53 protein-coding genes and 2 pseudogenes (1 of these 55 only partly in view) are annotated in these 56,907 nt (G+C 62.5%); 28 read left to right on the top strand and 27 right to left on the bottom strand.

The features are described 5' to 3' along the window. A pseudogene (locus KPG66_RS02040) lies at positions 1-1,021 on the top strand (hemagglutinin repeat-containing protein); the annotation flags it as partial. Positions 1,022-1,648: 627 nt separating this feature from the next. Here KPG66_RS02040 and KPG66_RS17845 read toward each other — a convergent pair. The 5 genes and pseudogenes from KPG66_RS17845 to lpxK form a co-directional block, all read right to left on the bottom strand. Next, positions 1,649-1,732: pseudogene (locus KPG66_RS17845) on the bottom strand (3-hydroxyacyl-CoA dehydrogenase); the annotation flags it as partial. 117 nt (positions 1,733-1,849) lie between these two features. Beyond that, positions 1,850-2,512, bottom strand: coding sequence for an adenylate kinase (adk, locus tag KPG66_RS02050; RefSeq protein ID WP_013434282.1), 663 nt, complete (start codon positions 2,510-2,512; stop codon positions 1,850-1,852). A gap of 204 nt (positions 2,513-2,716) precedes the next feature. After that, positions 2,717-3,532 carry a 3-deoxy-manno-octulosonate cytidylyltransferase gene (kdsB, locus tag KPG66_RS02055; RefSeq protein WP_237069878.1) on the bottom strand — a complete coding sequence of 272 codons (816 nt, stop codon included), beginning with the start codon at positions 3,530-3,532 and terminating at the stop codon, positions 2,717-2,719. A gap of 4 nt (positions 3,533-3,536) precedes the next feature. After that, positions 3,537-3,731: a Trm112 family protein gene (locus KPG66_RS02060; RefSeq protein ID WP_013434284.1), complete on the bottom strand. Its 195-nt coding sequence runs from the start codon at positions 3,729-3,731 to the stop codon at positions 3,537-3,539. Then, on the bottom strand, positions 3,712-4,743 hold the full coding sequence (gene lpxK, locus KPG66_RS02065) for a tetraacyldisaccharide 4'-kinase (RefSeq protein ID WP_237069879.1): 1,032 nt from the start codon (positions 4,741-4,743) through the stop codon (positions 3,712-3,714). The genes KPG66_RS02060 and lpxK overlap by 20 nt, the downstream gene beginning before the upstream one ends. 447 nt (positions 4,744-5,190) lie before the next feature. Between lpxK and xseA the strand changes: the two genes are divergently transcribed. Both xseA and sodB read left to right on the top strand, forming a co-directional pair. Beyond that, positions 5,191-6,567, top strand: coding sequence for an exodeoxyribonuclease VII large subunit (xseA, locus tag KPG66_RS02070; protein ID WP_013434286.1), 1,377 nt, complete (start codon positions 5,191-5,193; stop codon positions 6,565-6,567). A gap of 307 nt (positions 6,568-6,874) precedes the next feature. After that, entirely contained in the window at positions 6,875-7,459 is a 585-nt protein-coding gene (sodB, locus tag KPG66_RS02075; RefSeq protein WP_237069880.1) for a superoxide dismutase, read from the top strand. A 191-nt stretch (positions 7,460-7,650) separates the two neighbouring features. Here the strand turns inward: sodB and mdtD are convergent, their stop codons facing one another. Together mdtD and KPG66_RS17520 are read right to left on the bottom strand one after the other, a co-directional pair. After that, complete coding sequence (gene mdtD / locus KPG66_RS02080; RefSeq protein WP_237069881.1) at positions 7,651-9,099, bottom strand: multidrug transporter subunit MdtD; 1,449 nt, start codon at positions 9,097-9,099, stop codon at positions 7,651-7,653. A gap of 37 nt (positions 9,100-9,136) precedes the next feature. Beyond that, positions 9,137-9,271 carry a hypothetical protein gene (locus tag KPG66_RS17520; RefSeq protein ID WP_272907015.1) on the bottom strand — a complete coding sequence of 45 codons (135 nt, stop codon included), beginning with the start codon at positions 9,269-9,271 and terminating at the stop codon, positions 9,137-9,139. Positions 9,272-9,323: 52 nt separating this feature from the next. Here KPG66_RS17520 and KPG66_RS02085 point away from each other — a divergent pair, with 52 nt between their 5' ends. After that, the gene (locus KPG66_RS02085) at positions 9,324-9,467 is read left to right on the top strand and encodes a hypothetical protein (RefSeq protein ID WP_237069882.1); all 144 of its coding nucleotides are present in this window, start codon (positions 9,324-9,326) and stop codon (positions 9,465-9,467) included. A 3-nt stretch (positions 9,468-9,470) separates the two neighbouring features. On the opposite strand, the gene fusA is transcribed toward KPG66_RS02085, so the two are convergent. From fusA to KPG66_RS02105, 4 genes are all read right to left on the bottom strand, one after another. Beyond that, positions 9,471-11,582 (bottom strand): elongation factor G, encoded by a 2,112-nt coding sequence (gene fusA, locus KPG66_RS02090; RefSeq protein WP_041754042.1) that lies wholly within the window; start codon positions 11,580-11,582, stop codon positions 9,471-9,473. A 240-nt stretch (positions 11,583-11,822) separates the two neighbouring features. Continuing rightward, positions 11,823-12,317 (bottom strand): DUF192 domain-containing protein, encoded by a 495-nt coding sequence (locus KPG66_RS02095; protein WP_041754043.1) that lies wholly within the window; start codon positions 12,315-12,317, stop codon positions 11,823-11,825. A gap of 244 nt (positions 12,318-12,561) precedes the next feature. Further along, positions 12,562-12,750, bottom strand: a complete 189-nt coding sequence (locus KPG66_RS02100) for a hypothetical protein (RefSeq protein WP_041753068.1) — start codon at positions 12,748-12,750, stop codon at positions 12,562-12,564. 377 nt (positions 12,751-13,127) lie between these two features. Beyond that, positions 13,128-13,697 (bottom strand): pseudouridine synthase, encoded by a 570-nt coding sequence (locus KPG66_RS02105; protein WP_013434297.1) that lies wholly within the window; start codon positions 13,695-13,697, stop codon positions 13,128-13,130. A 281-nt stretch (positions 13,698-13,978) separates the two neighbouring features. Between KPG66_RS02105 and icd the strand changes: the two genes are divergently transcribed. From icd to KPG66_RS02120, 3 genes are all read left to right on the top strand, one after another. Next, positions 13,979-15,232: an NADP-dependent isocitrate dehydrogenase gene (icd, locus tag KPG66_RS02110; RefSeq protein ID WP_041753070.1), complete on the top strand. Its 1,254-nt coding sequence runs from the start codon at positions 13,979-13,981 to the stop codon at positions 15,230-15,232. A 208-nt stretch (positions 15,233-15,440) separates the two neighbouring features. Then, complete coding sequence (locus KPG66_RS02115; RefSeq protein WP_237069883.1) at positions 15,441-15,887, top strand: DUF2946 domain-containing protein; 447 nt, start codon at positions 15,441-15,443, stop codon at positions 15,885-15,887. Between the two features lie 88 nt (positions 15,888-15,975). Continuing rightward, positions 15,976-18,120 carry a TonB-dependent copper receptor gene (locus KPG66_RS02120; RefSeq protein ID WP_237069884.1) on the top strand — a complete coding sequence of 715 codons (2,145 nt, stop codon included), beginning with the start codon at positions 15,976-15,978 and terminating at the stop codon, positions 18,118-18,120. A gap of 70 nt (positions 18,121-18,190) precedes the next feature. Here KPG66_RS02120 and cspD read toward each other — a convergent pair whose 3' ends face one another. Then, positions 18,191-18,397 carry a cold shock domain-containing protein CspD gene (gene cspD / locus KPG66_RS02125; protein ID WP_041753073.1) on the bottom strand — a complete coding sequence of 69 codons (207 nt, stop codon included), beginning with the start codon at positions 18,395-18,397 and terminating at the stop codon, positions 18,191-18,193. Positions 18,398-18,911: 514 nt separating this feature from the next. On the opposite strand from cspD, the gene clpS reads away from it, so the two are divergent. Next, positions 18,912-19,226 (top strand): ATP-dependent Clp protease adapter ClpS, encoded by a 315-nt coding sequence (clpS, locus tag KPG66_RS02130; RefSeq protein WP_013434303.1) that lies wholly within the window; start codon positions 18,912-18,914, stop codon positions 19,224-19,226. After that, positions 19,223-21,523, top strand: a complete 2,301-nt coding sequence (gene clpA / locus KPG66_RS02135; RefSeq protein ID WP_237069885.1) for an ATP-dependent Clp protease ATP-binding subunit ClpA — start codon at positions 19,223-19,225, stop codon at positions 21,521-21,523. Before clpS ends, clpA begins: the two co-directional genes overlap by 4 nt. A gap of 54 nt (positions 21,524-21,577) precedes the next feature. Here clpA and dut read toward each other — a convergent pair whose 3' ends face one another. The 6 genes from dut to KPG66_RS02165 all read right to left on the bottom strand — a co-directional run bounded on the left by dut (position 21,578) and on the right by KPG66_RS02165 (position 28,296). Further along, positions 21,578-22,024, bottom strand: coding sequence for a dUTP diphosphatase (gene dut, locus KPG66_RS02140; protein ID WP_237069886.1), 447 nt, complete (start codon positions 22,022-22,024; stop codon positions 21,578-21,580). A gap of 109 nt (positions 22,025-22,133) precedes the next feature. Then, entirely contained in the window at positions 22,134-22,328 is a 195-nt protein-coding gene (locus KPG66_RS02145; RefSeq protein WP_237069911.1) for a hypothetical protein, read from the bottom strand. A gap of 101 nt (positions 22,329-22,429) precedes the next feature. After that, positions 22,430-23,632, bottom strand: a complete 1,203-nt coding sequence (gene coaBC, locus KPG66_RS02150; RefSeq protein ID WP_237069887.1) for a bifunctional phosphopantothenoylcysteine decarboxylase/phosphopantothenate--cysteine ligase CoaBC — start codon at positions 23,630-23,632, stop codon at positions 22,430-22,432. 59 nt (positions 23,633-23,691) lie between these two features. Then, entirely contained in the window at positions 23,692-24,198 is a 507-nt protein-coding gene (gene lspA / locus KPG66_RS02155; protein ID WP_237069888.1) for a signal peptidase II, read from the bottom strand. Continuing rightward, positions 24,199-27,036 (bottom strand): isoleucine--tRNA ligase, encoded by a 2,838-nt coding sequence (gene ileS, locus KPG66_RS02160; protein WP_013434309.1) that lies wholly within the window; start codon positions 27,034-27,036, stop codon positions 24,199-24,201. Positions 27,037-27,183: 147 nt separating this feature from the next. Beyond that, entirely contained in the window at positions 27,184-28,296 is a 1,113-nt protein-coding gene (locus tag KPG66_RS02165) for a bifunctional riboflavin kinase/FAD synthetase (protein ID WP_013434310.1), read from the bottom strand. A 110-nt stretch (positions 28,297-28,406) separates the two neighbouring features. On the opposite strand from KPG66_RS02165, the gene purN reads away from it, so the two are divergent. From purN to nadC, 6 genes are all read left to right on the top strand, one after another. Further along, positions 28,407-29,048: a phosphoribosylglycinamide formyltransferase gene (gene purN / locus KPG66_RS02170; RefSeq protein ID WP_237069889.1), complete on the top strand. Its 642-nt coding sequence runs from the start codon at positions 28,407-28,409 to the stop codon at positions 29,046-29,048. Next, the gene (locus tag KPG66_RS02175; protein ID WP_237069890.1) at positions 29,045-30,331 is read left to right on the top strand and encodes an RsmB/NOP family class I SAM-dependent RNA methyltransferase; all 1,287 of its coding nucleotides are present in this window, start codon (positions 29,045-29,047) and stop codon (positions 30,329-30,331) included. The genes purN and KPG66_RS02175 overlap by 4 nt, the downstream gene beginning before the upstream one ends. Position 30,332: 1 nt before the next feature. Next, positions 30,333-31,706 carry a mechanosensitive ion channel family protein gene (locus KPG66_RS02180; RefSeq protein ID WP_237069891.1) on the top strand — a complete coding sequence of 458 codons (1,374 nt, stop codon included), beginning with the start codon at positions 30,333-30,335 and terminating at the stop codon, positions 31,704-31,706. Between the two features lie 238 nt (positions 31,707-31,944). Further along, complete coding sequence (locus KPG66_RS02185) at positions 31,945-33,141, top strand: DesA family fatty acid desaturase (protein WP_013434316.1); 1,197 nt, start codon at positions 31,945-31,947, stop codon at positions 33,139-33,141. Positions 33,142-33,308: 167 nt separating this feature from the next. After that, entirely contained in the window at positions 33,309-34,448 is a 1,140-nt protein-coding gene (nadA, locus tag KPG66_RS02190) for a quinolinate synthase NadA (RefSeq protein ID WP_041753079.1), read from the top strand. Next, complete coding sequence (nadC, locus tag KPG66_RS02195) at positions 34,445-35,368, top strand: carboxylating nicotinate-nucleotide diphosphorylase (protein WP_013434318.1); 924 nt, start codon at positions 34,445-34,447, stop codon at positions 35,366-35,368. The genes nadA and nadC overlap by 4 nt, the downstream gene beginning before the upstream one ends. A 39-nt stretch (positions 35,369-35,407) precedes the next feature. Here nadC and nadB read toward each other — a convergent pair whose 3' ends face one another. The 4 genes from nadB to radC all read right to left on the bottom strand — a co-directional run bounded on the left by nadB (position 35,408) and on the right by radC (position 38,482). Next, the gene (nadB, locus tag KPG66_RS02200) at positions 35,408-37,006 is read right to left on the bottom strand and encodes an L-aspartate oxidase (RefSeq protein WP_237069892.1); all 1,599 of its coding nucleotides are present in this window, start codon (positions 37,004-37,006) and stop codon (positions 35,408-35,410) included. Between the two features lie 210 nt (positions 37,007-37,216). Continuing rightward, entirely contained in the window at positions 37,217-37,384 is a 168-nt protein-coding gene (gene rpmG / locus KPG66_RS02205) for a 50S ribosomal protein L33 (RefSeq protein WP_013434320.1), read from the bottom strand. Positions 37,385-37,395: 11 nt separating this feature from the next. Further along, on the bottom strand, positions 37,396-37,629 hold the full coding sequence (gene rpmB, locus KPG66_RS02210) for a 50S ribosomal protein L28 (RefSeq protein WP_041753083.1): 234 nt from the start codon (positions 37,627-37,629) through the stop codon (positions 37,396-37,398). A 133-nt stretch (positions 37,630-37,762) separates the two neighbouring features. After that, on the bottom strand, positions 37,763-38,482 hold the full coding sequence (gene radC / locus KPG66_RS02215; RefSeq protein WP_237069893.1) for a RadC family protein: 720 nt from the start codon (positions 38,480-38,482) through the stop codon (positions 37,763-37,765). A gap of 91 nt (positions 38,483-38,573) precedes the next feature. Between radC and KPG66_RS02220 the strand changes: the two genes are divergently transcribed. From KPG66_RS02220 to KPG66_RS02250, 7 genes are all read left to right on the top strand, one after another. Beyond that, positions 38,574-39,029: an FKBP-type peptidyl-prolyl cis-trans isomerase gene (locus KPG66_RS02220; RefSeq protein ID WP_041753084.1), complete on the top strand. Its 456-nt coding sequence runs from the start codon at positions 38,574-38,576 to the stop codon at positions 39,027-39,029. Between the two features lie 8 nt (positions 39,030-39,037). Further along, positions 39,038-39,991: a 4-hydroxy-3-methylbut-2-enyl diphosphate reductase gene (ispH, locus tag KPG66_RS02225; RefSeq protein WP_013434324.1), complete on the top strand. Its 954-nt coding sequence runs from the start codon at positions 39,038-39,040 to the stop codon at positions 39,989-39,991. 580 nt (positions 39,992-40,571) lie between these two features. Beyond that, a complete protein-coding gene (locus KPG66_RS02230; RefSeq protein WP_237069894.1) occupies positions 40,572-40,736 on the top strand; it encodes a hypothetical protein in 165 nt (54 codons plus the stop codon). Positions 40,737-40,941: 205 nt separating this feature from the next. Beyond that, positions 40,942-41,892 carry a branched-chain amino acid ABC transporter permease gene (locus KPG66_RS02235; RefSeq protein ID WP_041754047.1) on the top strand — a complete coding sequence of 317 codons (951 nt, stop codon included), beginning with the start codon at positions 40,942-40,944 and terminating at the stop codon, positions 41,890-41,892. A 22-nt stretch (positions 41,893-41,914) separates the two neighbouring features. Then, complete coding sequence (locus KPG66_RS02240) at positions 41,915-43,093, top strand: ABC transporter permease subunit (protein WP_237069895.1); 1,179 nt, start codon at positions 41,915-41,917, stop codon at positions 43,091-43,093. A 19-nt stretch (positions 43,094-43,112) separates the two neighbouring features. Further along, positions 43,113-43,889, top strand: coding sequence for an ABC transporter ATP-binding protein (locus tag KPG66_RS02245; protein WP_237069896.1), 777 nt, complete (start codon positions 43,113-43,115; stop codon positions 43,887-43,889). Between the two features lie 25 nt (positions 43,890-43,914). Beyond that, entirely contained in the window at positions 43,915-44,631 is a 717-nt protein-coding gene (locus KPG66_RS02250; RefSeq protein WP_237069907.1) for an ABC transporter ATP-binding protein, read from the top strand. Between the two features lie 113 nt (positions 44,632-44,744). Here KPG66_RS02250 and KPG66_RS02255 read toward each other — a convergent pair whose 3' ends face one another. After that, positions 44,745-45,932 carry an acetylornithine transaminase gene (locus KPG66_RS02255; RefSeq protein WP_237069897.1) on the bottom strand — a complete coding sequence of 396 codons (1,188 nt, stop codon included), beginning with the start codon at positions 45,930-45,932 and terminating at the stop codon, positions 44,745-44,747. A 303-nt stretch (positions 45,933-46,235) separates the two neighbouring features. Beyond that, the gene (locus KPG66_RS02260) at positions 46,236-47,267 is read right to left on the bottom strand and encodes a CDP-6-deoxy-delta-3,4-glucoseen reductase (protein WP_013434331.1); all 1,032 of its coding nucleotides are present in this window, start codon (positions 47,265-47,267) and stop codon (positions 46,236-46,238) included. Positions 47,268-47,444: 177 nt separating this feature from the next. Between KPG66_RS02260 and KPG66_RS02265 the strand changes: the two genes are divergently transcribed. Continuing rightward, the gene (locus tag KPG66_RS02265) at positions 47,445-48,542 is read left to right on the top strand and encodes an SDR family NAD(P)-dependent oxidoreductase (protein WP_237069908.1); all 1,098 of its coding nucleotides are present in this window, start codon (positions 47,445-47,447) and stop codon (positions 48,540-48,542) included. A 7-nt stretch (positions 48,543-48,549) separates the two neighbouring features. Here the strand turns inward: KPG66_RS02265 and KPG66_RS02270 are convergent, their stop codons facing one another. Both KPG66_RS02270 and KPG66_RS02275 read right to left on the bottom strand, forming a co-directional pair. Continuing rightward, on the bottom strand, positions 48,550-48,741 hold the full coding sequence (locus KPG66_RS02270; protein WP_041754049.1) for a hypothetical protein: 192 nt from the start codon (positions 48,739-48,741) through the stop codon (positions 48,550-48,552). 174 nt (positions 48,742-48,915) lie between these two features. Further along, complete coding sequence (locus tag KPG66_RS02275) at positions 48,916-49,617, bottom strand: 16S rRNA pseudouridine(516) synthase (protein ID WP_041753089.1); 702 nt, start codon at positions 49,615-49,617, stop codon at positions 48,916-48,918. 217 nt (positions 49,618-49,834) lie between these two features. Between KPG66_RS02275 and KPG66_RS02280 the strand changes: the two genes are divergently transcribed. Continuing rightward, on the top strand, positions 49,835-51,145 hold the full coding sequence (locus KPG66_RS02280; protein ID WP_013434338.1) for a hemolysin family protein: 1,311 nt from the start codon (positions 49,835-49,837) through the stop codon (positions 51,143-51,145). 1,061 nt (positions 51,146-52,206) lie between these two features. On the opposite strand, the gene KPG66_RS02285 is transcribed toward KPG66_RS02280, so the two are convergent. Then, complete coding sequence (locus tag KPG66_RS02285; RefSeq protein ID WP_013434340.1) at positions 52,207-53,151, bottom strand: CysB family HTH-type transcriptional regulator; 945 nt, start codon at positions 53,149-53,151, stop codon at positions 52,207-52,209. Positions 53,152-53,368: 217 nt separating this feature from the next. On the opposite strand from KPG66_RS02285, the gene KPG66_RS02290 reads away from it, so the two are divergent. The 4 genes in view from KPG66_RS02290 to cysD are tightly spaced (at most 26 nt apart) and all read left to right on the top strand, a layout consistent with a single transcriptional unit that may run on beyond the window. Continuing rightward, on the top strand, positions 53,369-55,051 hold the full coding sequence (locus KPG66_RS02290) for a nitrite/sulfite reductase (RefSeq protein WP_237069898.1): 1,683 nt from the start codon (positions 53,369-53,371) through the stop codon (positions 55,049-55,051). Between the two features lie 8 nt (positions 55,052-55,059). Continuing rightward, positions 55,060-55,629 (top strand): DUF934 domain-containing protein, encoded by a 570-nt coding sequence (locus KPG66_RS02295; protein ID WP_272907016.1) that lies wholly within the window; start codon positions 55,060-55,062, stop codon positions 55,627-55,629. Beyond that, positions 55,626-56,390 carry a phosphoadenylyl-sulfate reductase gene (locus KPG66_RS02300; RefSeq protein WP_013434343.1) on the top strand — a complete coding sequence of 255 codons (765 nt, stop codon included), beginning with the start codon at positions 55,626-55,628 and terminating at the stop codon, positions 56,388-56,390. Before KPG66_RS02295 ends, KPG66_RS02300 begins: the two co-directional genes overlap by 4 nt. Before the next feature lie 26 nt (positions 56,391-56,416). Next, positions 56,417-56,907, top strand: the 5' portion of a protein-coding gene (gene cysD / locus KPG66_RS02305) for a sulfate adenylyltransferase subunit CysD (RefSeq protein WP_237069899.1). 472 nt of this gene lie beyond the right edge of the window; the window shows 491 of its 963 coding nt (coding positions 1-491); its start codon is at positions 56,417-56,419; its stop codon lies off the right edge, out of view.

The raw sequence follows: 56,907 nt of genomic DNA on the forward strand, positions 1-56,907 counted from the left end.
GAAGCCGACCGGCAACGCGGACTTGGACAAGACGCTGGGCAACATTGTGGCGAATGCGATGTCGACCGTGGCGGGGGGCGTGGTCGGTGGGGCACAAGGGGCGCAGGCGGCGTACAACGTTGATCGGTTCAATCGGCAGTTACATCAAGGCGAATACGATTTAGCGAAAAAGCACGCAAAGCTAGTGGCGCAGAGGCTTAAGATTAGTGAACAGAAAGCGGAGGGGCGAATCGTCGCGGAGATACTACGCAATTCGGATCGGCAGACGGCGGAAGCGTCTAGCGGCAAGCACGATTACGAGATTCGCAGCATCGTGGGCTGCCAGAATCTAAATTGCTACGGTGATAAGAAGGATCCGCAATATGCGAATCACGATTACAACCGCAAGTTCATCGAGCCGAATCAAGAGGCGTATGACGCAGGGCAGAGCCAGCTTGGGCAGGGACAGACATATAACGAGCTAGTGACGTCTAATATTCAGAAAGATCCGGTTGGTTCAACATTGGCGGGTGCGGGAATGATCGGTTTGGGTGTTGCAACGGCAGGAGGCGTACCATCTCTGATGAGAATGGCGGTTGGTGGCAGTATTGGCGCTGGGGTAAATAGCGGTGTGCAGTATGTATTCAACAATGGAAAAATTGACCCAGTCGATGCAGGGGCAGCGGGTCTGGCAGGTGCGCTGACGTTTGGTACAAGCTTACTACCTGGTATGTTGATGCAAACAGGAGGTGCCTTGCTGAGCTCTGCTGTTAAAGAAGAGAATCCAAATGTTGGTATGGCAGGTGCTGCTGCTGGCTCACTGATAGGTTATAAAGTAGGTGGTTCTCTTGAGAAAGCCTTGAACGCGAAATTGAAACCGTGGTATCAGCCGGAGTGGGTTGATATGGGCTTTGGCATGTTGAGATATGTTTCTCCAAGTGTGTTGCCTTCAACTCTCGGTACCATTGGAGGAACAGCGGCTTCAGAGGGAGCTAATAATGCTACAGGCCGGATACTTAATCCTCCTGAATCGAAAAAGTGAGTACAAGAATGAGTCGTGATGTTCAAGCATTATTTTTGTATATATTTATATGTTCAATAACATTATCTGTCTTGGCGTTGGTTACTGAGTTTGGTGTGATTCCGATAATTGTTTGGATGCATAATTCCTCAGTTTACTACTTGCCGGACTTGGCAAGGATGTATGCGTGGTGCAAGTTAATATTGTTTGCAGCAGTTGTGGGCGGTGCCGGTGCTTGGCTGTATGACAGAAAGCGGATCGGTCGATAGTCAGAGGTGTTACAGGTGAGGTAAGTAAGATAAGTGACACCGGCACTGTACCGCTTCAATTGGCAGTTGCATCAAGATGCGAATCCGCGCAAGGACGAAAGAAAGCGCATTGAACAGGATAACGCGCCTGCGTATGCAGCAGCACACGCCGGAATGACGGTGGAGGAAGCTACCGATAGGCTCGTGGCCCAGTTGCTGCGGCAGGTGGATACGACGGCGGCAAGCCAGGGCGGTTGGGACCAGGATGCACCGAACTATTTGAATGCGTATGCGGCGGCCCATCCCGGTGAGACGATCGGAAAAGTCCAGTGGGGCAATGCGGTGCCGTTGTTTGGCGCGGCAGCCGGATATCAGCGCAACGACAACCGGCTTGCCGCCGTGCTCGGGCCAGCATCCGGGCTGTGCCCGCGCCCAAGCCCAAAGCGCCACCCGTGATGACAAACACGTGGTCGCGGATCTGCATGCCGATTGTCTCCTGATGCCGATACGCGTGCAGCCTCGTGAGCCGCGCCGCATGGGCGGCGCCACGATCGTGGCAATCCTGGATCGTTGTGTCCTGGATGGTGCTGCTCTGTGCCGGTTACTGCAGTGCGTCGAACACCCGTTGGCGGATCTCTTCGACGGTGCCGAGCCCGGAGATTTTCCGGTACTGGGGGGCCTTCAGCCCATTCTCGTCACCGCGCTGCGCCCATTGCATGTAGTAGTCGATTAACGGGCACGTTTGCGCGACGTAGACGTCCAGGCGCTTGCGGACCGTTTCTTCCTTGTCGTCGTCGCGCTGGACCAGGGGCTCGCCTGTCACGTCGTCGACCATGTCGACCTTCGGCGGATTGAACTTGATGTGATACGTGCGCCCCGAGGCCGGGTGCGTGCGGCGCCCGCTCATGCGCTCGATGATCTCGTTGAACGGCACGTCGATTTCCAGCACGTAGTCGATCGCCACGCCAGCCTGCTTCATCGCGTCGGCCTGTGGGATCGTACGCGGAAAGCCGTCGAACAGGTAGCCGTTCTTACAATCGGCCTGCTGAAGCCGTTCTTTGACGAGTCCGATGATCAGTGTATCCGGAACGAGCTCGCCCGCGTCCATGTAGCGCTTGGCCTCGACGCCGAGCGGCGTGCCGGCCTTCACGGCCGCGCGCAGCATGTCGCCGGTCGAGATTTGCGGGATTGCAAACTTGTCCTTGATGAAGTTCGCCTGGGTGCCCTTGCCCGCGCCAGGGGCGCCTAACAGGATCAAACGCATGATGATTATCTCCGAGATTGCTTGTGAATTCTGTGAGCGGGCAGACCATCAGCGTCGCACGCCAATCTGACTGCAACCTGATGCACGGTGCGTGTGCGCGGCGGGTAACGCGTCGCCAATGGGCACCGTACATGCCGCCTGTCGCGCCTGTCGTTACCGGGCGCGTAGCATAAGCGTCCGATTATGCCACGCGGCGCACGATCCTCAGCCTCGTTGAGCGAGAATCGCGCGAACTCGTGCCAGATCCGCCGGCGTGTCGACACCGGGCGGCGGCGCGTGCGGCGTAAGCAGTACCGCGATCCGTTCCCCATGCCACATCGCCCGCAGTTGCTCGAGTGCCTCGGCGATTTCGATCGGCGCCTGCGAAAGGTTGGGGTAGCGGCGCAGGAAGCCAGCCCGGTATGCGTACAGGCCGATGTGACGATGTACCGTGGTGCTTGACGCTGGCAGCCGCGCGATATCGACCACAGGCGCCGCGCCGCCCTCCGGGCTCCACTGCGGCTGGTACGCGTCGCGTGACCACGGGATCGGCGCGCGGGAAAAGTACAGGGCGATACCGCGGGCATCGAGAACCACCTTCACGATGTTCGGATTGAAGACCTGCGCTGGCTCGGTGATCGGATGGGCGGCGGTGGCAATCGCACAATCGGGATTGGCGGCCAGGTGCGCGGCGACGCCGGCGATCAGCCGCGGCTCGATCAGCGGCTCATCGCCTTGCACATTGACCACCAGCGCGTCGTCGGGCAGTCGGCATGCTTGGACCACCTCAGCCAGCCGGTCGGTACCGGTCGGATGGTCGGTGCGGGTCAGCAGCGCCTCGATGCCATGTGCTTGGCACGCATTGAGCACAACTTCGGCGTCGGTGGCGATCAACACTCGGCTCGCGCCTGACGCGCGGGCTTGCTCGGCCACATGTACCACCATGGGCTTGCCGGCTAGGTCGGCGAGCGGCTTGCCCGGCAGGCGGGTGGACGCGAGGCGGGCCGGAATGACGACGATGAATGGCACTGCGACGTGCATCAGATTAGTTGCCGGCCGGCTCGATCGGCGTGCCTTCGACCGTCTGGCGCGCCTCATCGGCCAGCATCACTGGAATGCCGTCGCGGATCGGATACGCGAGTTTATCGGCATGGCAAATTAATTCCTGCGCGTTGCGATCATGGTGCAGAGGCCCCTTACACAGCGGGCAAACGAGGATTTCAAGCAGGCGAGCGTCCACGAAGTTTCTCCACAACGAGCGCAATCAGGCGCGGGTCGAGCGTGGCGTCGACGGGCACCGCCCATAGACGCGTGTCACGCCAAGCCGTGCATTTTACCGCATCCTTTTCGGTGATTAGGATTGCATCGGCTGCATCGGTCACGAACGGGTTCTCATCGAAAGGATAGTGGTCGGGCAGCGCGCGTGTTGCGGGCACGAGGCCGCTCGCCCGCAGTGTCGCGAAGAAACGCTCCGGCGCGCCGATGCCGGCAGCGGCCAGCACGCGCTCGCCGGCAAACTGCGCCAGCGGCCGGCGCAGGTGCGGATGATCCAAGTGCCATGCGTCGGCGGGCTGCAGCGTCAGCGCGAAAGTCGCCGGCCACGGTGGCAAGCTGCGCCCGTAAGGGTTGTTGATCAACGTTGCGTCGCGGGCGCGACTCAGCGGTTCGCGCAACGGTCCGGCGGGCAGCAGGAACCCGTTGCCCCCTAGCCGGTGATCGAAGACCACCAGCTCGATGTCGCGCGCGAGCCGGTAGTGCTGCAGGCCGTCGTCGCTGACGATCACATCCACTTCCCGATGGGCCTGCACCAGCGCGCGGGCGGCCGCGACCCGGTCCGGGCAGACCCACACGGGCACCCCGGTGCGGCGGGCGATCAGCAGCGGCTCATCGCCCGCCAGCGCAGGCGACGACGCGGGGCTAACCGCGGTGGGCTGCACGATGCGCGCGCCATAGCCGCGCGACACCACGCCGGGCGTGAAGCCTGCGTCGCGCAACGCCTCGATCAGCGCGATGACGGTGGGCGTCTTGCCGGTGCCGCCGACCGTCACGTTGCCCACTACCACGACCGGTACGCTGACGTGCCACGTCTTGCGCCAGCCGCGCGCATACGCGAGCCGGCGCAGCGCGCAGACGGCGGCAAACAACTGGGACAAGGGCCATAGCGTGTATGCGAGCACCCCACGGCGCTGCCATTCACGCGAGAACACATGCTCGAGACGGGCAATGATGGCACGGGACAGTGGTATAGGCATGGCGGTGGGTATGGATGGGGTAGGCGCCGGACAACGGCACGGCAGGCCGCAACTCTAACGTGCTGCGGGCGCGCGCGGCAAGCCGGCTGACAGGCCGGGTGGGCCCGATGTGCGCACGGGCGTGCCGGTCACTTTAGTCCACAATGGGTTCGACGCTGATGGATGTTCGATACTCCAGCATACTATCCCCAATTATTGTGGATAAATTTGTGGGAATCTCGGGGTTACCGCCGGTAAACCCAAGGAGCGGAAAGGTTTTTATTGACTTGCCGCCTACCGGAGCAGCGTGCAAAGGGAGCAGCGTGCAAAGCCTTGCGCGGCAACGGTTTGACGCTCCCGTGCGGGTACGGCCGACTGGTGCGGCGCAAAGACCGGTAGAATCGACTGTGTGGATAGCTGCGGCCCCGCCGGGGTCGTACCGGATCCTCTCGCCCCGAATACCGTCCGATGACAGCAGAATTTTCCCCCCCGGCCCCCTTTGTCGGCGGCGACGCGGTGATTCCCGTGTCCGCCTTGAATCGCGCGATCGGCACCCTGCTCGAGCGTGCATTTGCGCTTGCCTGGATCGCCGGCGAAGTCTCGAACTTTACGCGGGCAGCCAGCGGCCATTGGTATTTCTCGATCAAGGACGATTGCGCGCAGATTCGTTGCGTGATGTTCCGTGGCCGTGCCCAATATGCACAGTTCACGCCGCGCGAGGGCGACCGGATCGAGGTGCGTGCCACGGTGACGATGTACGAGCCGCGTGGCGAGTTGCAACTGAACGTGGAGGCGGTCCGGCGCACTGGGCAAGGTCGGCTGTACGAAGCATTTTTGAAGCTGAAGGCGCAGCTCGAGGCCGAGGGCCTGTTCGCCGCTGAGCGCAAGCGCGTGCTGCCGTCGCACCCGCGGGCCATCGGTATCGTCACGTCGCTGCAAGCCGCGGCGCTGCGTGACGTGCTGACTACGCTTGCACGGCGCGCCCCGCATGTACCGATCATCGTCTACCCGGCGCCGGTGCAGGGCGCTGAGGCGGCCGCGCGTGTTGCGGCAATGATCGTCACGGCCAATCGTCGTGCCGAAGTCGATGTGCTGATCGTGTGCCGCGGCGGTGGTTCGATCGAGGACTTGTGGGCGTTCAACGATGAATCGCTTGCGCGGGCGATTGCCTCCAGCACATTGCCGATCGTGTCCGGCGTTGGGCACGAAACCGATTTCACCATTGCTGACTTCGCGGCTGATGTCCGCGCGCCGACGCCGACGGCGGCAGCGGAACTGGTCAGTGCGCAGCGCACCATGCTGTTGCGCGAGTTGGACCATCGCCACGCGGCGCTGGCGCGCGGCTTCGGCCGGATGATGGAGCGGCGCGCGCAGCAGTTGGACTGGCTCGCGCGCCGGCTGGTGAGCCCATCCGAGCGAATCGCCCGGCAGCGTCAGCACCTGCGGCAACTGTCGCTGCGGTTGTGCTCGGCCGGCGCGCGTCCGGTGCGGGACGCGCGCGCGCGGCTGACGATGGTTCAGTTACGCTGGCGGCGCAGCCAGCCCGACACAGAGCGGGCGGCTGAACGGGTGCAACGGCTCGGGCAGCGCCTGCGCGATGCCTTGCACAGGCAGCATGAGCGTCGACGCGCGCAGGTATCCGAGTTGGCTGCACGCACCGAATTGCTCAGTCCGCGGCGCACGCTGGAGCGCGGCTATGCGGCGCTGATCGACCCGCACAGCGGCGCGGCGGTGCGCGCGCCGGACGCGCTCAATCCGGGCGGCCGCGTGACGGTGCATCTCGCGCACGGCAGCGCGGATCTGGGCATTGCGCATGTGCAGCCTCGCCTGGATGAGGAATTCTAAGGCGGCGCGCGGACGGCTTGCCCGATGGGCGGGTGGGTAGCGCGAAGGCGGGCGCGAAACCGGTAGGCCGGCGCATGAGTGTCCGGCGCATGCGTGTCGCCCGCCCGCGGTGCTGGCGATATCAGCGCTGACCGCCGCGCAGGATGGCGCACTGCCGAGCAGTTCTGACTCATTCACAGGAATAAGCAAAGCAATGCTGCGCGTAAAGGTTGGACGATTTGCGGGGTTATTCCAACTCACCTAGAATCGAGTGCTCGGCAGCATGACTTACCCTGGTCCCCAATTCGTTATAAAGGAAGCTTGCACCATGGCACAACATACGCTCCCCCCTTTGCCGTTCGCGAAGAATGCGCTGGCTCCGCACATCTCGGAAGAGACGCTGGAATTCCACTACGGCAAACACCACCAGGCCTATGTGACGAACCTGAACAACCTGATCCCGGGTACGGAGTTCGAGAACTTGTCGCTAGAGGAGATCATCAAGCGATCGTCGGGCGGCATCTTCAACAACGCAGCACAAGTGTGGAACCACACGTTTTTCTGGAACAGCCTGTCGCCGCAGGGCGGCGGCGCGCCGACCGGCAAGCTCGGTGACGCGATCAACGCGAAGTGGGGCTCATACGACGCATTCAAGGAAGCTTTCACAAAGGTGGCGGTCGGCACGTTCGGCTCCGGCTGGGCCTGGCTCGTGAAGAAGGCCGATGGCTCACTGGACATCGTCTCGACTAGCAACGCCGCGACGCCGTTGACGACTGACGCCACGCCGTTACTGACGTTGGACGTCTGGGAGCACGCTTACTATATCGACTATCGCAACGCACGTCCGAAGTTTGTCGACGCGTTCTGGAACGTCGTGAACTGGGATTTCGCCGCCAAGAACTTCGGCGTGTGAAGCTTGCGCGCGGCATCGCCGCGCGCGTACCCACCACGCGTCGCTCCTACGCGAGCGACGCGCCATCTCAGCCGATGTCTGCGCACAGCACTATTAGGCGGCCTCCCACCCATACCACCATCGACGCGGTCATGCAAAGCTGCGCGTCATTGATCGATAGGTACGGCGACGTGTACGCAGCCGTGCACCGCTTAGAGGGTCTCCGCATCGCCATCGTGCCTTCCGGGGCTGCGGATGTCCGGCGCCAGTTGCCCGAATATCCACGCGGATAGCGCGGTAATTACGCCAACGCAGACGAATGTCGCGTGAAATGCTGGCAGCGTCTGTGATGGCGCGTTGTGTCCGAACAGTGCCGTGAACGTGGCGAGCAGCGCGCCGGCGATCGTGACTCCCAGGCTCATCGACAGCATTTGCACAAGCGAAAACAGGCTGTTACCGCTGCTTGCCCCTTCGCGTCCAAGGTCTTTCAGCGTCAACGTATTCATCGCGGTAAATTGCATCGAATTCACGCTGCCGAAGATCGCCAGTTGCACGAGTCGGATCCACAGCGGCTGATCGGGTGACATCAGCGCAAAGCTGGCCATGGTTGCCCCGAGCAGGACGGTGTTGGCCAGCAGCACGCGGCGGTAGCCGTGGCGCATGATCAACGTCGTGACGATGCGCTTGGACGCCATGCCGGCCGCTGCCACCGGCAGCATCATCAGACCCGCATGAAACGGTGTGTAGCCGAGGCTCACCTGCAGCAGAAGCGGTAACAGATAGGGCATCGCGCCGCTGCCAATGCGCGCAAACAGATTACCCAGCAGGCCGACGCTGAACGTGTGAATATGGAACAACTCGAGCGAGAACAGCGGGTGCGGGCTGCGCGTCGCGTGCAGGGCGTAGGCCGTCAAGCATGCGAAGGCCAGCACCAGCAATACCAGCACGAGCGCGTGCGCCAGCCGCAACTCGGCTAGCCCGTCCAATGCCAGCGTCAATGCCAGTATGGCCGCGGCGAGCAACAAGTAGCCCTTCACGTCGAAGCGCCCGACTTTGTCCAGCGGCTCGCCAAGCATGAACAGCGCTGTCGCGATGCAGCCCGCCAGGCCGACCGGCACGTTGATCAAGAACACCCAGTGCCATGACGCGACGTCGGTGAGCCAGCCGCCCAGCGTCGGTCCGATCAATGGCCCGACCAGCCCGGGAATCGCCACGAAGCTCAGTGCCGGCAGGTAGCGCTCGCGTGGGAAGCTGCGCAGCACGGCAAGCCGTCCGACGGGCAGCAGCATCGCACCGCCCACGCCCTGCACCACACGCGAGGCGACGAGTTGCCAGAGGGCCGACGCGTTCGCGCACATTAGCGAGCCGAGCGTGAAAATGAGGATGGCGCTGAAGAACACGCGTCGCGTGCCGAACCGGTCGGCCAAGAAGCCAGAAACCGGGATCATCAACGCCATCGTCAGCGAGTACGCGATCACCACGGACTGCATTCGCAATGCCGATTCGCCGAGGCTGCGCGCCATGGCTGGCAGTGCAGTATTGACGATCGTCGTGTCCAGCGCCTGCATGAAGAATCCTGTCGCGACCAGCCACAGCATGATGGTCAGCTTGCGCTCCGCTGCAACGGCGTGGTGGGTGGGTCGAGACGGGGTTCCGGACATGGGCAAATCGGACGGTTTCGCAACACAAGCCGCTATTCTAGGTGGCTTTGGCCCGTCGCTCGCGCCGCTTCTCGATAAAGCGCCGCGCCCGCGCATCGGCCTGCGCATCGATCAGCGCGACGCTTCCACGCACTTCGGATTTTGGGCAGCCGAGCCGGTTTTCGGACCGCACAACTGCTCGAACGTTGCGACAATCTCGTTGGCGTTAAACGGCGTACCGTCGTGTGTCGCGAAAACGCACGTTCTTTCGCAGCCTGAACGTCCATACGCTGCCATTTGTCGATCGCGTGGTGCTGCAGCGGGGCGCGACACGCCGCGGTGCGCTGCATGCCCGACAGCGCCACGGCGCGGCAAGGGAGCATGGGTAGGGCTCAGCGTGCCGACTTCGCGTTGATGACGGCGTCGGCAACATGCTGCGGACTTTCCGCATAGTGCTTGAACTCCATCGTATAGGTCGCGCGCCCCTGTGTTAGCGAGCGCAACGTGGTCGAATAGCCAAACATTTCGGCCAGCGGCACTTCGGCGCGCACCACCTTGCCGCCGCCTCCTGCGATGTCCTCCATACCCTGGACGATGCCGCGGCGGCTGGACAGATCGCCCATTACGTTGCCCATGAAATCCTCCGGCGTTTCGACCTCGACCGCCACCACCGGCTCGAGCAGCACGGGCCGTGCGCGCCGCATGCCTTCCTTGAACGCGATCGAGCCGGCCATCCGGAACGCGTTTTCGTTCGAGTCCACGTCGTGGTATGAGCCGAATGTCAGCGTCACCTTGATGTCCACGACCGGATAGCCAGCTAGCACGCCGGCCTGCATCGCTTCACGGATGCCCCGATCCACCGCCGGGATGAACTCGCGCGGAATTACGCCGCCCTTGATCGCGTCGACGAACTCATAGCCCTTGCCGGGCGGCTGCGGCTCCAGTGCGATCACCGCGTGCCCGTATTGGCCGCGGCCGCCGGACTGCTTAACGAATTTACCCTCGACGTCCTGCACCGCGTTGCGTACCGTCTCACGATAGGCCACTTGGGGCCTGCCGACCGACGCCTCGACGTTGAACTCGCGTTTCATCCGATCGACCAGGATTTCCAGGTGCAGCTCGCCCATGCCAGAGATGATCGTCTGGCCTGACTCCTCGTCGGTTTTTACACGGAACGACGGATCCTCCTGCGCGAGGCGGTTCAATGCGATACCCATCTTTTCCTGGTCGGCTTTTGTTTTCGGCTCCACGGCTTGCGAGATCACCGGCTCCGGAAAGATCATCCGCTCCAGGATGATCACGTTGTTCGGGTCGCACAGCGTATCGCCGGTGCTCGCCTCCTTCAGGCCGACCGCGGCGGCGATGTCACCGGCGCGCACCTCCTTGATTTCGGTTCGCTCGTTCGCGTGCATTTGCAGGATACGGCCGATCCGTTCTCGCTTGCTCTTGGTCGGATTGAGCACGGTGTCGCCCGAGCTAACGACCCCTGAGTACACGCGAAAGAAGATGAGCTGGCCGACGAACGGGTCCGTCATGATCTTGAACGCCAGCGCGGAGAACGGCTCGTCGTCGGCCGGATGCCGCTCGGCCTGCTCGTCGTCCGGCGTGTGGCCGAGGATCGCCGGCACGTCAACCGGTGACGGCAAGTAATCGATGACCGCGTCAAGCATCGCCTGCACGCCTTTATTCTTGAACGCACTGCCGCACAGCATCGGCACGATCTCATTGGCGATCGTGCGCTTGCGCAGTGCCTCCTTGATCTCTTGCTCGGTCAGCGAATGATGATCTTCAAGGTATTTTTCGAGCAGCGCCTCGCTGGCTTCCGCTGCTGCCTCGACCATCTTGTCGCGCCATTGTTGCGCAAGCCCGGCCAGATCGGTCGGGATGTCACGGTACTCGAATTTCACGCCAAGACTGTCCTCGTCCCAAATGATCGCCTTCATTTTGACCAGGTCGATGACGCCCTGGAAATGGTCTTCCGCGCCGATCGGAATTTGAATCGGTACCGCGACGCCGCGCAGCCGTTCGCCGATCTGCCGCTGCACGCGGAAAAAATCCGCACCAACGCGGTCCATCTTATTGACGAACGCGATGCGCGGCACGTTGTACTTATTGGCCTGACGCCACACCGTTTCCGATTGCGGCTGAACGCCGCCGACCGAGTCGTAGACCATGCACGCGCCATCGAGCACGCGCATCGAGCGCTCGACCTCGATCGTAAAGTCCACGTGCCCCGGGGTGTCGATAATATTGATCCGGTGTTCCGGATAGTTGCCTGCCATGCCTTTCCAGAACGCCGTGGTTGCCGCTGACGTAATGGTGATGCCGCGCTCCTGCTCTTGCTCCATCCAGTCCATCGTCGCGGCGCCCTCGTGCACTTCACCCATCTTGTGGCTCACGCCGGTGTAGAAGAGGATGCGCTCGGTGGTCGTCGTCTTGCCGGCGTCAATATGGGCGCTGATGCCTATGTTCCGGTAGCGCTCGATGGGAGTTTTACGGGCCACTTGAATCTCCTTCTTCGCGATGGGATGGCCGGTCCGGCAGGCATCGGACACCGCGTCCGCCTGACGAACCGGGAAAAACGGCCTGCGCGGGCGCTCAGTCGCGCGCGCGCCAACAGACATAGGATAGCGTTGCGCGGGCCATTTTGCTTGATTCGGTGAGCAAACGCGTTGCCCGATGAGCGGGTCGGGCGGATAGCAAGTGAGGCGCCGCGGTGTGGGGTGTTGCGGTGTGGGGTGCGATCAGCGTGCGGGCGGCAAGCCGAGCACGCGCATGCCAGGCTTGATGCCCTTTGATGCAAACCATCCCTTGCTCATCTCGAGCGCGTATACGCCATTGTGAGCGGGACAGTGGTTATTTTGTGTCTGCGCCTGCATTTCGTCCAGATCCGTGATCGTGCCATCAGCGCGGATGAAGGCGATCGACAGCGGCAACGGCGTATTTTTCATCCAGAAGCAATGGATGGCGTTCTCGTCAAATACGAACAACATGCCTTCGTTCGGCGCCAGCGACTTGCGGAACATCAGCCCTTGCTCGCGATCGGCCGGGTTCGCGGCAATGGCCGCGTCGACCACGTACATGCCGATCGTCAATGAGGCACGCGGAAATTGCTCGGGGCGCTTCAGTGCGGCCGGCAGCGGCTGCGCCAGCGCGCCGCAGGTCCCCAGCGCGAGCGTGACGCCGGCTACCAGCGCGGCGGCAACACGGGCCAGTGGCGCTGGCCTCGAGGTATTGATGCAAAGCCGCGGTGAGGCGGGGCGGGCGTGCCGGGCGGGCACGCGGAACAAGCGGGACACAGACAGCGCGGATCGCACCGAAACAACCACGGCAGACTCCTCGTAATATGAATACGCGCATGTTACGCGAATCGCTGGGTAGTACAGACCAACAAAAAGGCAGATCGCCTTGCGGCAACCTGCCTTTGAATACCGTCGCAACGGCAGTGCAGCGTCGTTCTTGTTGCTTGGGGAGACGAAAAACTTAATTCGAAGCCGCTTCCGAAGCAGCAGCAGCCTTCTTCGCCGCCTTCTTGTGCGACTTGTGAGCCTTCTTGTGTGCTTCGGTCTTCGAAGCAGCTGCCGGCGCCGATGCGGCTTCCGGCGCCGACGATTGCGCGAAAGCAGCGGTGGCGAACAGGCCAGCGACCAGGGCAGCGATCAGTTTGTTCATGTTGTTTTTCCTCAAACTTAGTTAAATTAACCAAATGACCCGCTTGATGAGTCATGTCAATCAACGCGGGATCCAGCTTTCGGTTGACAGGCTCGTTTAACAATTCACGCGGGCCCACTGCGTTCGTGCCATCCTGCGTGTGGCGGGGTGGCGACGTCGGCCGATGCCGGAGCACGCTGTGGCGGCATCCGAGCTAATAACGCGGCGCCTGTCGGACTGGTTGACGTGTGGCAAATGGGTGAAAACCCTATGCCGGCAAGCGGCACGAGGCAGAGACCGGTTCGAGGGCAGCGGCAGCGCTAGGGCCAGGGACCAAAGGGCAGGGCTAGGGCCAAGGGACAGGGACAGGGACAGGGACAGGTGGCACGACGTGCGCGTCAGCGCGTGCCGTGCCACGGCGCTGACGGTGGCAGCGCGCGCCATTGGCCGGGCGCCAGGCCGAGCGCGAATAAATCCAGCGCGCCGATACCAACGCGAATCAGGCGCAACGTCGGAAAGCCCACCGCTGCGGTCATCCGTCGCACTTGGCGATTACGGCCCTCGCCAAGGGCCAGCTCGATCCACGTGGTCGGAATCGCAGCGCGATAGCGTACCGGTGGATCGCGCTGCCACAGGCCGGAGGGCGGCTCGATGAAACGGGCGCGGCAGGGTCGGCTCACGTAGTCCCCAAGGTCCACGCCGCGCTCTAGAGCGGCCAGTGCCGAAGCCGGTGCAGCGCCGTCCAGTTGTGCCCAATAGCGCTTGACCAGCTTGTGGCGCGGCTCGGCGATGCGCGCCTGTAGCGCGCCGTCGTCGGTGAGCAACAACAGGCCTTCGCTGTCCGCATCGAGCCGACCTGCTGGGTAGACATCGGGCACGTTGACCCATGTGGCCAGCGATGCACGTGTCTCGTGGGCGGAAAACTGGCAAATCGTGCCATATGGTTTGTTCAATGCAATGAGTCGCATGGGCGATGCACGGGCGCCAGGCCCGTCCCTATGGCAAACGGCGAGATATTAGCGCATAATACGGAACGCAAGTCTTGTGTCTTATATAAGACTAAGCGCATCGACGCGGTGCCGTGGTGTCTTGCCGGCGCTAGAATAACGCTTCGCCACGAGCGACCCGCGACCCGCGAGTCTCGGTGAGGCCGCCGCGAGCTGCCTTAGCAGGCGACGCAGGAATTAACGCATGTTGGCGCGTAGCCGCGCAGCATACTTTCAGCCCGTCCATACCATTGGAGTCGAACATGCCGTATCAGCACATCAAGGTTCCGGCCGGTGAGAAGATCACCGTCAACCAGGACTTCTCGCTCAACGTCCCGGATCAGCCGATCATTCCGTACATCGAAGGCGATGGCATCGGCTTTGACATTACGCCGGTGATGGTCAAGGTGGTCGACGCGGCGGTCGAGAAGGCCTATGGCGGCAAGAAAAAGATCGCATGGATGGAGATCTTCGCCGGCGAGAAGGCGACCAAGGTCTACGGGCCGGATGTGTGGCTTCCGGAGGAAACGCTGCAAATCCTGAAGGAGTACGTCGTCTCGATCAAGGGGCCGCTGACCACACCGGTTGGCGGCGGCATCCGCTCGCTGAACGTGGCGCTGCGCCAGGAGCTGGACCTGTACGTGTGCCTGCGTCCGGTGCAGTACTTCAAGGGCGTGCCTTCGCCGGTGCGTGAGCCCGAGAAGACCAACATGGTGATCTTCCGCGAGAATTCGGAAGATATCTACGCGGGCATTGAATGGGCCGCGGAGTCGGAGCAGGCCAAGAAGGTGATCAAGTTTTTGCGCGAGGAAATGGGTGTCAAGAAGATCCGTTTCCCGGAGACATCGGGGCTTGGCATCAAGCCCGTGTCGCGCGAAGGCACGCAACGGCTGGTGCGCAAGGCCATTCAGTATGCGCTCGACAATAACCGCAAGTCGGTCACGCTGGTGCACAAAGGCAACATCATGAAGTTCACCGAAGGCGCGTTCCGCGACTACGGCTATGCGCTCGCCCAGAAGGAGTTCGGCGCGCAGCTGATCGACGGTGGCCCGTGGATGAAGATCAAGCATCCGAAGAGCGGTGCCGAGATCGTGATCAAGGATGTAATCGCCGACGCCTTCCTGCAGCAGATCCTGCTGCGTCCGGCCGAATACGACGTGATCGCGACGTTGAATCTGAACGGTGACTACATTTCGGACGCGTTGGCGGCGCAGGTCGGCGGCATTGGTATCGCGCCGGGCGCCAACCTGTCGGATTCGGTCGCGATGTTCGAGGCCACCCACGGGACCGCGCCGAAATACGCTGGCAAAGACTACGTGAACCCGGGCTCGGAAATCTTGTCGGCCGAGATGATGCTGCGCCACCTAGGCTGGACTGAAGCGGCTGACGTGATCATTTCCGCGATGGAAAAGTCAATCTTGCAAAAGCGCGTTACGTATGACTTCGCGCGCTTGATGGAGGGCGCGACGCAGGTGTCGTGCTCTGGCTTCGGTCAGGTGTTGATCGAAAATATGTAACGGTATCCCGCACGGGCCGGCGTATCGTGCCGGAGCACAGGACCCCTGTGGCACAGGTAATGTGCCACAGGGGTTTTTTGCGTCGGCGCGGCGCGCGTTGCGCCGACCCTTCGCCGGCCTTGCATCGCGTCGCACCCACGCCATGGCGGGCTGCGGCAATTCGCCACTGACCCGCGGCGGTGGCTGAAATACAATTGAAAGAAGGGCGTTGGCGACGGATAATCTTGACCCGTCCGATTTCACGATCTTCACCGTCGTCTCTGCGACGCTTGTGCGTTGTTGTCCGATGCCCCATCGCCGCACCCAAAAACTGACCGCCTGGCTCGGCCTGACGGCGATCTGGTTGATCGTTGTGATGCCGCTCGCCTCGCAGTGGCTCAGCCACGCGGGGCGCGGCGTCGACACGGTACTGTGCAGTGCGGCCACGACGGGCGAACGGGCCTCGGCCCACGGATCGGCGCACGTTGGTGGGCACCTGGACGCATGCGGCTATTGCAGCCTGCTTGCCCACAGTCCGGCAATCGGCGCACCGCAGGTCGCGACGCTCATGCTGCAGCGCCAGCGCGCGGCCACGCTGCCGGTGAGCGAGGGCGTACCCCGGCCTACGTCGCGGCATCTTGTCTCTTACCCCCGGGCCCCCCCAGGCACGGTTTGACGGCGACTTCTTTGCTCATTCCGTAACCGATGCCTGCCGGACCGGCCATTCAACTGCCGGCCTGGAGGGTATGCCATGGGTTGTTTGCATGAAATTCTCTTTCCTGGATCAGGCGGCGTCGCGTCGCCTGGTCAACGCGCATCTTGTATTGGAACGTAACCGCTGTCGGCGTTGGGCGCCTTCGGTGTTCGCCGCGGCGAGCTTGTTGGGAACAGTGAGCGCGCACGCGCAAGCTGATGCGTCGCCGCCTGACGCGCCCCCGGCGGGCGCCGCGTCGGTGCTCGTGCCGATCGAGGTCATCGCCAATGCGCCGAAGCATCCGCTGGTCGTGGTGACCGACCCGAAGCAGCCGCGTCAGCCGCTGCCCGCGAGCGACGGCGCCGACTATCTGAAGACGGTGCCGGGCTTTTCGGCGATCCGCAGCGGCGGCACCAATGCAGACGCGGTGTTTCGCGGTATGTCCGGATCGCGGCTGAGCTTATTGAGCAATGGCGCGCCGATGCTGGGTGCCTGTCCGGGCCGCATGGATGCCCCGACCTCGTATATCGCGCCGGAGAGCTACGACAAGGTGACCGTCGTCAAGGGGCCGCAATCGGTACTTTACGGGCCGGGCGCATCGGCCGGCACGGTGCTGTTTGAGCGCACGACCCGCCGCTTCGACGCGCCGGGCATGCGCTTCGATGGGAGCCTGGTTGGCGGCTCATTCGGGCGCAACGACCAGAATGTCGACTTGAGCGCGGGCGTGCGCGAAGGCTATGCGCGCGTGATCGCCAATCACGCGCATCAACAAGACTACCGCGACGGCAACGGTAATACGGTGCCATCGCAGTGGGACAAATGGAACGTCGACACGGCACTGGGCTGGACGCCAAACGAGCATACCCGCATTGAAGCGAGCGCCGGTACTGGCGACGGCTATGCGCGCTACGCCGGCCGCTTCAAGGACGGTGCACGGTTCCGGCGCGAAAGTTATGGTCTGCGTGCCGAGCGCTCGCACCTGGGCGAGGTTTTGGACCGCGTCGAAGCGCAGGTCTACTATAACGATTTCGACCATGTGATGGATAACTTCACGCTGCGCTCGCCGGCAGGCGGCGGCAGGTCCATGCCGATGGCATCCGAAGTGCGACGGCGCACGTTCGGCGCTCGCAGTGCCGCGACGCTGCGGTTCACGGACCAGTTTAAGCTGGTGGCGGGCGTGGATGGGCAGCACCATGCGCTCGACAACCGGTCGCTGCAGCAGGCCGCCGCCAACGGCAACGGTCCGTGGAAGCCGTCGGCAACCTTGTGGAGCATTGGCGGATTTGGCGAACTAACCTGGTACGCGACGCAGGCTGAGCGGATGGTGACGGGGCTGCGGGTGGACCGCGCCGCGGCACGCGACCGGCGCGTCAACGTCGGCTCCGGCGCGATGCAAGCACCGAATCCGACGGCCAACGTGCAACGCGAGCGCACTTTGCCCAGCGGCTTCGTGCGTTACGAGCGCGATCTCGCGACGTTGCCCGCGATGTGGTACGTCGGGATCGGGCATGCCGAGCGTTTTCCTGATTACTGGGAGCTGTTCTCGCCGAAACGGGGCCCAGAGGGCTCGATCAACGCGTTTTCGTCATTGCGTCCCGAAAAGACGACGCAACTGGATATTGGCGCGCAGTACAGTGGCGAGCGCGTTGACGCCTGGGTGTCGGCGTATGCGGGCAGCGTGCGGGATTTCATCCTGTTCGACTACGTGTCCGAGCCGATGGGACCAGCCAGTCGTGCGACGCAGGTCGGTGCACGGATCCTCGGTGGCGAATTGGGCGCCACGTGGCGCGCCACGCCGGCGTGGCGGTTCGAGACCTCACTGGCGTACGCGTGGGGGCGTAATAACGACACGGGCGGGCCGCTGCCGCAGATTCCACCGCTGGAAGCGCGCGTTGGCGCAAATTACCAGCACGGGACGTGGTCGGTCGGGGCGCTGTGGCGCGTGGTGGCGGCGCAGCGCCGGTACGCGTCCAATGAAGGGAACGTGGTCGGCAAGGATTTTGGGCCGAGCGCCGGTTTCGGCGTCGTGTCACTGCATGCGCAGTACGCGTTCGGCAAGGCGGCCACGCTGACGTTGGGCGTAGACAACTTGTTCGACAACGCGTACACCGAGCACCTGAACCTGGCGGGCAACGCGGGCTTTGGCTACTCGGCCAATTCACCGGTCATGGAGTCCGGCCGCACGGTGTGGTTGCGCCTCGGCGTCAAACTGTAGCGGCGCGAAAAAAGGAAAACCCGGCTTGCAACCGGGTTTTTCTGCTTCACGACGCAAGCGATTCGAACGATCAGGCTGCCGCCTGGATATTCGAAGCCTGTTTGCCTTTCGGTCCTTGCACGACTTCGAAGCTGACCTTCTGTCCTTCCTTGAGGGTCTTGAAGCCGTTCATCTGGATAGCCGAAAAATGCGCGAACAAATCCTCACCGCCTTCGTCCGGCGTGATGAATCCGTAACCTTTGGCGTCATTGAACCATTTGACCGTACCAGTCGCCATCCTACTTCCCCTGTCACTCTCGTCCTTGCTACACGAGCACGCTCGAAAAGCTCCGTGCCCCATGCGGCCGGATCCCTCTAACAAGCTCACCCGGCATTTTTCCTTCGTCTACAACCGGAAAAAAGTGCCAGCTTGATTGTTGGTGGTCTAAAAGTCAGTGTCAAGGAAATTTTGAGACGCCCGAAACCCGTTGTATGGGCTCTAAATGCAGGCCTGCACCACGCGCGAGAGTCATCTTGACGTTATCTCAATGTGCTCTGTCCGACGCCCACGCAGCGCGTGCGCTTGAAAAGTCGCATAATGCACCGAGATAGCCATGGAACGAAGTTTGCGCAAGCAGGATCAGCGCAACGCTGTGCGCTTCGCCGTAGGGCGGGTGGTTACCGTTGGCAGGGTGCCGGAGAGGCTGTCGCGCTCTTCTGGTGACGAAAGGATGTGTGCCGCGCCGTATCGGGTGCCCGTTGGAGAGTTTTGGCGGGATTGCTTGCGTGGCCGAGTTGTTTAGAATGGGTGTATGGCCATTATCCCGGATAAGCAGGACGGTACAGTACTGGAGCGGCAGGAACACAAGGCCAAGCCGCCGTCGATGTACCGCGTGGTTTTGCTGAACGACGACTTCACGCCAATGGAATTCGTCGTGATGGTAATACAGCAATACTTCAACAAGGATCGCGATACGGCGACGCAGATTATGTTGAAAGTGCATTATGAGGGGCGTGGAATTTGCGGGGTCTATACGCGGGACATTGCGTCGACCAAGGTTGAGCAGGTTGTAACGCACGCGCGGCAAGCGGGACACCCGCTGCAGTGTGTGATGGAGGAAGCATGATTGCCCAGGAACTGGAAGTCAGCCTTCATATGGCGTTCATGGAAGCACGCCAGGCAAGGCATGAGTTCATCACCGTCGAACACCTGTTGCTCGCCCTGCTGGATAACCCAACGGCGGCGGAGGTGCTTCGCGCATGCGCCGCGAACATCGAGGATCTGCGCCAGAACTTGCGCAACTTCATCCACGATAACACGCCGATCGTGCCGGGGACCGACGACGTCGACACGCAGCCTACATTGGGCTTTCAACGCGTGATCCAGCGCGCGATCATGCATGTACAGTCGACCTCCAGCGGCAAAAAGGAGGTGACCGGCGCGAACGTGCTGGTGGCGATCTTCGGCGAGAAGGACTCACACGCGGTGTACTACCTGCAGCAGCAGGGCGTGACCCGGCTGGACGTGGTCAACTTCATTTCGCACGGCATCGCGAAGACTGCGGGGCCGGATGTGGCGAAGGCCGGTGAGCCGCCGGCCGACGGTGACGATGCCAGCGCGCAGAAGGAAACGCCGCTGGCACAATTTACCCAAAACCTGAATCAGCAGGCGCGCGACGGCAAGATCGACCCATTGATCGGACGCGAGCCCGAGGTCGAGCGGATGGTGCAGGTGTTGTGTCGGCGCCGCAAGAACAATCCGCTGATGGTGGGCGAGGCCGGCGTGGGCAAGACGGCCATCGTCGAAGGGCTAGCATGGCGGATCGTGCGCGGCGAGGTGCCCGATATCCTGGCGGATGCGCAAGTGTTTTCCCTCGACTTGGGGGCGCTGCTGGCGGGCACGAAGTACCGGGGCGACTTTGAGCAGCGGCTCAAGACGGTGCTCAAGGAGTTGAAGGACCGTCCGCATGCGATCCTGTTCATTGATGAAATTCATACGCTGATCGGCGCGGGCGCCGCCTCGGGCGGCACGCTCGATGCGTCGAACCTGCTCAAGCCGGCGCTGTCGTCCGGCCAACTCAAGTGCATCGGGGCAACGACCTTTACCGAATTCCGGGGCATCTTTGAAAAAGATGCAGCGTTGTCGCGGCGCTTCCAGAAAATCGACGTAACCGAGCCGACGGTCGAGCAGACGGTGGCGATCCTGCGTGGCTTGAAGTCCCGCTTCGAGGAGCACCATGGCGTTAAGTACTCGTCCGGCGCGCTGTCGGCGGCGGCCGAGTTGTCTGCACGATTCATCACCGACCGGCATTTGCCGGACAAGGCGATCGACGTGATCGACGAGGCGGGTGCGGCGCAGCGAATCCTGCCCAGGTCCAAGCAAAAGAAAACGATCGGCAAGACGGAGATCGAGGACATTATTTCCAAGATCGCGCGGGTGCCGGCGCAAAGTGTGTCGCAGGACGACCGCAGCAAACTGCAGACGCTGGACCGTGATTTGAAGAGCGTGGTGTTTGGCCAGGATCCGGCCATTGATGCGTTGGCCGCGGCCATCAAGATGGCGCGGGCGGGGCTGGGCAAGACGGACAAGCCGATCGGCGCGTTCTTGTTCTCCGGGCCGACCGGCGTCGGCAAGACAGAGGTGGCGCGTCAACTGGCCTTTACGATGGGCATCGAGTTGGTGCGCTTCGATATGTCCGAATATATGGAGCGCCACGCGGTGAGCCGGCTGATCGGCGCGCCGCCCGGCTATGTCGGGTTCGACCAGGGCGGGCTGCTGACGGAGGCGGTGACGAAGAAGCCGCATTGCGTGCTGTTGCTCGACGAGATCGAGAAGGCGCATCCGGACATCTTTAACGTGCTGCTGCAAGTGATGGACCATGGCACGTTGACGGACAACAACGGCCGCAAGTCGGATTTTCGTAACGTCATCATCATCATGACGACGAACGCGGGCGCCGAGGCGATGAATAAGGCGACGATCGGGTTCACGACACGGCGTGAGACCGGCGACGAGATGGCGGACATCAAGCGGATGTTCACGCCGGAGTTTCGCAATCGGCTCGACGCGATCATCAGCTTCCGCTCGCTTGATGAGGAAATCATCATGCGCGTGGTCGACAAGTTCCTGATGCAGCTGGAGGATCAGTTGCACGAGAAGAAGGTCGATGCGTTGTTTACCGATGCGTTGCGCAAGCACTTGGCCAAGCACGGTTTCGACCCATTGATGGGTGCGCGGCCGATGCAGCGGCTGATCCAGGATACGATTCGCCGCGCGTTGGCGGACGAGTTGTTGTTCGGCAAGCTGATGAATGGTGGGCGCGTGACGGTCAATGTCGATGACAACGACAAGGTGCAACTCACGTTTGACGAGAACGCGGCGCCGCGCAATCCGACAAACCCGGAAACGGCCGAAGTTGAGTGACCGCGGTGCTCGCGCAATAATAAGGCGCGGGCAACGTCCCGCGCTTTTTCTCGCTCAGTGCCGGCCAGTGCTGCCGAAGCCGCCGGCACCCCGTTCGCTGTGCGAGAAATCGTTGACCACGTTGAATTGCACCTGCGCCACCGGCACCACTACGAGTTGCGCAAGCCGCTCCATCGGATTCAGCGTGAACGTGGTCTCGCCGCGGTTCCACGTGGAGATCATCAACTGGCCTTGATAATCGGAATCGATCAGTCCCACCAGGTTGCCGAGCACGATGCCATGTTTGTGGCCCAATCCGGAGCGCGGCAAGATCAATGCCGCATAGCCTGGCGTACCGATATGGATGGCCAGGCCGGTCGGCACCAGCGCGGTGGCGCCCGGTTGCAGAATCAGCGGTTCGTCCAGGCAAGCGCGCAGGTCCAGACCGGCGCTGCCGGCAGTGGCATAGGCGGGCAGGGCATCGCGCATGCGCGGGTCGAGAATCTTAAGGTCGATGTTCATTAGTGAGTAGTGAGAGCAGCGTGCTGGCATCGCGGTATGCGTTATGACGCGCCGTCGCGGTGCTGGCGCGGTACGACGCGATGGCACCGCAAGCACGCAAAAGACTCGATTATGCCGTCTCGTGCGTTTGTGCGGCTAGATCGAATGCTTGTGCAAGCAATTCATACGAGCGCAGCCGTGCCTTATAGCTGGCCGCGACGGTGAGCACAATCAACTCGTCGGCGTTGAACTGCTGCTGAACGGCAAGCTGCGCAAGCTCGACGGTGGCGGCAATGGCGTCGGCGACCGAATAGCCGTCGATCACCGGCGTTTGATCGGGTATTGACAGTCAAGTCATGTGAGGACCGGATAGCGAGCCGTACGCGTGGCGGGCCGAGACCAGGACGCCGCCCGCGCGGGCGTGACTTACGCGAAAAGACTGCCCGGCACGCGCTGCGCAATCTCGTCGACCAACGTGCGCGCGAGTGATTGCTTGTCCGCGCGCGGCAACGGTGTCGAGCCAGTTGTTTCGAATAGTACGACTTCGTTGTCATCCTTGCCGAATGTCTTTGGCCCCAGGTTGCCAATCAGCAGCGGGACGTTCTTGCGCCGCCGCTTCGCTTCACCGTTCACGCCAAGCTCGCTACTTTCCGCCGCGAAGCCGACGCAGTAAGGCGGCGAGGGTAGCGCGGCGACACTGGCGAGGATATCCGGGTTCTCGATGAAGTCCAGCGGCGGCGCCGGCTGACCGGCAGCCTTCTTCAGCTTGTGCTCGGATACCTGAGCGACACGCCAGTCGGCGACCGCGGCGACGGCGATGAAAATGTCGGTGTCGGCGACGGCCGCCATGACCGCGTCGTACATTTGCTGCGCGGTCTGTACGTCCTCGCGGCTCACGCCCCACGGCGTGGCGAGCGCGACCGGGCCGGCGACCAGGTGCACGTGCGCACCGGCCTGCGCCGCGGCGCGCGCGAGCGCGAATCCCATCTTGCCGCTCGAACGATTGGTGATGCCGCGGACCGGATCGATCGGCTCGAACGTGGGGCCCGCCGTGATCAGCACGCGTTGTCCCGCCAGCTTCTTCGGCTGAAAAAAGGCGATGATCGCTTCGTACACCGCTGCAGGTTCGAGCATGCGGCCGTCGCCGATCTCGCCACACGCCTGTGGGCCGGAATCCGGACCGAGCACTGTGATGCCATCCGCGCGCAACTGGGCGACGTTGCGTTGCGTCGCTGGGTTTTGCCACATCTGGCGGTTCATCGCCGGCACGACCAGCAACGGGCAGTCGCGCGCCATGGCCAGCGTGGACAAGAGATCATCGCACAGCCCATTGGCTAGCTTGGCGATGAAGTCAGTCGACGCGGGGGCGATGACGATCGCGTCCGCACGGCGCGACAGATCGATATGCGGCATGTTGTTATCGATCCGTGCGTCCCACTGGCTGGTGTAGACCGGATGGCCGGACAGCGCCTGCATCGTGACCGGCGTGATGAATTGCGTGGCCGCCTGCGTCATCGCCACTTGGACGGTGGCGCCGGCTTGGGTCAGCATGCGCGTAAGCTCGGCCGACTTGTAGCATGCAATGCCGCCTGTCAGTCCAAGCACCAGGTGTTTGCCCGCAAGGTCCATATCGTTCCTTCCGCTATTGCGTGTGTCCGGTGCCGGCATTGTTTCTTGATCCGGGTTTTTCAGCGTGCCGCGCGCACGCGCCTAAGCTCGTCGAGCACCAGCAGTACCGCACCGATCGTGATGCCGCTGTCAGCAATGTTGAACGCCGGCCAATGCCAGCCGCCGACATGAAAATCAAGGAAGTCGATCACATGGCCGTGCACCAGCCGGTCAATAACGTTGCCCAGCGCGCCGCCAAGAATCAGCGCCAGCGCGGTGCAAAACAGTTTCTGCCCGCTATGGCGCTTGAGCAACCAGGCAATCACCAGCGCGGCGACGATGCCCAAGGCGGTGAACGCCCAGCGCTGCCAGCCGCCGGCGGTCGCCAGAAAACTGAACGCGGCGCCGCGGTTATAAACCAGCATTAGATTGAAGCATGGCGCAACCGGATGCGGGTCGCCGTACACGAACAGGCGCGATACCGCGATCTTGGACAACTGGTCGAGCAGGATCACGATTAACGATATGCCTAGCCACGGCATGAGCGTTGCCGAACGGGCGACGTTGCGGGATAAGATCTTCGCCATTTATGCAATGCTCCGGTGTTCGCCATCCCCGAATAGGTTCGCCGTGCAGCGCCCACACAGCGTCGGATGCTCAGCGTTCGCGCCCACTTCCTCGCGGTAATGCCAGCAGCGCTCGCACTTCAGGTACCGGGACGCGACCACGTCGATTGCTTCGTCGGCCTCGTTGTCGACCTTGATCACCCGCGCCGCGGAGGTGATTAGCACGAACTTCAAGTCGTCACCCAGGCTCGCGAGGGTATCGTAGCGTGCGCCATGCGCACGGATCTCGACTTCGGCCTGCAACGACGAGCCGATCCGGCCGGCTTCGCGCGCCGCTTCGAGCGCCTTGGTGACATCACCGCGCAATTGGCGCACGAGCGCCCATTTATCCAACAACGCTGCCCCTTCGGGCAGCGGCGGATAGACGTAGTACGTTTCAGTAAAGATCGTCGTGTGTCCCGGCTGGAAGATCTTCCACGCTTCCTCCGCGGTGAACGACAGGAAGGGCGCGATCAGCCGCAGCAGCCCCTGCGTGATGTGGTACAGCGCCGACTGTGCGCTGCGTCGCGCGGGCGAGTCAACCGCCGACGTATACAACCGGTCCTTGAGCACATCGAGATAGAAGCCGCCGAGGTCCTCTGAGCAGAAGGTTTGCAGCTTGGCCACGACCGGGTGGAATTCGTACGCGTCGTAGTGGTCGAGCACCTCCTTTTGCAGCGCGGCGGCGCGCGCGAGCGCGTAGCGGTCGATCTCGAGCCACTGCTCGGACAGCACCCTGTTGCGGTTCGGGTCGAAATCCGACAGATTCGCCAGCAGAAAGCGCAGCGTGTTGCGGATCCGGCGGTAGCTTTCCACCACGCGCTTTAGGATCTCATCGGAGATCGACAGTTCGCCGGAGTAGTCGGTCGAGGCCACCCACAGGCGAATGATTTCGGCGCCGAGCTTGTTTGAGACTTCTTGCGGCGCGATCACGTTACCGACCGATTTCGACATCTTCCGGCCCTGTCCATCGACCGTGAAGCCGTGCGTCAACAGCGCCTTGTAGGGGGGCCTGCCATCGAGCATCGAGCCGGTCAGCAGTGATGAATGGAACCATCCTCGGTGCTGATCCGAGCCTTCGAGGTACAGGTCGGCGGGCCACTGCAGTTGCTGGGCGTGCGAGCCACGCAGCACATGCCAGTGCGTCGTGCCGGAATCGAACCAAACGTCCATTGTGTCGCGGTTCTTTTCATACAGGTCAGCGTCGTCGCCGAGCAGCTCGCGCGCATCGAGCGACTGCCAGGCCTCGATGCCGTGTTGCTCGACGCGTTGCGCGACCTGTTCGAGCAATTCCAGCGTGCGAGGGTGCAGCTGGCCCGTCTCCTTGTGCACGAAGAAGGCCATTGGCACGCCCCACTGGCGCTGGCGCGACAATGTCCAATCGGGTCGATGCGCGATCATGTTGTGCAGTCGCTGCTTGCCCCACGCCGGATAGAACGTGGTGGCCTCAATGCCGTCGAGCGCGGTCTCGCGCAGCGTCTTGCCGCCACCGACGGGCGTCAGGTCCATGCCGGCAAACCATTGCGACGTCGCGCGGTAGATGATCGGCGTCTTATGCCGCCAGCAATGCATATAACTGTGCGCGTAATGGTTCGTGTGCAGCAATGAGCCGGCATCGCGCAACGCGTCGACGATCCTCGGGTTTGCCTCCCAGATCGACAGGCCGCCGAACAGCGGCAACGATTCGATATAGCGGCCGTCGCCCATGACCGGGCTTAGGATGTCGCCATCATCGATGCCATGCGCCTTGCACGACTGGAAGTCCTCGATGCCGTAGGCCGGCGACGAATGTACGACGCCGGTGCCGGAGTCGATGGTCACGTAGTCGCCGAAATAGACCGGCGCAGTGCGCTTGTAGCCCGGGTGCAGGTTGGCGAGCGGATGGTGGAAGCAGATCCCGCCAAGCGCGGCGCCTGGCGCCGACGCGATCACCGTGCCGTCCAGGCCGTACGTAGCCAGGCACGGCTCGACGCGCTCGGAAGCCAGGATCAGCAAGCCGCGCGGCGTGTCCACGAGGCTGTACGACAGTTCGGGGTTCACGTTCAGCGCTTGGTTCGCGGGAATGGTCCACGGCGTGGTGGTCCAGATCACGATCGCGCCGTCGGCACTGGGCAGCGACGGCAGCCCGAATGCGCCGGCGATCCGGTCGGGCTCGGCAAACGGAAACGCGACGTCCACGGCGGGATCGACACGGTCCTTGTATTCGACTTCTGCCTCGGCAAGGGCCGAGCCGCAGTCAAAGCACCAGTTCACCGGCTTCAAGCCGCGAAACACATAGCCTTTCTCGAGGATGCGCGCGAGCGCACGGATTTCGTTCGCCTCGTTCGCGAAGTTCATCGTGCGATACGGGTTGTCCCAATCGCCGATTAACCCAAGCCGGCGGAAATCGGCCTTCTGGCGCTCGATCTGCTCGGCGGCATACTCGCGTGCGTTACGTTGCACCAGCTCAACCGGCAGCGACTTGCCAAAGCGCTTCTCGATCTGGATTTCGATCGGCATGCCATGACAATCCCATCCGGGCACATAGTCCGCGTCAAAGCCGGCCATGTTGCGCGCCTTGACGATCATGTCCTTTAGGATCTTGTTGACTGCGTGTCCGATATGGATATCGCCGTTCGCATAGGGCGGGCCGTCGTGCAGCACGAACTTTGGCCGTCCCCGGCTAGCCTCGCGAATCGCTTCGTACACCTTGTTCTGTTGCCATTCTTGGACCCATTGCGGTTCGCGCTTGGGCAAGTCACCGCGCATCGGAAACGGCGTGTCGAGCAGGTTCACAGGGTATTTGGAAGGCTGCTTGGAATCGGTTTTCTTGTCACTCATGATCGGGATGGTGGAGAAGTTCGGTGGCCGCTAATGGCGCATGCCGGCCGTATCAGCGAAGCACGGCATGTCGCGCGGGCACGGGGCACATGTCGTCGGCCCCGACACGCGTCGCCGCGCACCTTACCGGTACGCGACGACCCAGCGCTATCTAATTCGGTCGGTGGCGGAGGTCGCAAAATCGCCGCCTGGGCCGGGGCCGCCACGCTGCTCGGGCTGCGTGGCGGGGTTGGCCGGCGCCGCCGTCCAGTCGGCGTGGGTCGGCGCTGCCGCCCGGTCGCCTTGTGTGGCGAAGTATTCACGGGCGGCGGCGACATCGCACGCGATCGCGCGGCCGAGCGCCTCCAGATCCACAAACTTCTGTTCGTCGCGCAATTTTTCAAGAAATTCGACCCGCACCAGCTTGCCGTACGCGTCGCCATGCCAGTCCAGTAGATGCACTTCCAACAGGACGCGGCCGGAATCGTCCACGGTCGGGCGCCAGCCCAGGCTGGCTACGCCAGGCAACGGGCCCGCCTCGATGCCATGCACCCGCACGATGAAGATGCCGGCCAGCGCGGGACGCTTGTGCGAGATCGGCAGATTCAGCGTCGGAAAGCCTAGGTCGCGTCCCAGTTTCATGCCATGCACGACGTGGCCGCTGATCACGATCGCACGGCCGAGCGCAGCGCGAGCCGCCGCGAGGTCGCCCGCCACGAGCGAGGCACGCACGGCCGAGCTGGAGATGCGCGCGCCGCACGGGTCCGCCACAGTGGGCATCTGCTCGACCTCAAAGCCATACTGCGCGCCGGCCGCCTTCAGCGACAGGAAGTCACCGGCGCGCTTTGCCCCGTATCGGAAATCATCGCCAATCATCACCCAGCGCGCGTGCAATCCGTTGACGATGATGTGCTCGACGAACGCGGCCGGCGATTGGCTGGCGAACGTGTGGTTGAAATGCTCGACCACGATCCGGTCCACGCCGTTGCGCCGCAATGCCTCGAGCTTGTCGCGCAGCATCGTGATGCGCGGCGGTGCGCCGGCTGGATCGAAGAACTCGCGGGGGTGCGGTTCGAACGTCATCACGCAGACCGGTAGCGCGCGCGCGGTGGCAGCGGCGCGCACCTGCGCCAGCAACGCCTGGTGGCCGCGATGCACGCCGTCGAAGTTGCCGATCGTCAACGCGCAGGGCGCGCGGCTCTCGGCATTTGGAAGACCCCTGAAGACTCTCACGATGATTGGCCGGTCGGGCTGCGGCGTTGGATGGCCGCGCCGACGCATCGCGCCGGCACGTTGCCGCAAAGCCCATAATTATAAACGCTCGCACCCGATTTCGGCGGGAACCGGCGGATCGGCGCAGGCGGCAGGGGTGCCGATGATAAAATCCATGGATGAAAAAACTCGTTATCCTGATTTCCGGACGCGGCTCCAACATGGAAGCGATCGTGCGCGCGTGCGCCGCGCAGCGGTGGCCGGCGCGCGTTGCCGCGGTCGTGTCCAACCGACCCGACGCCGCGGGCTTGGCGTTCGCTGCCGCGCACGGCGTCACCACGGCGGTTGTTGACCACACACGGTTTGATGGGCGCGAGGCGTTCGACGCGGCGCTGGCGCAGGTACTGGACGCGCACGAGCCGGACCTCGTCGTGCTGGCCGGCTTCATGCGCGTGCTAACGCCGGCGTTCGTTGAGCGCTATGCGGCTCGCATGATGAACGTGCATCCATCGTTGCTCCCCAGCTTTACGGGTCTGCATACGCATCAGCGTGCGCTGGACGCCGGCGTCGCGGTGCATGGCGCCACGGTCCATTTTGTGACCGCTGAACTGGACCATGGCCCGATCATTGCGCAGGGCGTGGTGCCGGTGCTTGCCGGTGACGACGCCGCTGCGCTTGCTGCACGGGTGCTGCGCCTGGAGCACGCGCTTTATCCGCGCGCGGTGCGCTGGTTTGTCGAGGACCGGCTGCGCGTGTGTGACGGCCGGGTGGAGCTGGCGGCCGCCGAGCCGCGGCTGGTGTTTGGCGAGGATACAGTATGAAGCTACATGGATTTTTGATCGGCCAGACCGAGACGTTGCTCGCCGACGTGCTGAAGTTTGCCGGTCCGGCTGACGCGGCCACGAGCCGATTCTTTCGCGCGCATCCGAAGCTCGGCCACGCCGAGCGCGGGGTGATCGCCGAGACGGTATTTGCGGTACTGCGCCGCAAGATGGAATATGGGCATTTGGCCGAGAGCGGCAGCGGCACGCCGGCACGTCGGCTGACGCTGCTCGGCCTGATGCAGATCGCCGGCCTGAACGCATTGCGTGCGCATCTGTCGCCACAGGAATTTGCGTGGCTCGACCATGTGTCGAAGATCGATCCGGCGAGCCTGCCGGCGCGCGTGCGCACAAACCTGCCGCTCTGGATCGAGTCTGCGTTGGGCGCCCGTTTGGCCACTCCCGATGCCGGGCCGGATGCGGTGGCGCAGGAGTTGGCGCGGCTCGCTGCGGCGCTGAACTATCCGGCGCCGCTGGATCTGCGTGCCAATCCGATCCGCACCAATCGCGATGCGGTGCTCGCCGCGCTGGCGGAGGCTGGCGTGCAGGCGGAGCCGACGCCGTATGCGCCGCTGGGCATTCGGGTGGCCGGCAAGCCCGCGATCCAGACGTTGGCCGCTTTTCGGCAAGGATGGTTTGAGGTACAGGACGAGGGCAGCCAACTGCTATGCCAGCTGGTCGCGCCGCGCCGCGGCGAGATGGTCGTCGATTTTTGCGCCGGAGCGGGCGGCAAGACGCTCGCGTTGGGTGCGATGATGCGCTCGTCCGGACGGCTGTACGCGTTCGATGTGTCCGACAAGCGGTTGGGCAAGCTCAAGCCCAGGCTCGCGCGCAGCGGCTTGTCGAACGTGCACCCGGTCGTCATCGACAGCGAGCATGATGTGAAGATCAAGCGGCTGGCCGGCAAGATCGATCGCGTGCTGGTCGATGCGCCGTGCAGCGGCTTGGGTACGCTGCGCCGCAACCCGGATCTCAAGTGGCGCCAAACGCCGCAATCAGTCGCTGAGTTGGCGGTGAAACAGGCATCGATCCTCGCCGCCGCCGCGCGACTGCTCAAGCCGGGCGGGCGGCTTGTCTACGCGACGTGCAGCTTGCTTGGTGACGAGAACGAGGGCATCGTCGAGCCATTTCTCGCCGCTCACCCGATGTTCGAGCGCGTGCCGGCGAGCCAGGTGCTGGCCGAGCAAAAGATCGCGCTCGATACGGGTGATGACCTGACGCTGTGGCCGCACCGGCACGGTACCGATGGCTTCTTTGCGACGGTGATGCAACGGGTAGCGTGACATGCAGGATCAAGTACTGACGCACCTGTTCGGCGACTTAATGCGCGAGATCGGCCAGCCGATGCGTGACCTCGGCCAGCCGGCGGTGCTTTGGCAAGTCGTTGCGCTGATCGGCGCGCTAGGGCTGGCATGGGTGCTTGCCGGTTACGCGCGCCAGCGGCTGGACGCGTATCGCCGCGCCCGCAACGCGGCGGTGCGCTTTGGCGCGGATGGGCTGAACAAGGCGTTGTTTCCGTTCCTCGGCTGGTTGATCGTTGGCGGCACGGGGCTCGTGCTGGGCCAGGCGATGAAAACGCCACTACTGGACCTGGCGCGGGTGCCGCTGTTCGGTATAGCGCTGATCTATGTGGCGTTGTACCTAATGCGCCGGGTGTTTTCCCAGGACGGGCACCTGCACGGGCTCGCGTACCTGGTTGAGAAAATCGTCACCGTGCTGGTATGGGCCGGCATGGCGCTGACCGTGGTGGGCATTCAGGACGACGTGCTGCACTGGATGGCCAGCGTGGAGTTTCCCGTGGCCAACGCGCATTTGACGCTGCTGTCGCTGTGCAATGGCTTGCTGTGGGTCATGATCACGTTGATCGGCGCGCTGTGGGCTGGCCGCACGCTGGACGAGCGGCTCATGCGGGCCAATTCACTCGATGCGAATCTGCAGGTTGTGCTATCGCGCCTCGGCCGGGCGTCATTGATTCTGGCCGCGGTGCTCGTGAGCCTGTCGATCGTCGGCATCGATATCACCGTGCTCGGCGTATTCGGCGGCGCGCTTGGCGTCGGGCTGGGCTTTGGCTTGCAGAAGATTGCCAGCAACTACGTGTCGGGGTTTATCATCCTGCTGGACCGCTCACTGCGGCTCGGCGACACCATTTGCGTGGGCGGCCTGCAAGGCCGGGTCACGCAGATCCGCACCCGCTACACGGTGGTGCGCAGGCTGGATGGCGTTGAGACGCTGGTGCCGAACGAAAAGCTGATCACCGACATTGTGCAGAACCAGTCGTCGTTCCTCACGCGCGGCTGGACTAAGGTGTCGGTCCAAGTGGCGTATGGGACGGACGTGGATCTCGCGATGCGCGTGCTCGTCCAAGCTACGCAGGGCGTGGAGCGCGTGTTGCAGGATCCGGCGCCTCGCCCTTATCTTGCCGGATTCGGTGCCAACGGGATCGACCTGGAGCTAGGTTTCTGGATCGCCGACGCGGCGCTCGGTACCGCGTCGGTGCGCTCGGCCGTCAACTACAATATCTGGGCGGGGTTTAATGCGCACGGTATTCGCGTTCCGCGCGCGCAGCGCGAGGTGCGCATCCTCAATGCCGCGGCCATCGAACCGTTGTCTGCTGCTATTGAACCGATGCCGGTTGCCGCAGTCGAAACAGCCAATTAGCTTGATTCCTCTGATTTTTCTCCTTTCCTATGCCATGCACTAGTCCTATGTCATGCACTAGCGTATGTCGCGCCTCAAGGGCTGCGACTGTGTGCCGCGCAACAGGGAATCATTTTGTGACAGGCACTTGCGGCTGATCAGGTAGAATCTTGAATCAGCCCTTTCGCGGCCGCCGCGACAGGTCACGTCCGATACTCCAATCGGGCGTTTTTTCCGATTTTGTTTTCCGGGTATTAATTTGCTGAATTTCATGCTTGATTTCGTTGCACATGGCCTGCTGAACTGGTCTTGGTGGCAAATCGTGCTGTATACGCTCGTGATGACGCACATCACGATCATCGGTGTCACTGTTTACCTGCATCGGCACCAGGCGCACCGCGCGTTGGACTTGCATCCGATTGCCAGCCACTTCTTCCGCTTCTGGCTATGGTTGACCACGGGCATGGTCACCGGCCAGTGGGCGGCGATTCATCGCAAGCATCATGCGAAATGCGAGACCGACGAGGATCCGCACAGTCCGCAGACGCGCGGGATATGGAAAGTGCTGCTCGAGGGCGCCGAACTGTACCGCACCGAGGCGAAGAACGAGCAAACGCTGAAGAAGTATGGGCACGGCACGCCGGACGATTGGCTCGAGCGGCATGTCTACGCCAAACATGCGGTGCTCGGCGTGACGATCATGGCGTTGATCGACTTGGCGCTGTTCGGCATCGTTGGCATTTCGGTGTGGGCCATCCAGATGGTGTGGATTCCGTTCTGGGCCGCTGGCGTGGTCAATGGCCTCGGCCATTTCTGGGGCTACCGCAATTTCAACTGTGCGGACGCGAGCACGAACCTGTTCCCATGGGGCATCCTGATTGGGGGGGAGGAGCTGCACAACAATCACCACACCTATGCGACGTCGGCAAAGTTGTCGAACAAGTGGTACGAGTTCGACATCGGCTGGATGTACATCCGACTCATGTCGGCATGCCGACTCGCGAAGGTGAAGAAAATTGCGCCGACGCCGAAGCTGGCGGCGCGCAAGGCGGTGCCCGACCTAGACACATTGCACGCGGTGCTGGCCAACCGCTACGAGGTGATGGCGCGCTACGCGAAAACGGTCAAGCGGGCGTACCGGCAGGAGTTGGCGCACTTGAAGGAATTGGGCGCGCGTGAGAAGTACGCGCTGATCAAGGGCGCGCGCGAGTGGATTCACAAGGATGAGGCCGGCCTGGACGAGCCGCAGAAAAGGCAACTGATGCAGATCTTCGCCAGCAGCCAGCGCCTGCGCACGTATTATCAGTTGCGGGTGGAACTGGCGCAGATATGGGATCGCTCGAACGCGTCACGCGAGCAATTGTTGTCGCACTTACAGGATTGGTGCCATCGCGCGGAGCAAAGCGGCATCAAGGCATTGCAGGAGTTCGCACTGCGCCTGCGCCGCTACGCGTAAAGGCGGGCATCGGTAAATTCCGTTACACTTGAAGTCCGTCTTGCCACAAAAACCCCGCATAGGCGGGGTTTTTCGTTTCGGCACACCATGCGGCCACCAGCGTGCGTTAATTGGGAGGCTCGCGGGTGGTGGCGCGGGCGGTCATACTGAGCCGTGAGAGGATGACAATGAACCAGCGTTCAATTAGGACGGTCGAGTTCGACAAGCCGGTGATGCCTGGCGGAGCTTGCAGCGTCGGGCAAGCTTGGGCGCGCGTGCCGCACAGCCTATCGGCGGCCGAGCGCGCCGAGCTGCGCGTGCGTGTTCGCGAGTTGCTGGCGCAGCAGCAGGCCGTGCTGGTCGCCCATTATTATGTTGATCCGGAGCTGCAGTCGCTCGCGGAGGAAACCGGAGGGTGCGTCGCCGATTCGCTGGAAATGGCCCGGTTCGGCCGTGATCACGATGCCCGTACACTGGTCGTGGCCGGTGTGCGTTTCATGGGCGAGACCGCGAAGATCCTGAGCCCCGAAAAGCGTGTGTTGATGCCGGACCTAGATGCGACGTGCTCGCTCGATCTAGGCTGTCCTGCCGACCAGTTTGCCGCGTTCTGCGATGCCCATCCCGACCGCACCGTCGTTGTCTATGCGAACACGAGCGCGGCGGTCAAGGCCCGTGCGCACTGGATGGTGACTTCGTCAATTGGGTTGGATATCGTTGCCGCGCTGCATGCGCGCGGCGAGAAGATCTTGTGGGCGCCGGACCGCCATCTGGGCAGCTACATCCAGCGCAAGACCGGCGCCGATATGCTGATGTGGCAGGGCTCGTGTCTCGTGCACGACGAATTCAAGGGGATCGAGCTTGACTTGTTGCGCGCCGAGCATCCAGACGCTAAGGTACTCGTGCATCCGGAGTCGCCGGAATCGGTCGTTGCGCAGGCCGACGTGGTCGGCTCGACCACGCAACTGATCGACGCGGCGAAGGCGCTTGACGCGACCCGCTTCATCGTGGCCACCGACCAGGGCATCCTGTACAAGATGCAGGCGGCGGCGCCGGGCAAGACGTTTATCGCCGCGCCGACCGCGGGCAACAGCGCAACGTGCAAAAGCTGTGCGCATTGTCCATGGATGGCGATGAACAGCCTGACCAATCTCGCCGCCGTGCTGCAGTCCGGTGCAAACGAGATATTGGTCGATCCGGCCATCGCTCAGCGTGCGCGGATGCCGATCGACCGCATGCTGGACTTCGCGGCGCAGAAAAAGCGCAATGTACGAGCGAGCGGTGACCTGGCGCGCGATGATGCGTTGTTTCGACATATGGGGGCGGCGTGATGGGCGTTACCGGGAGCCGCGAGATCCGCACGGTGGCGGTGCCGCAGTGGGACGGCTATGAGCAAATCTGTCAGCACTACGGCGACGCGTTCACGGCCGCACTGCACCGGAACGTGCAAGACGCGCTGGCCGAGGATGTGGGCGCGTGCGACTGGACGGGCTTGCTCGTGCCCGCCCACGACGTGTTCGACGCTCGGATCATCGTGCGTGAGTCCGCCGTGCTATGCGGTGTACTCTGGTTTGTTGAAGTGATGCGCCGTGTCGATGCCCGTATCGAACTGTCATGGCATTATCGTGAAGGCGAATGGATGCACGCCGATACGCCAGTGTGCTCGTTGCGCGGCCCCGCGCGCGCGCTGTTGACGGCCGAGCGCAATGGCTTGAATTTTCTGCAATTGCTGTCCGGCGTCGCGACGGCCACGCGCCGATATGTCGATGCGATTGCCGGTACCCGGGCGCGGATTCTCGATACGCGCAAGACGCTGCCTGGCCTGCGGCTGGCGCAAAAATATGCTGTTCGGGTTGGCGGCGGCGATAACCAGCGGCTGGCGCTGTATGACGGCATCCTAATTAAGGAAAATCATATTGCGGCCGCGGGCGGTGTTGCCGCCGCTCTGCAGGCGGCGTATGCGTTGCAGGCGAGCGTGCCGGTGCAGGTCGAGGTCGAGACGCTCGAACAGCTACAGGTGGCACTGGCGCATCGTGCTCAATCGGTGTTGCTAGACAACTTCACGCTGGACATGATGCGTGATGCGGTTGCGCTGAACGATCATCGGGCCCTGCTTGAGGTCTCCGGGGGCGTTGGCTTGGACACGGTGTGCGATATCGCGGCGACCGGCGTGGATCGGATATCGATTGGCGCACTGACCAAGGACGTGCGCGCGACCGACTATTCGATGCGGATCCTCGATCGCGCGTAGCCGCCGGCGCCAGGCCGTCGCGGGCGCGGCCACGGGCAATCAGATCGAGTGGTTGCGGACTCGCTTCGGGCTCAGCACCGTTGGCATTGCTTTAGGTAACACCTGCTCCCAGTCGCGGCTGAAATGTAAGCCGCGGCTTTCGTGCCGGGAGCGGGCACTGTCGACGATCAGTAACGCAACATCGACTAAGTTACGCAATTCAAGCAGGTCGCGGCTGATACGAAAATTCGCATAGTACTCGTGGATCTCATCGCGCAGCAGTGCCAGCCGGTGCTTCGCCCGCGCCAGCCGCTTGTCGGTTCGCACGATGCCGACATAGTTCCACATCAGCCGCCGCACCTCATCCCAGTTGTGGGCCACGACGACCTCTTCGTCGGCATCGGATACGCGGCTCTCATCCCACTGCGGCAATTTGAGGCTGTGCACGGCATGAAACCCTGCGTCTTCGATGACTCGTGCCGCGGCCCTGCCGATTACCAAGCACTCCAGCAGCGAATTGCTTGCAAGCCGGTTGGCGCCATGCAAGCCCGTATAGGCGGTTTCACCGACCGCGTAGAGTCCGGCGAGGTCGGTTCGGCCGGCCAGGTCGGTCACAATACCGCCGCATGTGTAATGGGCGGCCGGCACGACGGGGATCGGGGCGCGCGTGATATCGATGCCGAACTGCTGGCATCGGGCAAGGATTGTCGGGAAATGCTTGTGCAAGAATGCAGCCGGTTGGTGACTGATATCGAGATAGACGCAATCGATACCGCGCTTTTTGATTTCAAAGTCAATTGCGCGGGCGACGATGTCGCGTGGTGCCAATTCCGCGCGCTCGTCATGCTGCGACATGAAGCGGGTACCGTCCGGCAGCTTCAGCAATCCGCCTTCGCCGCGCACCGCCTCGGAAATAAGGAACGAGCCGGCATACGGATGGTACAGGCAGGTCGGATGGAATTGAATGAACTCCATGTTCGCCACCCGTGCGCCGGCCCGCCAGGCCATCGCAATGCCGTCGCCGGTCGCGGTATCCGGATTCGTCGTGTATAAGTAAACTTTGCCGGCGCCGCCGGTGGCTAGCACGGTGTGCGGTGCCCCGATCGTCAGTGTCTTGCCGCTTTCAATGTCCAGCACGTACAGCCCGAGGCAATGCCGGCCCGGCAACCCGAGCCGGTCTGACGTGACCAGGTCGATCGCGCAGTGATGCTCGAGCAGGGTGATGTTCGGGCGTCGGCGGGCTTGTTCGACAAGCGTTGACAGCACCGCATGGCCGGTGGCATCGGCCGCATGAATGATGCGCCGATGGCTGTGTCCGCCCTCGCGCGTCAGGTGAAACCCCAGTTCGGCGTTATCGTCTTTGGTGAACGGCACGCCTTCGCCGACCAACCATTCGATCGCCGAGCGTCCGTTCTCGACGATGAAGCGCGTCGCGGGCTCGTCGCATAGGCCTGCGCCGGCGATCAGCGTATCGCGGACATGGCTCTCGATGCTGTCTGCCGAGTCCAGTACCGCTGCGATGCCCCCTTGCGCCCAATTGCTGGCGCCGTCGGACAGAGCCCGCTTCGCGATGACGGCGACCCGGCAGGTGGGCGCCAGGTTCAGCGCCACGCTCAACCCAGCCAGCCCGCTACCGACGATGACGACGTCGAAATTCATTGGGATGGTCTCCTCATACCATACGTGACGGGCCCGAACCCGTACGCGGAAACGAAGGAGCATACCCCGATGCGACACGACGTGCAAAAAGACGTGCAAAAAGCAAAAGACCCCGGAGACCGGGGTCTTTTGCTCTTCGTCAGGCTCCACAGTCTCGAGAGAGACGTTGAGCTTCCGACCGGCGGGCCGATCGGAGGTCCCGCAGATCTATTACTTGATCTTCGTTTCCTTGTATTCCACGTGCTTGCGCGCGACCGGGTCGAACTTCATGATCGCCATCTTTTCAGGCATCGTGCGCTTGTTCTTCGTCGTGGTGTAGAAGTGACCGGTTCCGGCCGTCGATTCCAGCTTGATCTTGTCGCGAGCGCCTTTGGCCATGTCGCAGCTCCTTAAGCTTCACCGCGCGCACGCAGGTCTGCGAGCACGGGATCGATGCCATTCTTGTCGATCAGGCGCAGGCCCGCGTTCGAAACGCGCAGTCGCACCCAGCGATTTTCGCTTTCCACCCAGAACCGGCGGCTTTGCAAGTTCGGGAGGAAGCGACGCTTGGTCTTGTTGTTCGCGTGGGAAACGTTATTGCCGACCATCGGCGCTTTCCCAGTAACTTGACATTTGCGTGCCATCAGAGCACTCCTAATACGCTTAAATTCGGGTGATACGAAAGGGTTGGTACGGGCAAACCGCAATCCTAGCAGAAAAAGACAAGAAAAATCAACCTGTTTTGTGTCATCTGCGCTGGCCGTCGCGCGCGTCCGGCTATAGCAGTCCGTGGCGCGCGAGCGACAAAATGGTGTCCGATGTCACGATGAAATGATCGAGCAGCTTGATGTCCATCAAGTACAACGCATCCTTGAGCGTGCGTGTCATCGACAGGTCCGCTGCACTGGGCTGCGCCGCGCCAGATGGGTGGTTATGCGCGATGATCAACGCGGCGGCGTTGGTCTCCAGCGCGCGTCTGACGACTTCGCGCGGATAGACTGCGGCATGCGACAAAGAGCCGCGGGACAGCTCTTCCGCATGAATCATGTGCAGCCGAGTGTCGAGGAACAAGCAAACAAACACCTCATAGGGCCGGGTGCCAATCATCAGGCGCAGATAGTCTTCGACGATCTCGGGGTGATCCAGTGTCGCTTGCTCGCGCGATTGCTCGCCCAGCGCGCGTCGCGCGATCTCCGTGGCCGCCTGCAATCGTGCGATCTTTGCCGGTCCGACGCCGGTGACCTGAATCAACTCGTCATGGGACGCGCTGAACAACCCGCGCAGTGAGCCAAAGCGCGCCAGCAATTGCTGACCCAGTCCGACTGCATCGCGCCCGCGACTGCCGCTGCCCAGGTACAGTGCGACCAGCTCCGCATCGCTCAAGGCACTCGCACCGGCAACGAACAATCGCTCCCGTGGCCGCTCATGTTCCGGCCATTGGCGGATCGGGATCGGCACATGTCGGCGTGCCGTCGGGTTGTCGGTTCCGGGTTGCATTGATTAACCTCCCTGTTGGTGTCGCTGCGGTGGCTTACAATGACAGCTTGCGCGGTCGCAGTCCGCGACGCGCGGTATTCGAAATTTGCGCATGAGCATCATTGATATTTCCGAGGTGAAGCCCGGTTCCCATGTCACGCTGCACTACCGGCTTTCGCTGGAGGGGGGCGCGGACATCGTCAACACGTTCGACGACAAGCCTGCGACGCTGTTGCTCGGCGCGGGACAGCTCGCGGGACCACTGGAAGACATTCTGCTCGGCATGAAGGTTGGGCACCACTCGACCATTCGGCTAACACCGGAGCAGGCATTTGGCTTGCGTAATCCGGAACTGGTGCAGAAGGTTTCGCTGGCCACGCTGCGCGAAAATTCGATGATTGGCGAGAATTTCTCCCCTGGCGATTTGGTCGAATTCAACGCTCCTAGTGGAGCGCGCTATGCCGGCGTGCTCAAGGAGGTCGGCGAGACGTACGCGCTGTTCGACTTCAATCACCCGCTGGCCGGCCAACATCTGACCTTCGAGGTCCAGATCATCGGCATTCTGTAGGAAGCGCCATGACCGCAACAACCGGATACCCGAGCGAAATACTGCTGGCACAGCCGCGTGGATTCTGCGCGGGCGTCGATCGGGCAATCGAGATCGTCGAGCGTGCGTTGACGCTGTTCGGTTCGCCGATCTACGTGCGTCACGAGATCGTGCACAACGCCTATGTCGTGGATGACCTGCGTCGCAAGGGCGCGATATTCGTTGAATCGCTCGACGATGTCCCGGACGGCGCGACGCTGATCTTCAGCGCGCACGGCGTGCCAAAGGCAGTGCGCACCCGCGCGATCGACAGAGGATTGCGGGTCTTTGACGCCACTTGCCCGCTGGTCACCAAGGTGCACATGGAGGTGGCCAAGCTGCGTGCCGAAGGCTTCGAGATTGTGATGGTGGGCCATCGCGGCCATCCGGAGGTCGAAGGTACGATGGGGCAGGCCAGTGCGGGCATGCACCTAGTCGAGACCGCGGCGGACGTTGCTGCGCTAAAGCTCGCCGATCCCGACCGGCTTGCATACGTGACGCAGACCACGCTGTCGATCGACGATGCAACGGAGGTGATCGGCGCGCTGAAGGCGCGCTTTCCCGCCATTCGCGAGCCGAAGAAGCAAGACATCTGCTACGCGACGCAGAACCGGCAAGATGCGGTGAAATTCATGGCGCCGCAGTGCGATGTCGTGATCGTCGTCGGCAGTCCGAACAGTTCCAATTCGAACCGTCTACGCGAAGTAGCGCAAAAGCGTGGCGTGCCGGCCTACATGGTTGATGCGCCGGAGCAAATCGATCCGGCTTGGCTGGACGGCAAGCAACGCGTCGGCGTGACGGCGGGCGCCTCGGCTCCCGAGGCACTGGCGCAGGCGGTTGTCGAGCGGCTGCGTCAATTGGGTGCTTCCTATGTCCGGACGTTGGATGGCGTCCAAGAAAACGTCTCCTTCCCGTTGCCCAAAGGACTGGCGCTGCCAGCCTAAGCGCACTGCGCCGACGCTTTGCGCCTGAGGCGGGCGTCGCGCGTAGTGTTTCGCATGCGGCCTTGTGTGCCGCCAGCAAACTTCGCCGCCGCATGGGTGCTGGATTTCATTCCCTAATCAAATGACTTCAAAGAAAGCTCCGCTTATCGAATACGGTGGTGCAATTGCGCTCGATATGGGTGCGGCTTGGGCGCAGCTTTAGAGATGAATTGAGTGCAACCAAGTTGCACGTTTTTCTGCTTATGGCGCACAAAATTAAGGTTGCAATGCAGGAAAACCCTGGCAGTTTTGAATATTGCCCGATGCGGAAATGGAGTTACAATGCGCGCGTTCGTGACCCGCTCAGGGGCGAAAGTCGTCTTGCTATCAGGCGCGGGAGACCTTCTTAATGCAGAATCGATTTGCTGGCACGGTATCCGGGACGCGCTTGCGGTGCAGACCAATCGCATGCAGCAGAATAAAGCGAAGGCTGGCAAATTTTGCGGCATCGTTCTATTCGGAAAGTAGGACTGCTATTCGCACGGAGCAGAAAATCCGTTGCCCCCTGCCGAAAATGGCCTGTCACTTAAATGCTGTCCCAGTGGCTCATCGGGCAATCGGCATTGAGCTAGCCCGTCGCAGGTTATGCGTGCGCAGCGGTTTTGGGGCCGCTGCCTACATGCAGATCGCGGCGCCAGGCCGTGTGCGGTTCACTGACTACAGCGGGGTGATGCGCCACATCGAACTGGCTGGCAACGGCGTATAACGCTGCGGCACTGAGGTAGCCCTCGGTGCCGTTTTCGTATCCGCCATGCACATTCGCGTATTCCCATGATGAATACGTCCATGTCGCCGGCGGTAGATCATGATCGGTTCATTTAGGGTACCAGGAGCACCGTGCGCTTCGCCTCGCCATGCCGCATCACCTGCGGCCCGGCTGCGTGCCTGGCGTACAGTCCAAGGAGCATTCGATGGATATTTTCATCCAACAGATCTTGAACGGTCTGGTGCTGGGCAGCGTCTACGCGATCATTGCGTTGGGCTATACGATGGTGTATGGGATTCTGGGCATCATCAACTTCGCACATGGTGACGTACTGATGGTGGGCGCGATGGTCGCGCTCTCGGCGATCAGCGTGCTGCAGACACATTTTCCCGGGCTGGGCAATGTACCCACGTTGGTCATTGCACTGGTGATCGCCGCAGCCGTATGTGCGTGCCTCGGTATTACGATCGAAAAGGTGGCGTACCGGCCGCTGCGTCGTGCGCCGCGACTGGCTCCGCTGATTACCGCCATCGGCGTTTCCATCCTATTGCAGACGTTAGCGATGGTCATTTGGGGACGCAATCCGCTGTCGTTCCCGCAGTTGATTTCCACCGATCCGATCAATGTCATCAAGGCCACCGATACGTCGCCCGGCGCCGTGATCTCGCCCACAGAAGTGGTGATCATCGTCACGGCGTTTGTCGTGATGGTCGCTCTGCTGCTGCTGGTGCACAAGACCAAGCTCGGACGGGCAATGCGCGCGATCGCGGAGAACCCGAATGTGGCCAGCCTGATGGGCGTGAACCCGAACTTCGTGATCTCGGCGACGTTCATGATCGGCTCGGCGCTGGCTGCATTGGCTGGCGTGATGATCGCCTCCGAGTACGGCAACGTGCACTTCTACATGGGCTTCATTCCGGGCCTCAAGGCATTCACGGCAGCGGTGCTAGGGGGCATCGGCAATCTGGGCGGCGCAATGGTGGGGGGCGTGCTGCTGGGGCTGATCGAGCAACTGGGCGCCGGTTACATCGGCGATTTCACTGGCGGAGTGATTGGCAGTAACTACCAGGACGTGTTCGCGTTCGTGGTGCTGATCCTCGTGCTGGTCTTGCGTCCGTCCGGCTTGTTGGGCGAGCGCGTTGCCGATCGTGCTTGACGCGTCTTGAGGAGCAGTCGATATGCGTTCCATTCAACCTATCGAGCCGTCCATGACACGGGTTTCGATCAAGAAGACGGCGAAGGACCATGTGGTCATGCTGCTGGTGACAGCGTTGGTCGTGTGCGCGCCACTGCTCATTGGCGCCGCAGGCGGGCCTTACTGGGTGCGCGTGCTGGACTTCGCGATGCTATACGTGATGCTGGCGTTGGGGCTGAACGTGGTGGTGGGGTTCTGCGGACTGCTGGACTTGGGCTATATCGCATTCTATGCCGTGGGCGCTTATACGGCCGCACTGCTGTCCTCGCCTCATCTCACCACCCAATTCGAGTGGATTGCGCATCTGGCGCCCGGCGGGCTGCACGTATCGATTCTGCTGATCGTGCCGGTGGCGATGGCTTTGGCCGCCGTGTGCGGCGTGTTGCTCGGCGCGCCGACGCTGCGTCTGCGGGGCGACTATCTGGCGATCGTCACGCTGGGCTTTGGTGAAATCGTGCGGATCTTCATGAACAACATGGATCGTCCGGTGAATGTGACCAACGGTCCAAAGGGCATCACGGGCATCGATCCGGTGCAGATCGGCGGCTTTAATCTCGCGCAGACCCACGAACTGTTCGGCCTGAAGTTCCCGACGGTCTACCTGTATTACTACTTGTTCGTGCTCTGTTCGCTGTTCGTGGTTTTCGTCTGCACGCGGCTGCAGCACTCGCGTATCGGCCGCGCGTGGGCCGCGATTCGGGAAGATGAGGTCGCCGCGAAGGCGATGGGCATTAACACACGCAACGTGAAGTTGCTGGCGTTTGCAATGGGTGCCTCATTCGGCGGGCTGTCCGGTGCGATGTTCGGTGCGTTCCAGGGATTTGTGTCACCGGAGTCGTTCACCTTCTGGGAATCGGTAGTGGTGCTCGCGTGCGTGGTGCTTGGCGGCATGGGGCATATTCCCGGCGTGATCCTCGGCGCGGTGCTGCTCGCGGTATTCCCAGAGTTCCTGCGCTCGACGATGGGACCGTTGCAGAACGCGATCTTTGGCCATCCCATCCTCGACACGGAAGTGATCCGACAGTTGCTATACGGCCTGGCGATGGTGGTCATCATGCTGTATCGGCCGGAGGGGCTGTGGCCGGCGGCCAAGCATGAGGACAAGCTCGCCAAGCCCGCGCGGCGCAACGGCAAGAAGGCCTTGCGCGCGTGGCGCGCCTAGAGACACGGAGTCAATAGCAATGAGTGAGCAAACGATTCGGCTATCCGTGAAGGGCGTCAACAAGCGCTTTGGCGGCCTGCAGGCACTTTCCGATGTGGGGCTGGAGATCCGCTCGGGCGAGATTTATGGGCTGATCGGCCCGAACGGAGCGGGCAAGACCACGTTCTTCAACGTGATTACCGGGTTGTACACGCCGGATTCGGGCGAGTTCGTGCTGGACGGCCGTCCGTACACGCCAACCGCGGTCTACCAGGTGGTCAAGGCCGGCATCGCGCGCACTTTCCAGAACATCCGGCTGTTCGGCGGGATGACGGCGCTGGAGAACGTGATGGTCGGGCGTTACGTGCGGACGCGCCACGGGTTGATCGGCGCGATATTGCAAACGCCGGCCGAGCGGCAGGAAGAGCGCGAGATCAAGGCGCGCGCGCTGGAACTGCTGGATTATGTGGGCGTGCTGCAGTACGCCGACTACACGGCCCGCCATTTATCATACGGTCACCAGCGGCGGCTGGAGATTGCGCGGGCGCTGGCGACCGACCCGAAGCTGCTGGCCCTGGACGAGCCGGCCGCGGGGATGAACGCGACCGAGAAAGTCGAACTCACGCGACTGCTGGAGAAGATTCGCGACGATGGCAAAACCATCTTGCTGATCGAGCACGACGTGAAGCTGGTGATGCACTTGTGTAACCGCATGACCGTGCTGGATTACGGTAAGGTCATCGCACATGGTCTGCCGCAGCACGTGCGGAAGGACCCGAAGGTGATCGAAGCCTATTTGGGCGCAGGAGTGCATTGAGATGGCCGCGAGCGACGTGCGCACAATGAACGGGGCAATGCTGGAGATCCAGGGACTGCGGGTGGCCTACGGGGGCATTCAGGCGGTCAACGGGGTGAACTTGAAGGTCAGGCAGGGTGAGCTGGTCACGCTGATTGGTGCCAATGGCGCGGGCAAGACCACGACGATGAAGGCGATCGCCGGGATCAAGGAATGGGCCGGGGGCGATATCCTCTATCTGGGGCAGTCGATCAAGGGCGTGCCCACGCACGAATTGCTCAAGCGGGGCTTGGCGATGGTGCCGGAGGGCCGGGGCATCTTCGCGCGCATGTCGATCCTGGAAAACATGCAGATGGGCGCATATCTGCGTACCGATTCGGATGGCATCAAGGCCGATGTAGAGCGCATGTTCGGTTTCTTCCCACGCTTGAAGGAGCGCGCCACGCAGTTGGCGGGCACGCTGTCGGGCGGCGAGCAGCAGATGCTGGCGATGGCGCGCGCACTGTTGTCGCGGCCCAAGCTGCTGTTGCTCGACGAGCCGTCGATGGGCCTGTCGCCGATCATGGTGGAGAAGATCTTTGAGGTGGTGCGGGCGATTTCCTCGGAAGGCATGACGGTGCTGCTAGTCGAGCAGAATGCCCGCCTCGCGCTGCAGGCGGCCAACCGCAGCTACGTCATGGACTCCGGTGCGATCACGATGTCGGGCGACGCCAAACAGATGCTGGACGATCCCAAGGTGCGCGCCGCCTACCTCGGTGAGTGAGCCAACTGGGCGCCGGCCGCGGGTGGATCCCATTGATTTTTAAGGACGAGGGGCGCAGCCCATACTGCCGGCAATCGGGCGCCGGCCCGCATATCGGCCTCGCCCCCCTGGGCTCACAGCACCTGGTCCAGCACGTTGTCGAGCATCGTGAGCATCTGGTCGATCTCGGCGCGCGTCACGTTCAATGCCGGCATGAAGCGCAGCAGGTTAGGGCGGGCGGCATTCAGTAGCAGGCCTTCCGGCGCCAACTCGCGTGCTTTCTGGACGATTTGTGGCCCGACATCCCGGCCGAGCAGCAACGCGCGCAGCATGCCTTCGCCACGCTCGCCGGCCAGCCCGCGCGCGTCGGACAGCGCGAGCAACCGCTCGCTCAGGTAGCGGGCGTTCTCGCGCACGTGTTCGAGAAAGCCCGGCGCGACGAGCTGCGATATCACCGCTTCGCCGACCGCGGTCATCAACGGGTTGCCGTTATACGTGCCGCCCTGGTCGCCGGCCTCGAAGCACGCGATCTCGTCGCGGGCGAGCAACGCGGCCAGCGGCACGCCACCGCCGATACCCTTACCCAGCGTCATGATGTCCGGCTCAATGCCGCTGAGCTGATAGGCGAACAGCGTGCCGGCGCGGCCGCAGCCGCTTTGCACTTCGTCAACAATCAGCAGCACGCCGCGTTCGCGCGTGAGGGCTCGCAATTGCTGCATGAACTCGCGCGACGCGGGAACCACGCCGGCTTCGCCTTGTATCGGCTCGAGCATCACCGCAACGGTCTTGTCGGTGATCAGCTTCTCGACGGAGCCGATATCGTTGAACTCGGCCTTCGGAAAGCCGGGTACCTGCGGCGCATATAGCGTATCCCAGCCGGGCTTGCCGCTGGCCGACATCGTCGCCAGCGTGCGACCGTGGAAGCCGTGGTGGAACGTGATGATCTCGTAGGCGCCGCCCTTGAACTTACGGCCCCACTTGCGCGCGAGCTTGATTGCACCCTCATTGGCTTCGGCGCCGCTGTTGGCGAAGAACACTTTGTCAAAACAACTGTTGTCAGTCAGCAACGTCGCCAGCCGTGCCATCGGTTCGTTGTAGAACGCCGGACTCGGATTGATCAACAGTCGTGCCTGCCGGTTCAGCGCGTCGATCATCGCGTCGTTGCCGTGCCCAAGCGCATTGACCGCCCAGCCCTGGATGAAGTCCAGATAGCGCTTGCCATTGTTGTCGTATAGCCACGATCCGTTGCCGTGCGTGAAAACGATATCGGGACGATCGGTGATGTACATCAGCGACTGGATTGGGTAATCCTGGAAATTCATGGCAAGTCTCTCCGCTCAACGGGAATGCGATCGCACGCAACGACCAACGGGAACAAAGGATCCGGAAAAAACAAAAGCCACGGAAGTCCGTGGCTTGGTAATCCGGTGCGCGGCAATTCTGCGCGACAGTCCGGGACGAGCCAGCGGCTTCCCTATAGAAGCAGCAAGCAACGACGTCGCAGATGGGCTTGAGCGCGAATCATCCGCGAAGAATACGCGACGCAAGCGCCGGTTGTAAACCGGAAATTGCGTCGCGCTTGCTCAGCATGCGGCTCGGTGCGGGCACGCCGCCATGCGACCCGGTCAGACCGCGTTCGCCAGATCCGCTGCGCTGGTGAACGAGTCTGCATAGAACTCGTCGGCTGGCAAGCCGTGATGCGCGGTGAAATCGCGCTGCGCGGCCTCGACCATCACCGGGGCGCCGCATGCATATACTTGATAGCCCGACAAGTCTGGCAGATCCTCGACAACGGCACGATGAACGAAACCCGTGCGGCCCTGCCAGCCGTCGGCCGGATCGGGTTCGGAGAGCACCGGCACGAACTTGAAGTTGGGCACGTCGCGTGCCCATTGCTCGGCCAGGCTTGCCAGGTACAGATCGCCGCGCCGGCGGCCGCCCCAATACAGCGTCATGGGCCGTGTCATGCCCTTGAAGATGGCATGCTCGATAATTGCCTTGATGGGCGCAAAGCCGGTTCCAGAGGCGAGCAGCACGATCGGCTTGTCGGCGTCCTCGCGCAGGAAGAATGTGCCGAGCGGACCCTCGAAGCGAAGGATGTCGCGCTCCTTCATCGCACCGAACACGTGGTCGGTGAACACGCCGCCCGGCATGTGCCGGATATGCAGCTCGAGCGGGCCTTCATGGTGTGGCGCGCTCGCCATGGAATAGCTGCGGCGTGTGCCGTCCTTCAAAATGAACTCGATGTACTGGCCCGCCAGATATTGCAGCCGTTCATTGGCCGGCAGTTGCAGCTTGAGCACGATCACGTCGTGCGCCACGCGCTCCAGTGCATTGACGCGGCACGGCAGCTTCTTTACTTGCATGTCGCCCACGCCGGCGATCTCACGGATATCGATTTCCAGGTCCGATTGCGCGGTGGTGCAACAAAATAGCGCCATGCCGCGGGTTCTTTCGTCGTTCGACAGCGCCGATGACGAATGCGAACGCTGCTCGATACTGCCGCTCACGAGCTGGCCCTTGCATGAGCCGCATGCGCCATTCTTGCAGCCGTACGGCAAGCCGATACCCTGACGCAGTGCCGCGCTCAAAACCGGTTCGTCGGCTTCGACCTGGAATTGCTTGCCGCTTTGTCGGATCGTTACGTTGAATGCCATAGTTCAATCGAGTAATAACAAAAACGTCTGATCGGCCGGCCCGTTACAATGTACCCGATGACCCTTTCTAGCCGATCTTTCCAATCGTGCGCCACGCCGCCGCACGTAGTAGACACTGCTTCCGCCGCCGCCTCGCCCGTGCGCAGCGGCGGTGGCGCGCCTGTGCGGCCAGCCGTGCTGCCGCGCCGCCGTGCTTTTGGCCGCCCCCGCATCCTGGTGGTCGGCTGCGGCGATATCGGGTTGCGCTGCGCAGCATGGCTGCGCGAACGCTTTCGCGTGTTCGCCCTGACGACTCAGCCGGCCCGTTTCGCCTCGCTGCGCTCGGCCGGGCTCGTGCCGCTGCTCGGCGATCTTGACGACCGGCGCTCGCTGGCGCGCGCCGCAAGCGTGGCGCGAGAAATGCTGCATTTGGCGCCGCCGCAAGCCCACGGTACGACAGATCGCCGCACTGCCTCGCTATTGGCTGCGTTGGGCGCGCGGCGGGGTCCGCGGCGCGCTACCCGCGCACCGCGCGTCGCCATCGGTGCGCCAAAAGTCGTGACGCGTCTGGCCGGTGGCGGGTCGCACACAACTGCCAGACGCGGCACGACCGAGAGCGTCATTGTACCCGAGCGGCCACCGCGTGCCGCGTGGCACCGGCGGTGGCAGCCGGGTATGCTGCGCCAGCCGTCGCCGGTACGCATTGTCTATATGAGCACCACAGGGGTCTATGGCGATTGCGATGGCGCGCTCGTCGATGAAACGCGGCCCGTGCGGCCGGTCAACGCGCGCGCGGTGCGCCGTGCATCAGCTGAGCGCCAATTGCGTCGCGCCGGCTCACGAGGGGTTGTTAGGGTGTCGATTCTCAGGGTGCCCGGGATCTACGCCCTCGAGCGGCTGCCCGTGGAGCGGCTGCGACGCGGTACGCCCGCTTTGTGCGATGTGGACGACGTCTATACCGGTCACGTCCATGCGCACGACCTCGCCACTATCACGGTCCGGGCGTTGTTCCGCGGCCGAGCGCAGCGCGTCGTTCACGCGGTCGACACTACGCATTGGAAAATGGGTGAGTACTTCGATCGTATCGCCCGCGCATGCGACTTGCGCCCGGTGCCGCGCATCACGCGGCAACAGGCCGAGACCACACTGGATGCGTCATTATTGTCGTTCATGCGCGAATCCCGCCGCCTGGCTAACCGACGTTTGCGCGATGAACTCATGGTTAAGTTGCGCTACCCGAGTGTCGAGGACTTTTTGCGCGAGCACGCGCGCCAATTGTCGAGCGTGCACCGCTGAACGCCGTTCACGATGCGAGCATCGGCATGGCCTCAATGATCGCGAAACACAGCAGTGCGCCAAGGATCGCGCCGATCAGATTGGGATGGTACTTGCGCTTTAGATGAAGTGCGGTCAGCAGTGCCCCGATCAGTATTGCGCCGAGCAACGCGAACGCAATCGTGATATAGGTGATCTCGAAGGTGTCGCTGATGATCATGGTGCCGTCCCTCCACAGCGTACGCCTGATGGCGTTCTTACTGGTCAGTATAGACATATGACTGCGGAAAGCATGTTGCGGTGCAGCAATGGCACCCCCGGGCTGACACATACGGGTGGTCCATAGTTTGCTAGTGTGCCGAAGTTGGATCGAAGTTCGGTTATACCGCTCGTTTCATCCCGTCAACATGCCCAGTTCGTCGGCTTCGAGCCACCACCACTGCCCCGGCGCGAGCGCCGCGGGCAGTACGAGTGCTCCGATGGCTTCGCGATGGAGTTGCTCGACGCGGTTGCCGGCGGCGGCGATCATCCGCTTGACCTGGTGGTATTTCCCCTCGGTGAGCACCAACTCGATCGTGTGTTCATCACGCAGCCGTGCCGAGCGCGCCACGCTCACCGCTGGCTCGCCGTGCAATTGCACCCCCTGACGCAGCGCATCAAGTTGGGCGTCCCGCACCGGATGGCGCGTGGTGGCTACGTACGTCTTCGGTATCTTGTGCTTGGGCGAGCTCAGCCGATGGATGAAGGCCCCATCGTCGGAGAGCAGCAATAAGCCCGTCGTATCCGCATCGAGGCGGCCCACGCATTGCACACCGCGCGTGATCAGCGCCGGGGGAAGCAGGCTATAGACGCTCGGATGGTGCTGCGGTGCGTGCGAGCACTCATACCCAGGTGGTTTGTGCAAGACCAGATAAGCCTGGTGCCGATACGCCCAGCGTACGCCGTCCACGTGGAATACCAGCCCTGCCGGCTCGAAGACGGCATCCGGATCGTCACAGCGCTGCTCGCCAATCGTGACCGCGCCTCGGATGACGAGCGCTCTGCACTCGCGCCGCGATCCGAAGCCTTGGGAAAAAAGAATGTTCTCGAGGTTCATGCGTTGGAATTCTAACAATGCCATCGTCGCGACGCGGTTGGTGTAGGTCGCGCCCGTTATCGTGTGCGTGGGCACCGGCGCGTCGCGGCTTGCCGGTGTGCGGGCCGTGTCAGCGACTGCGCAACACCTGTGCGCTAGGCCGATCCAACATCGTCACCGCGCTGACATACAATGGCCCTTTGTTCCCGCGCGTCGGTGAGCTGTTTCGATTTTTCTGATGCAGACATTTCTTGCGTTTGTCGCCGCCCTACTGCTGGTCTTTCTCAATGGTTTCTTCGTTGCCGCGGAATTCTCGCTGGTCAAGCTGCGCGGCACGCGGGTCGCGGCCATTTCCCGGCACTACGGCTGGCGGGGCCGCGTATTGGCGCGCGTGCATGCCCACTTGGATGCTTACCTGTCGGCTTGCCAACTCGGCATCACGCTGGCATCGCTTGGGCTGGGCTGGTTGGGAGAGCCGGCGTTTGCCCATTTGCTGGCCCCGCTGTTCAGCATGCTGCAAATCGTGCCGCCGCTTGCCGACGCGATCGCGCTGGCGCTAGCGTTCCTGATCATTTCGTTTCTGCATATTGTGGCAGGTGAGCTTGCGCCGAAATCGCTCGCTATCCGGATGCCGGAGCGCGCCGGCCTGCTGACTGCCGTGCCGCTATACCTGTTCTACTGGATCATGTATCCGGCCATTGCATTGCTCAATGTCAGCTCGAACCGGATGCTCGCGTGGTTTGGCCTGTCGGATGCCGGACAGGCCGAAGCGCCGTATGGTCGTGACGAGCTGAAGCTGATCGTGCGCGCGAGCCGGTCGCATCGGCAGTTCTCGAGCGACGAGCTGAGTACGTTGTCGCACTCGCTGGAGTTCGGCGAGCTGACTGCATCGGACCTGATGCGTCCGTTGCGCGACGCGGTGAGCTTTAACGTGGGTCTGTCATTCGACGCAAACCTGGCGTTGGCGGCAAAGAGTCGCTACAGCCGGTATCCGCTATTCGACGAAAGTGGCGACAAGGTGCTTGGCATGGTCGACGTGAAAGACTTGCTGTTTCGTCGTCTCGAAGGGCATACATCGCGCGACCTACGCGAGCTTGCGCGCCCCGTGCTCGAGGTGTTGCCGGAGATGCCCGCGCTCGAGTTGCTGCGGCGCTTTCGCTCGGGTGCGCCTCACTTTGCGGTGATTGGGCGTCCCGGGCTCAAGCCGGTCGGTTTCGTCACGTTGCCGGACCTGCTTGCGGCGCTGGTCGGCCAAATCCGGGACGATACGCGCGCCACTGACGTGGAATGGCAACGGCAGCCGGATGGCAGCGTGATCGGTCGCGGCAGCCTGTCGATCGTCTCGCTCGAGCACCTGTTGGGCGTGGACTTTGGTGAGCAGTCGGCCGAGTCGGTCGGCGGCATGATCCTGGACAAACTGGGCGAATTGCCGCAGCAGGGGCAGAGCGTGGACTTTGGCTCATGCCTGATTACCGTCAACGAACGGGTCGGTCCGCGCATCGTGACGGTCAAGGTCTGGCCGAAAGCGCCGCAGGGCGCGCAAGCTTAGCAGCGCCGATCGCCATTGATCCCGTCAGCCTGCCGGGTTTCACGCCGCCGGCCGGGCCATCGAGTTGGCACATCGACGAAAGAAAACCCCGTGAGACGTTGATCTCACGGGGTTTGTCCGCATACTGCGGCCTATGCCGAAATACTGTTGGTGCCCGGGGCCGGAATCGAACCGGCACGCCTTGCGGCGGGGGATTTTCTTCCCACTTCGGCTTTCGCCGCCGCCCACTCGGAGAGAGGACGTTCGTGGTCTGGAGCACGCCTTCACCTTAGCCTATTGGCCTTAGGTGCCCGCCGTCTGCTCTCTACACCTTCCAAGACGCCTCACGGCGCCAAGGCTTGGCTCGGCATTAGCTCGGACTCGCGTCCAGGGCCTTCACCGAGTTTGACGGGCTTCACCTCCGGGGTTTCCCCCGAAGGGCTCAAATTTGGTCTGAGTCCCCTGCGTCTACCAATTTCACCACCCGGGCAAAACGGTGAAGCAGCTTGCAACACTACCTCACACTCACTATCCGTGAGCGATGCTGATCCGCGTAGGATCGAAGTCACCACGCGGCGCAAACCGTGATTATGTCGTAATTCGACACGCTCGGCAAGCATGTCGGTCATGAGTGTCGTGAGCCCATGCATTGTCCGGGTCTGTAGCACGTCATGTGTCCGGTTTGGAGGGGCATAGGGCGCCACCGGTGAGCGGGGCACGTTGCTGAAAGGAAACCCGGAAGATGAGATTCGAAGCAGTCTACAGCGACTGGTAGAACAAGCGGCTCACGCAGGCTGAGGAGGCGGCACGGCTATTGAGGGTTGGCGAGTGCACGTTTGGGCGGCAGAGGGGCGCGACGAGGCCGATGGCCTGCACGGGCTAATCGACAAACGACTATGTCAAGTCTCGCACAAACGCTTACCGGCGCATGCGCCAGTGATCAGCGACAACCCGTTGCTTTGTGCTGCGGTATGGCGTCACCGTACGGCGCCTTTTGTTGTATTCAGTCATGCGGTTTTCCTGAGGATGGCGATGGCGTGTAGCGCGACGTCGCGCGGAGCATGACGCGGTAAGAGGCCCGCTCACCATGCATACAAATCGGCGTTGCCCCGCATCGCCTGCTCAATCAGCTTGCGGTTCAGTGTCGGCGAGAGCAATTCGATAAATGTATAGATGTAGCCGCGCAGGTAGGTACCTTGCTTCAATGCAACCCGTGTGGTGTTGGTGCCGAACAGGTGGCCAACAGGAATCGCGCGTAGCGGCCGGTCGCGCTGCGCGTTGAATGCGACGTCAGCCATGATCCCCACGCCCAGGCCCAGTTCGACATAGGTCTTAATGACATCCGCGTCGATCGCCTCAAGGATGATGTCGGGTGTGAGTCCACGCAAAGCGAACGCTTGGTTAATCTTCGAGCGCCCCGCGAACGCGTTGTCATAGGTGATCAACGGAAATTGCGCGAGATCGTCCAGCGTGATCTGCTCCTTTTTGTCAAGCAACGCATGTTCGGGCGGTGTGACCGCCAAATGATGCCACTGGAATGCCGGCAGCGAGACCAGGTCCTTGTACGTTGAGATGGCCTCGGTTGCGATGGCTAGGTCAGCCTGGTCGTGCAGGACCATTTCGGCGACCTGGGTCGGGTTGCCTTGCAAAATCGACAGGTGCACCTTCGGAAACCGCTTTTTGAATTCGGCCACCGCCCGCGGCAGTGAATACCGCGCCTGCGTGTGGGTAGCGGCGATCACCAGATTGCCTTGGTCCTGCGCTGCGTAATCCTTCCCGACTCTTTTTAGGTTTTCGACCTCTTGTAGGATTTTTTCCACCGAGGACAAGATGATCCTGCCGGGTTCGGTCAACGAGCGCACGCGCTTGCCGTGCCGGGTGAAGATCTCGACGCCAAGCTCGTCCTCCAACTCGATGATCGCCTTCGATACGCCGGGCTGCGAAGTGTACAAGGCCTTGGCTGCCTCAGTTAAGTTGAAATTCTGACGGACGGCCTCGCGCACGAACCGGAACTGATGCAGGTTCATATATAACCCTTCCGCATAAGGACAGAATTTTTTAGTCGTTTGACGTATAAAGCGAGTCTATTACGATTTCCCAGTTTTCCCAATATCGATATCTGTTTTTGTGCTTTGCAAATGGCGGATTATTCGAACGGGACGGCGGCGCGCAGGGGGTCCCAGAAAGGGTGGACCGGCGCAGTGCACCGTCGGCGCGCAACGCACATGAAAGACTGGGGCCCCCATGTATCAATACGATCAGTACGACCAGACAAGCGTCGACGAGCGTGTCCGGCAGTATGCCGATCAAGTCCGCCGGCGTTTGTCTGGAGAACTGACTGAGGAAGAATTCCGCCCGCTGCGACTGCAAAACGGGTTGTACATGCAGCGGCACGCCTATATGCATCGTATTGCGGTTCCGTACGGCAACCTGCGCAGCGACCAGCTGCGGATGCTGGCGCGCATTGCACGCGAGCACGATCGCGGCTACGGCCATTTCTCGACGCGCTCGAACATGCAGTTCAACTGGATCAAACTGGAGGAAACGCCGGAGATCCTGCGCAAGCTCGCGTCGGTGCAGATGCACGCGATCCAGACCTCGGGCAACTGCATCCGTAACATCACCGCTGACCAGTTCGCCGGCGTCGCGCCGGACGAGATCGTCGATCCGCGGCCATGGGCAGAGTTGCTGCGCCAATGGTCCACATTCCATCCCGAATTTGCGTGGCTGCCGCGCAAGTTCAAGATCGCCGTTGCCGGCGCGACGCAGGATCGTGCCGCTGTGCAGTTGCACGACCTAGGCGTTTATCTGAAGCGCGATGCTGATGGCGAGGTGATGTGCAGCGTGTTGGTGGGTGGCGGCATGGGCCGCACGCCAATTCTGGGCTCGATCATCAAGGAAGATCTGCCGTGGCAGCACCTGCTGACGTATTGCGAGGCCGTGCTGCGGGTGTATAACCGGTTCGGCCGTCGCGATAATTTGTTCAAGGCTCGGATCAAGATCCTAGTTAAGGCGCTCGGCAAAGACAAGTTTTCGCAGCAGGTGGAGCAGGAGTGGCAGCACTTAAAGGACGGCCCGTCGACGCTGACCCGCGACGAGGTGCAGCGCGTCGCGCAGCATTTCGCGCCGCCCCCGTATGAAAAGCTGTCCGATACCGACGCGTCGTTCGAACAGCACTTACTGGAGAACCGGGCATTCGCACGCTGGGTCGAGCGCAATGTGTCCCCCCATCGCGTGCCGGGCTATGCCGCGGTGACGTTGTCGTTGAAGCCTGGCGCCATGTGGAATTATCAGCCGCCGGGCGACGTGACCGATACGCAGATGGAAGCGCTCGCCGATTGGGCCGATGTGTACAGCTTCGGTCAGCTGCGCGTATCGCACGAGCAAAACCTGATCCTTGCGAACGTGAAGCAGCGCGATTTGTACACGCTATGGGAAAAGGCCCGCGAAGTCGGCTGCGGCGCGCCGAACGTCGGGTTGCTTACCGACATCATTGCCTGTCCGGGCGGTGATTTCTGCTCGCTGGCCAACGCGAAGTCGATCCCGATCGCGCAGGCAATCCAGCAGCGCTTCGACGATCTGGATTACGTGTACGACCTGGGCGAGCTGTCGTTGAACATCTCCGGCTGCATGAACTCGTGCGGCCACCATCACGTCGGCAATATCGGCATTCTGGGCGTGGACAAGGATGGCTCCGAGTGGTACCAGGTCTCGCTTGGCGGTGAGCAGGGCAACGCATCGGCACTGGGCCGGGTGATCGGGCCGTCGTTCGCCGCCGACGAGGTGCCAGAGGTCATCACCAAGGTGATCGATACGTTCGTCGAGCATCGTGTCGAGGACGAACGTTTCATCGATACGTATAAGCGGATCGGCATGGCGCCGTTCAAGCAACGGGTGTACGCGGCGCGTCAACCGGCGCATGCGTGAGGTGGAAGATGACTCAAGCCATTGAAAAAATCATCCGACAACGCCAGGTCGTGGACGACGACTGGAGCGTCGTGCGTGTCGCGCAGGACGGCTCGCTGCCGGTCGTCCGGTCATTGCCGGCGGGCCGCGTTATCGTGCCGCTGCCCTACTGGCAAGCCGAGCGTGACGCGTTGCTCGCCGCACGCGACAAGTCGCAGCGCGGCGTGTGGCTCGCGCCGGACAGCGAGCCGGCCGAGTTGGCCGACGACCTAGAACACATTGCGCTGGTCGCCGTGGATTTTCCGGTGTTCCGTGACGGGCGGGGCTATAGCATCGGGCGGCTGTTGCGCGAGCGCTATGGCTGGAAGGGGCAGTTGCGGGCGATCGGCGATGTGTTGCGCGATCAACTGCTGTACCTGTCACGCTGCGGCTTCGATGCGTTTGCGGTGCGTGCGGACAAGGATATCCATGACGCGTTGAAGGCGTTCGACGAGCTGAGCGTACGCTATCAGGGCGCGTTCGACGAGCCGCGCCCGTTATTCCGGCGCCGCGCGCAAGCCGCGGCGGTCAGCCACGCGAGCGCGGTGGGCCAGCCATGAGCGAAACCGTCGTCACGTTCGGGCGTGCGGCGCCGAGCGATCCGCTCGTACACGCCGAGTCGCTCACGCCGCAGCGCGAGCAGCGCATCGAGAGGCTCGATGCGCTGCTCGCCACGATTGCGGCGAGCCACACGTGTGTGAAGTTTGCCAGTAGCCTGGCCGCCGAGGACATGCTACTGACCCATGCGATTCTGTCGCGCAACCTGCCGATTATCATTTTCTCGCTGAATACGGGCCGGCTGCATGCCGAAACGGTCAGCATGATCGAGCAGGTCCGGCAGCGTTATGGCTACGTCATCGAACAATGGCATCCGCAGCAGGGGGCGGTCGACGCGTATATCAGCGAGCATGGGCTGAATGCGTTTTACGACAGCATCGAGCTGCGCAAGCGGTGTTGCGAGATCCGCAAGGTCGAGCCATTAAATCACGCGCTGGCTGGCGCGCAAGCGTGGGTGACCGGGCAGCGGCGTGAGCAATCGGTCACCCGTGCGCAACTGCCTGAACGAGAGCAGGATGGGGCACGCGGCATCGCAAAGTACAACCCGCTCGCCGACTGGACCGAGGCCGACGTTTGGGCCTATCTGAAGGCGTACGACGTGCCGGTCAATCCATTGCATGCGCGCGGTTACCCAAGCATCGGCTGCGAGCCGTGCACGCGCGCGATCCGCGCCGGCGAGGATCGTCGCGCCGGACGCTGGTGGTGGGAAAGCCGCGACTCGAAGGAGTGTGGGCTGCATCCGGGCGCGCCAGCCCGAGCTTGAACCGAATCGAAGCATTGAGGACGACTATGAGCACGTTGCTCGAACCGACGGACATCACCCCGCGCCACAACACGGCCACACGCCTAGACCACCTGGATTGGCTCGAGGCGGAATCGATCCATATTCTGCGCGAGTTAGTGGCCGAATGCGCAAGGCCGGCGCTGCTGTTCTCCGGCGGCAAGGATTCGGTCGTCGTGCTGCATCTCGCACTCAAGGCCTTCGGCCTCGGCCCCGGGCGCCGCACGCAGTTGCCTTTTCCGCTGGTGCATATCGACACGGGGCATAACTACCCCGAGGTCATTGAGTTCCGGGACCGCCGGGCCGCGCAGATCGGCGCGCAACTGGTCGTGGGCCACGTCGAGGACTCGATCCGGCGCGGCACGGTGCGGCTGCGGCACGAAACCGATTCGCGCAACGCCGCGCAGGCGGTGACGTTGCTGGAGACGATTGACGCACACCGCTACGACGCGATGATCGGCGGCGCGCGCCGCGACGAAGAGAAGGCTCGGGCAAAGGA

The sequence above is a fragment of the Mycetohabitans sp. B2 genome, assembly GCF_021733735.1.
Taxonomy (GTDB): domain Bacteria; phylum Pseudomonadota; class Gammaproteobacteria; order Burkholderiales; family Burkholderiaceae; genus Mycetohabitans; species Mycetohabitans rhizoxinica.

What these genes read in the sequence shown, in the direction of transcription:
- adk (WP_013434282.1), bottom strand. Translation starts at nt 2,512, where the DNA reads ATGCGTTTGATCCTGTTAGGCGCCCCTGGCGCGGGCAAGGGCACCCAG.
- kdsB (WP_237069878.1), bottom strand. Translation starts at nt 3,532, where the DNA reads ATGCACGTCGCAGTGCCATTCATCGTCGTCATTCCGGCCCGCCTCGCG.
- lpxK (WP_237069879.1), bottom strand. Translation starts at nt 4,743, where the DNA reads ATGCCTATACCACTGTCCCGTGCCATCATTGCCCGTCTCGAGCATGTG.
- xseA (WP_013434286.1), top strand. Translation starts at nt 5,191, where the DNA reads ATGACAGCAGAATTTTCCCCCCCGGCCCCCTTTGTCGGCGGCGACGCG.
- sodB (WP_237069880.1), top strand. Translation starts at nt 6,875, where the DNA reads ATGGCACAACATACGCTCCCCCCTTTGCCGTTCGCGAAGAATGCGCTG.
- mdtD (WP_237069881.1), bottom strand. Translation starts at nt 9,099, where the DNA reads ATGTCCGGAACCCCGTCTCGACCCACCCACCACGCCGTTGCAGCGGAG.
- KPG66_RS02100 (WP_041753068.1), bottom strand. Translation starts at nt 12,750, where the DNA reads ATGAACAAACTGATCGCTGCCCTGGTCGCTGGCCTGTTCGCCACCGCT.
- KPG66_RS02105 (WP_013434297.1), bottom strand. Translation starts at nt 13,697, where the DNA reads ATGCGACTCATTGCATTGAACAAACCATATGGCACGATTTGCCAGTTT.
- icd (WP_041753070.1), top strand. Translation starts at nt 13,979, where the DNA reads ATGCCGTATCAGCACATCAAGGTTCCGGCCGGTGAGAAGATCACCGTC.
- KPG66_RS02120 (WP_237069884.1), top strand. Translation starts at nt 15,976, where the DNA reads ATGAAATTCTCTTTCCTGGATCAGGCGGCGTCGCGTCGCCTGGTCAAC.
- cspD (WP_041753073.1), bottom strand. Translation starts at nt 18,397, where the DNA reads ATGGCGACTGGTACGGTCAAATGGTTCAATGACGCCAAAGGTTACGGA.
- clpS (WP_013434303.1), top strand. Translation starts at nt 18,912, where the DNA reads ATGGCCATTATCCCGGATAAGCAGGACGGTACAGTACTGGAGCGGCAG.
- clpA (WP_237069885.1), top strand. Translation starts at nt 19,223, where the DNA reads ATGATTGCCCAGGAACTGGAAGTCAGCCTTCATATGGCGTTCATGGAA.
- dut (WP_237069886.1), bottom strand. Translation starts at nt 22,024, where the DNA reads ATGAACATCGACCTTAAGATTCTCGACCCGCGCATGCGCGATGCCCTG.
- coaBC (WP_237069887.1), bottom strand. Translation starts at nt 23,632, where the DNA reads ATGGACCTTGCGGGCAAACACCTGGTGCTTGGACTGACAGGCGGCATT.
- lspA (WP_237069888.1), bottom strand. Translation starts at nt 24,198, where the DNA reads ATGGCGAAGATCTTATCCCGCAACGTCGCCCGTTCGGCAACGCTCATG.
- ileS (WP_013434309.1), bottom strand. Translation starts at nt 27,036, where the DNA reads ATGAGTGACAAGAAAACCGATTCCAAGCAGCCTTCCAAATACCCTGTG.
- KPG66_RS02165 (WP_013434310.1), bottom strand. Translation starts at nt 28,296, where the DNA reads ATGCGTCGGCGCGGCCATCCAACGCCGCAGCCCGACCGGCCAATCATC.
- purN (WP_237069889.1), top strand. Translation starts at nt 28,407, where the DNA reads ATGAAAAAACTCGTTATCCTGATTTCCGGACGCGGCTCCAACATGGAA.
- KPG66_RS02175 (WP_237069890.1), top strand. Translation starts at nt 29,045, where the DNA reads ATGAAGCTACATGGATTTTTGATCGGCCAGACCGAGACGTTGCTCGCC.
- KPG66_RS02180 (WP_237069891.1), top strand. Translation starts at nt 30,333, where the DNA reads ATGCAGGATCAAGTACTGACGCACCTGTTCGGCGACTTAATGCGCGAG.
- nadA (WP_041753079.1), top strand. Translation starts at nt 33,309, where the DNA reads ATGAACCAGCGTTCAATTAGGACGGTCGAGTTCGACAAGCCGGTGATG.
- nadB (WP_237069892.1), bottom strand. Translation starts at nt 37,006, where the DNA reads ATGAATTTCGACGTCGTCATCGTCGGTAGCGGGCTGGCTGGGTTGAGC.
- rpmG (WP_013434320.1), bottom strand. Translation starts at nt 37,384, where the DNA reads ATGGCCAAAGGCGCTCGCGACAAGATCAAGCTGGAATCGACGGCCGGA.
- rpmB (WP_041753083.1), bottom strand. Translation starts at nt 37,629, where the DNA reads ATGGCACGCAAATGTCAAGTTACTGGGAAAGCGCCGATGGTCGGCAAT.
- radC (WP_237069893.1), bottom strand. Translation starts at nt 38,482, where the DNA reads ATGCAACCCGGAACCGACAACCCGACGGCACGCCGACATGTGCCGATC.
- KPG66_RS02220 (WP_041753084.1), top strand. Translation starts at nt 38,574, where the DNA reads ATGAGCATCATTGATATTTCCGAGGTGAAGCCCGGTTCCCATGTCACG.
- ispH (WP_013434324.1), top strand. Translation starts at nt 39,038, where the DNA reads ATGACCGCAACAACCGGATACCCGAGCGAAATACTGCTGGCACAGCCG.
- KPG66_RS02235 (WP_041754047.1), top strand. Translation starts at nt 40,942, where the DNA reads ATGGATATTTTCATCCAACAGATCTTGAACGGTCTGGTGCTGGGCAGC.
- KPG66_RS02240 (WP_237069895.1), top strand. Translation starts at nt 41,915, where the DNA reads ATGCGTTCCATTCAACCTATCGAGCCGTCCATGACACGGGTTTCGATC.
- KPG66_RS02245 (WP_237069896.1), top strand. Translation starts at nt 43,113, where the DNA reads ATGAGTGAGCAAACGATTCGGCTATCCGTGAAGGGCGTCAACAAGCGC.
- KPG66_RS02250 (WP_237069907.1), top strand. Translation starts at nt 43,915, where the DNA reads ATGAACGGGGCAATGCTGGAGATCCAGGGACTGCGGGTGGCCTACGGG.
- KPG66_RS02255 (WP_237069897.1), bottom strand. Translation starts at nt 45,932, where the DNA reads ATGAATTTCCAGGATTACCCAATCCAGTCGCTGATGTACATCACCGAT.
- KPG66_RS02260 (WP_013434331.1), bottom strand. Translation starts at nt 47,267, where the DNA reads ATGGCATTCAACGTAACGATCCGACAAAGCGGCAAGCAATTCCAGGTC.
- KPG66_RS02270 (WP_041754049.1), bottom strand. Translation starts at nt 48,741, where the DNA reads ATGATCATCAGCGACACCTTCGAGATCACCTATATCACGATTGCGTTC.
- KPG66_RS02275 (WP_041753089.1), bottom strand. Translation starts at nt 49,617, where the DNA reads ATGAACCTCGAGAACATTCTTTTTTCCCAAGGCTTCGGATCGCGGCGC.
- KPG66_RS02280 (WP_013434338.1), top strand. Translation starts at nt 49,835, where the DNA reads ATGCAGACATTTCTTGCGTTTGTCGCCGCCCTACTGCTGGTCTTTCTC.
- KPG66_RS02285 (WP_013434340.1), bottom strand. Translation starts at nt 53,151, where the DNA reads ATGAACCTGCATCAGTTCCGGTTCGTGCGCGAGGCCGTCCGTCAGAAT.
- KPG66_RS02290 (WP_237069898.1), top strand. Translation starts at nt 53,369, where the DNA reads ATGTATCAATACGATCAGTACGACCAGACAAGCGTCGACGAGCGTGTC.
- KPG66_RS02295 (WP_272907016.1), top strand. Translation starts at nt 55,060, where the DNA reads ATGACTCAAGCCATTGAAAAAATCATCCGACAACGCCAGGTCGTGGAC.
- KPG66_RS02300 (WP_013434343.1), top strand. Translation starts at nt 55,626, where the DNA reads ATGAGCGAAACCGTCGTCACGTTCGGGCGTGCGGCGCCGAGCGATCCG.